The organism is Staphylococcus simiae (genome assembly GCF_002902085.1).
GTDB classification, from domain to species: Bacteria; Bacillota; Bacilli; order Staphylococcales; family Staphylococcaceae; genus Staphylococcus; species Staphylococcus simiae.
Map to the genome: position 1 here is coordinate 1 of NZ_PPQR01000054.1, position 43,087 is coordinate 43,087.

Genomic DNA, 43,087 nt, shown 5'->3' on the forward strand with positions numbered 1-43,087 from the left:
TTTTAATTATGTATGTTTTTTTAAATTTATGCTAGTAATACACTATACTACTTTAGAAGTATAATGATCCTATCTTGTTCAACTAAAAAGATAATGATAAAATTTAGATGTTATATACAAATAAGTTAAGTAGGTGTCACTATGTATTCGTTTGTGAGTAATATTTTAAATTTTATTTTAGTGAAATTATCGAAATCATTGTATGTTATTGGGAAAGATAATATTCCACAAGATAGTAAATATGTTGTAACTTGTACACATGAAAGTTATAACGAAGTGATTATGTTAGGTATGGCATTATATCCTAATCAAATCCATTATATGGCAAAAAAAGAATTATTTAATAACAAATGGATTGGACAGTTTTTAACATCATTAAATGCTTTTCCTGTTGATAGGGAGAATCCAGGTCCTAGCACATTAAAACGTCCAATTAATTTATTAAAAGAGCATAAGACAGTTGGTATTTTCCCAACAGGTCATCGTACTTCAGCTGAAGGTGCACCTTTGAAGAGAGGGGCTGCAACGATTGCTATGTTGAGTAAATCTCCAATCTTACCGGTTGCTTATGTGGGTCCTAACAAAATTCATGGACTAATTACAGGGCAAGCATTGATTAATATTGGTGAACCAATTGATCTTACTAATTTACCAAAAGATTTAAAACGTAATGAACGTATCGATTATATTACAAAAGAAATTGAAACTCGTACTGCAAAGTTACAACAAGAATTAAACGAAATTGCTAAAAGTTTATAACTAACATCTTTAGGTAGTAATAAAATTGTTTGAGTATTAAACGTATGATATTGATAGTAATGAATGTAAAGTTTTACTAATCTATCAAATCATGTCGTTATGATACTGTTCAATGTATTGCTACCTTTTTTAAGGGGAATGATATCATGTATAAATTTTTTCAGAATTTAGGACGCTCTTTAATGTTACCTGTAGCAGTATTGCCAGCAGCGGCTATTATAACTGGTATTGGTAACACATTAAATGCCTTACATGTTGTACCATTAATCGCTACGTTTTTCACAACAGTAGGGACAACGATATTAGAACAGTTAGGTATATTATTCGCAATTGGTGTAGCGATAGGGATGTCTAAGAAGAATGATGGTGCCGTAGCTTTAGCGGCTACGCTTGGATTTTTACTTGTAACTGTAGTCTTATCACCTAAAAAATTAGCGCCATTATTAGGCATGAAGATGTCTAGCATTGATATGGCTTTTGAAAAAATGGATAATACAAATGTTTTTGTAGGAATTATAATCGGTTTAATTGCTGCATATACATATAATAAATTTAGTGAAACAGAGTTACCTTTGGCATTATCATTTTTCAGTGGTAAAAGACTCGTACCTATTTTAACAGCATTCTTTTGTACGTTTTTAGCTGTAGTATTACTTTTTGTTTGGCCAGTTGTATATTCTTGGATAGTATGGTTTGGTGAGTCGATTGTAGGTATGGGCTCAGTAGGTGCGTTTTTATATGGTGTAACCAATCGTTTATTAATTCCAACAGGATTACATCATGCGTTAAATAGTGTATTTTGGTTTGACACAGTTGGTATTAACGACATTGGTAAATTCCAAAGTGGTAAAGATGCTATTAAAGGTATCACTGGTAGATATCAAGCAGGTTTCTTCCCAATCATGATGTTTGGTGTTCCAGCTGCTGCACTTGCCATGTATCATACAGCTAAATCATCACAACAAAAGCAAGTATATGGTTGGTTTTTAGCGAGTGCTGTAGCAGCATTTTTTGTTGGTGTAACAGAACCTATTGAATTTGCCTTTATGTTTGTTGCGCCGGTTTTGTACGTTATTCATGCATTATTAACTGGTTTATCATTATTTATTGCTTCATTTTTCCATTGGACAGCAGGATTTTCATTTAGTGCTGGATTAATCGATTATGTCTTATCATTAGTTAATCCAGTTGCTAATCATCCATTGATGCTTTTAGTTCAAGGTGTAGTGTTCTTTATTTTGTATTACGTTATTTTCAGATTTGTTATTCAAGTGTTTAATTTAAACACTATAGGTCGTGGAGATAATGAGTTAACTGATCCAACAACTGATAATAAATCTGTTGGTACAGGTGAAACGAATTCGACGCACGGAAAATATTATCATAATGCAATGATTATCTTAGAAGGTTTGGGTGGTCGTGACAATATAACTAATTTAACAAATTGTGCGACACGATTGCGTTTAGAATTAAAAGATACTAGTTTGATAGATCAACAAAAAATTAAAAGTGCAGGAGCTGTTGGTGTGACAGTAAGTGGTAAACACTCATCACAAGTCATCATTGGTACACACGTACAGCAAATAGCTGATGAACTTGAGAAAAAACTGTAAAATAGTAGATTTCTATTATTTAGGACTTTTTGAATATAAGTAGAAAAGATTGTAAGTATAAACTAATCAGAAGTTAAGACTCATGAGATAGAGATCTATCATAGAAAAATTTGTCAACAGAATTTTCACTATCATGTGCAAGTTGAGATACGAGGCAATCTAAAGTATCAGTTCAATTTGTTAGGGAGCTCAATTGTTATGAGTTGTTAAGCATTTTGAAGCGCGAATCTATATGAATAGGTTTGCGCTTTTTTAGTGCTAATAGTACAATGATTAATTATATCTGAATTTTCAGAAATGGAGTGGATAATAGATATGGCGACGATTTTATTTGATGTTGATGGGGTCTTTTTAAGTGAAGAAAGGTGCTTTGATGTTTCAGCATTGACAGTTTATGAATTATTGATGGATAAAGCATATTTAGGGTTAGCGCAGTCACAAAATTTAGCAACTATATCCAATCAACAAATAACAGAGATTAGAGAGCAAATTTTTTTAAATGATACGATATTAAATAAACTTAAATCATTAGGTTTAAATTCTAACTGGGATATGTTATTTATTGTTTTTAGTATTCATTTTATTGAACTATTAACTACACTTAATCAACAAGATATTGATTATTATATTGAACAACACAACTTTGATGATGATACACTTCAACACATAGGGCAATTGCTTAACAATGATGCTGTTCTTGATTATCAACAACCGTTACAGTTTTTAAGCCAAGTACATAGTGGTAAAAGTAATATATATCAAGCTTTAGAACAGTTTGCGGCACAACGTTTAAATATTAAACATACTAATTTATTTAGTTTAAAAGGAAAATTATGGGTGTTAGCACAAGAAGTTTATCAAGAGTGGTATTTAGGAACGACATTGTTTAGTGAAGTTGAACAAAAAGCTAGTAAAACAGATTTTAAAAAGGGTTTTATATATCAAGAAGTAATTTTAAGACCAATTACTGAAGTAAAACAATTACTTGAAGATTTAATTAATAGTGGGTATTCATTAGGGATTGCTACTGGTAGACCTTATACAGAAACTATTGTGCCATTTGAAACTTTAGGATTATTAAATTATTTTGACAAGCGACATATTGCAACAGCGAGTGACGTTTTAACAGCTGAGGAATTATATCCACAATATAGACCACTTGGTAAGCCTAATCCATTTAGTTATATTGCAGCATTAAAAGGGAATGTAGAACAGAATTATGAAGCATATGCTCAACATCAGCATCAGATTGTTGCTGCAAGTGATGTATACATTGTTGGAGATTCATTAGCAGATTTATTGAGTGCTCAAGCGATTGGTGCAACCTTTATAGGTACTTTAACTGGTTTAAAAGGACAACAAGCTAGAAAAGAATTAGAGGACCATAATGCAAATTATATCGTTGATCACATTGGAGATATCCGTAAGATATTATTATAAATAGCTAAAGGGAGTGGATAGGGAGTGGGACAGAAATAAATTTTATATAAAATTTATTTCGTAGATGCCCGTCTTGCACATTAATGTAAAATCCACACATGGATTTTTGATGACGGGTCCCTTCCACCCCGGCAAGACTGACTAGGTTTTCAAAATGGTGATTTATCAACGTTTTGAAAACCAGACAGTTACTGCCAAATTCTTAAATTTAAGTGTAAAATACATTTTGTCCCAGGCTCGTAATCTCACCCTTGCAAGATTGACTAGATTTGTAAAACGTTGATTTATCAATAGTTTTACAAAACAGACTGTTACTGCACAATGCTTAAATTTAAATGTGAAATGTTTTGTTCCAACCTCTACAACTATTAAAATAGCCGTGAAAAAATCTATCGTCATAGATTTCTTCACGGCTAATCTTAGTATGTTTTAATTTAATTTTTATGACAGACTTTTAGTGATTACAGTTAAAACGTGTTAATTTTTGTTCACTGCAGTTAATTCAGTGGTAAATATTTGATTATAATCACCTAGTTGTTTAAGTTCATCAATAATATGTTGAGAGACAGGTTGATCAACAGATAAAATCATCAAAGCATCGCCACCTTCTTGTGTTCTACCTAATGTCATAGAGGCAATATTAATATGATGTTTTCCTAATAATTCACCAGTTTTACCAACCATACCTGGAATGTCATTATGATAGGAAATAATTTGGTATTGATTTGGTTTCAAGTCTACAGAAAAATTATTAATACGTACAATACGAGGTCCAAAACCTGCAAAGACTGAGGCACCAACTTTTACAGTATCTGTATCATTAATCAATTCAACTTCTAAATAATTGCTAAATCCTGTTTCTGCCTTATTATTTTCTATATTATAGGTTACATCTTGTTTATTTAATAATAATAAAGCATTGATAATATTAACTTCAGAACCTAAATCCTCTTTTAGAATACTTGCAATAATTGTTCTAGTTAATAGACTGTTATCTATAGTAGCGATTTCTCCACCATAAGTAATTTTAATAGTACTAGGTGCATTATGAAGGAATTGTATTGCTAATTCACCAACTGTATGACTCAAATCAATAAATGATTTAATCGTATCATCAACACTACTTAAATCCATTTTTGGTGCATTAACGGCATGTGTAACAGTACCATTGATTAAAATATCTATAATTTCATTAGATACAGATACTGCTACTTTTTCTTGTGCTTCGATCGTAGACGCACCTAAATGAGGCGTGACAATTATTTTATCGTGGCTGACCAAAGGTGAATCAGTAGCTGGTTCATGTTCAAAAACATCAATAGCAGCACGACTTATTTGTCCTTTATCAAGTGCGTGTATTAATGCTTGCTCATCAATAATTCCGCCACGTGCAACATTAATAATTTGTAAATTAGGTTTAGCTTGAGCAAAGAAATCATCATTTATAAGACCTTTTGTTTTAGGTGTAAGTGGTGTATGTAGTGTTACAAAGTCAGCTTGTTGTGCAATATCATCAATAGAAGCTTTCGTGATATTTAATTGTTTAGCTTTATCTTCTGTTAAATAAGGATCAAAAGCTAATATAGTCATACCGAAGCTTTTGGCTCTTTTAGCAACACCTAAACCAATTCTTCCAGCACCAATAATACCTAATGTTTTATGATAAAGTTCTGTACCTTTAAATTGATTTCGTTTCCATTCTTTATTTTTTAATGATTGATGTGCTTGAGGAATATTTCTAGCCATAGATAACAGCATAGCCATAGAATGTTCAGTAGCTGAAATCGTATTGCCATCTGGTGCATTGATAACTAAAATACCTTTTAAAGTTGCACTTTCGATATCAATATTATCAACGCCAACACCAGCGCGTGCAATAACTTTTAAATTATCAGCAGCATTGATAATTTTAGGTGTTACAGTAGTTTGACTACGTACAATTAGTGCATGATAATCTGGAATAATCGTAATTAACTCATCTTCACTAAGACCAGTGTTAATATCAACGTTAAATTGATCGTGGGATAATAAACTTTTAATACCTTCTTGAGAAATTGGATCAGCAACTAAAACATTAAATTTCATTGTGAATAACCTCCGTAAATTTTGCAGTTCCTTGTCCAATTAAGTTAACTTGTCGGTAATCAGATAGGATGATTTCTAATGCAGCTACAACTGATAATATGTCAAATGGACTAATTTGTCCCATATGACCAATTCTTAAAATATGTCCTTTTAAATGACCTTGACCACCAGCAATAGTGATATTAAAACGTTGTTTAAGTTCGTTTTTGATATGATTTACTTCTTCTTTATCTTTAGGAATAAAAGCAGTAACAGTAGGTGAAGCATCATGGTCGTTTACTAGTAAGTCCAAGTTTAATGCTTTTAAAGCCTGACGTAACGCATTTCTAATAGCGTAGTGTCGCTCAATAACATGATTAAAGCCTTCCGTTTTAACTGATTCCACATAAGCATTCACTCCTCTAAATAAAGCAACATTTGGTGTAAAAGGTGTTGAGTGTGCTGCTTGAGAAGTAATATATTTATTTAAATCTAAGTAAAAGCGTGGTGTTGTCACTTGTTGGAAGCGGTTTTTTGCACGTTGATTATAAGCAACAAAAGCTAATCCAGGAGGTAACATGATGGCTTTTTGACTTCCTGATACTAATACATCTATTTTATCTTTAGCTAAATCAACATCAACTGCCCCTATACAACTCACACCATCAACGACAAAAAATATGTCACTATTAAAGTGATGAATAGCATTGCCTAAGTCGTGAATAGGGTGCAAAACGGTAGTTGAAGTTTCACAAAATTGACTGAAGACAGCAGTGATTGTTACATTTAGAGATTTTAAATAAGATATAAATTCTTCAACATTAACGGCTTTACCCCATTCAACATCGTAAATGTGCACATTTTTATAATACGTTTGTGCAATTTGTTTGAAACGATTACCAAAGGCACCAGAAACAATAATAACGAAGTGATCATCAGGATTAACGATATTTAACATGCTAGCTTCAAGCACACTCGTACCACTAGAAGTTAATATGAGTACATCGTTTTGACTTCCAAATATTGGTTTAAGACCATGAAAGGCCTCTTCAGCAATTTCTTCGAAGTCACTTGAACGATGACCGACCATTGGAGATTGAATTTCTTTCATAATATGATCAGGAACAGGTGTTGGGCCAGGTGTAAGTAATAAAGAATGATGATAATGCATAGGTAGTCCTCCTAGAAATAAGATTTTTTTATTTTAGCAAATTTTCTGATAATTTAAAAGGGAAAAAATAAACAGAAAAGTCATTTAGAAATACAAATTTTATAAATAACATTTCTGTTTAAGAATTTTTAAGTTGTAATAGTAGGTGAAATGTTGATTTTAACGTTATTACGTACTGAATTTGAAATCATGCAATTTTGGTCTGCAATTTGTAACAATTTTGGTAATTTTTTAGTCAAGCGCTCGAAATCTTTGTTATCAATTTGAATTTTTGGATAATGATTGATGCTTTTCATAGCAAACTTACCATTTATAAATGTCGCAGTACCAATTGACTCGAGTTCAATCGTTACATTTTCAAATTTGGCGCGTTCTAATGTTGCTGCAAGGGAGATAATGTAACAAGATGATGCTGCTGCAACTAACATCTCGTCAGGATTAGTTCCTTTGCCAATGCCACCTAGTGAAGAAGGTATAGATATATGCTCACTTAAAATATCTCCATTTACTTTACCTACTTGATTACGTCCACCTGACCACATGGTTGTTACTTTAAAGTCGTGTTGAACCAAATTCTTTTTCCTCCTGAGTTGTTTATGATAATTTAAGTTTAGAATAATTTCTCTAAGATTCATAGAAAGGTGTCTTATATGAAAATAACAAAGCCATATAAAGAATTTAAAATTGTTGCTCATCGTGGTTTACCAAATACATATCCAGAAAATACGATGGTTGGCTACAAAGCCGCTTTAATGCACCACATTGATATGTTAGAAATTGATATTCATTTAACTAAAGATAATCAACTCGTTATTATTCATGATGATAAACTTGATCGAACTTCTAATGGAAAAGGTTTGATTACAAATTATACATTGGAGGAACTTAAATCATTTGATTTTGGTAGTTATAAGGATATAAGTTATCAAGATGAAACTATACCAACATTGGAAGAAGTGTTACAAACAGCTAAACATTTTTCAAAACAATTACTTATTGAAATAAAGAAACCTAATCAATATCCTAATATCGAGAAGATATTATTAGAGACATTAAAACGTCATAACATTCCAGAACATAGAGTGATTATTCAATCGTTTGATATTGAGAGTATTGAACGTTTATATAAAATAAATTGTCCTTATGAATTAGGTGTATTATGTAGTAAAAAGAAGTACTGGTATAAAAGACCTGATTTCGCTAAAATTGCTCAATATGCAACTTATGCAAATCCTAATTATATGTTAGTGACTAAGCAATTTATCAAAGAAGCTCATAAAGTTGGATTGAAAGTCTTACCTTATACTGTGAATAAAAATAAAGTTGCTCAAAAAATGATTAACTATGGTGTTGATGGATTGATCACAGATGTACCATTTGATATATTCAAGTTATAAAATGATAAGATTATAAGTAAAATAAAAATGTCCCTCATGTGATATCATGATTTGAATGATATCGCATGGGGGACATTTTAAAAAAAACAGCAAAGCCATGTTGGCAATGCTGTTTTTGTAATCCATACAATTGAGTATGAATGTGTACAAACATATTATCTTGAGTAGTACTCAACGATTAATTGTTCGTTGATTTCAGCAGGTAATTCGCTACGTTCTGGTAAACGTACGAAAGTACCAGTTAAGCTGTCTGCATCAAAGTTTAAATATTCAGGTACGAAATTATTAATTTCAACTGATTCAACAATGATGTTTAATTTTTGTGATTTTTCACGAACTGAAATTGTTTGACCAGGTTTAACAGAATAAGATGGAATGTCTACACGTTTACCATCTACTAAGATATGACCATGGTTAACTAATTGACGCGCTTGACGACGAGTACGAGCTAAACCTAATGAATATACAACAGCGTCTAAACGACTTGCTAATAGAATCATGAAGTTTTCACCATGTACACCGAATTTTTTACCAGCGATGTCAAATGTATTACGGAATTGTCTTTCAGTCATTCCATATAAGTAACGTAATTTTTGTTTTTCACGTAATTGTAAACCATATTCTGATAATTTTTTACGTTGGTTAGGACCATGTTGTCCTGGTGCGTAAGGACGTTTTTCTAATTCTTTACCAGTACCACTTAAAGAGATACCTAAACGACGAGATTTTTTCCAGTTTGAACCTCTGAATCGAGCCATAATTTGACTCCTCCTTTAATCTTTTTTGTTGTTATGAATAAACAAAAAAGAGTGTTATATGCTTATTAAGATATATTGTTTTATGTGTCTTCACCTTATAGCGACAGTTACGTGACACGTCCGCATTGGGAACAACATAGCGCTCAATAATATACAACTGCTACTTTCGTTAATTCACACAAAGATTATTGTAACATTTTCTTGTAAAGTGTCAATACTTTATCACTATTTAGCTTTATCAGTCAGTTATAATTGTTGTTCAATAAGTTTAACAATACTTTCTAAATTTATTTTATCTTCATTATTAAAGCGATTTGTGATAGGTGCGTCAATATCAAGTACGCCAATCACCTTATCGTTAACTCTAATAGGGATAACAATTTCAGAACGACTATTTGCATCACAGGCAATATGTCCTTCAAATTGTGTTACATCAGCAACAACTTGTGTTTGATTTTCGGCAACTGCAGTGCCACAAACGCCACTACCAATTTTAATATGAACACATGCCGGATGACCTTGGAAAGGTCCTAGGATGAGTTCACCATTGTCTATTAAATAAAATCCTACCCAATTAATTTGATCTAAATTATCATTTAATAGGGCAGACATATTACTTAAGATTGCAATCATGTTATGTTCATCTTCAATTAAACTCGCTGTTTGTTTTTTTAATAAGTCATAATTTGTTGTTTGAAATGTCGCCATATTAAACCCTCTTTTTTTCATAAATTTTATAATAGTATAAAGTTTCTCAAATATTATGGCAATAAATTCATTTTATAATTTATCCTTAGTTAAAATTACGTTATAATAATAATGATAAAATAGGAGGAGAAGCATATGGTGTTATATATCATTTTAGCAATCATTGTGATTATCTTAATTGCTGTCGGCGTATTGTTTTATATACGTTCCACTAAGCGACAAGTAATTGAAAAAGCAATTGAGCGTAAAAAAGAAGTAGAAACATTACCTTTTGATCAAAATCTTGCGCAATTATCTAAGTTAAATTTAAAAGGTGAAACAAAAACAAAATATGAAGTAATGAAAAAGGACAACTTAGAAAGTGCAAACAAATATTTAGCTCCTGTAGAAGAAAAGATTCATAATGCTGAGACGTTATTAGATAAATTTAATTTCAGTGCATCACAAAATGAAATAGATGATGCCAATGAATTAATGGATCAATATGAACAAAATTATGAGCAACAACAGCATCAAGTTAATGAAATTGTTGCATTGTATAAAGACAACGACGGACTTTATGATAAATGTAAGGTTGATTACCGCGAGATGAAGCGTGATGTACTTGCTAATCGTCATCAATTTGGTGAGGCTGCATCATTACTAGAGTCAGAAATCGAACGTTTTGAACCACAACTTGAACAATATGAAATATTGAAAGCTGATGGTAACTATGTTCAAGCGCATAATCATATTTCAGCACTACATGAGCAAATGGAACAATTAAAGTCTTACATGGAAGAAATACCAGAACTTATTAGAGAAACTCAAAAAGAGTTACCTGGTCAATTTCAAGATTTAAAATATGGCTGTCGTGATTTGAAAGTCGAAGGTTATGACTTAGATCATGTTAAAGTAGATAGTACATTACAAAGCTTAAAAACTGAGTTAAGTTTTGTTGAACCATTAATTAGTCGTTTAGAACTAGATGAAGCAAATGATAAACTGGCAAATATTAATGATAAGTTAGATGAAATGTACGATTTAATTGAGCATGAAGTTAAAGCCAAAAATGAAGTGGAAGAAACTAAAGATATCATTACAGATAACTTGTTCAAAGCAAAAGACATGAACTACACTTTGCAAACTGAAATTGAATATGTACGTGCAAATTACTACATTAATGAATCAGATGCCCAAAGTGTTCGTCAATTTGAAAATGAAATACAAAGTCTAATTTCTGTATACGATGACATTTTAAAAGAAATGTCAAAATCAGCAGTACGTTATAGCGAAGTTCAAGATAATCTGCAATATTTAGAAGATCATGTTACAGTCATTAACGACAAACAAGAAAAACTGCAAAATCACCTCATCCAACTTAGAGAAGATGAAGCAGAAGCAGAAGATAACTTACTTCGAGTACAATCTAAAAAAGAAGAAGTATATCGTCGCTTATTAGCATCAAATTTAACAAGTGTTCCAGAACGTTTTATTATTATGAAAAATGAAATAGATCATGAAGTACGTGAAGTAAATGAACAATTTAGTGAAAGACCAATTCACGTCAAACAATTAAAAGATAAAGTTTCAAAAATTGTTATCCAAATGAATACGTTTGAAGATGAAGCAAATGATGTATTAGTTAATGCTGTTTACGCTGAGAAATTGATTCAATATGGTAATAGATATCGAAAAGATTATAACAGTGTAGATAAAAGTTTAAATGAAGCAGAACGTTTATTTAAAAATAATCGTTATAAACGTTCAATCGAAATTTCTGAACAAGCACTCGAAAGTGTTGAACCAGGCATAACTAAACATATTGAAGAAGAAGTCATCAAAGGATAATCGTTGACTACAGATAAGACCTAAGACTATTAATGTGAATACACATAAGTCCTAGGTCTTTTTGTTTTTATTTTTAAACTATTATATCCTATTTGGATATTTAATAAGGTTCTCTAACAAATTGGACTGATACATAATTAAATTTTCAAGCTTCGCTATGCCCAACCTGCATTGCATGAAAAAACTGGATAACCAGTTTTTCTGTGTTGGGTCCCTTCCTAGGGTGCTGTCTCAGCCTCCCCAACTTGCATTGTCCGTTGAAACTAAATGATTAGTTTCTTTTTGTTGGGGCCCGGGTCTTCGACTAGCACTGCTCCCTCAGGAGTCTCGGCTTCAAATTAATTTTCGTTTTAAAATTATTCATTTTTAATTTATCAGTCTTAAAAAAATAGAGAACCTTTAATAATAAAATATAATGAAATATTGCAATAGCCTTTATTTTTTATGTGATAATAGTATAATGCTTGAGTAAAAACTTTTTAATATTGGCTGAAAAATGAAAGAGAAGTGTTTAATTTGATATACCTAGATAATGCTGCAACGACAAAAGCTTTACCAGAAGTTTTAGAGTCTTTTGTCAAAGTAAATCAAACAATGTATTTTAATCCTAATAGTCCACATAAAGCTGGATTACAAGCAGAACAATTATTGCAACAAGCAAAACAGCAAATTAAAATTATGATTAAATCGAATATGAATTATGATGTAGTATTTACGAGTGGAGCAACAGAATCTAATAATATAGCACTTAAAGGAATAGCTTACCGCAAAAAAGATACTGCAAATGAGATTATAACATCCGTCATTGAGCATCCATCTGTATTAGAAGTTGTGAGAAATTTAGCTGAACAACATGGGTTTATTTTGAAATTAGTAGATGTTAATAAAGATGGCAAAATTAATCTTGAACATTTAAAGTCATTGATGACAGAAAAAGTTGGTTTAGTTACATGTATGTATGCTAATAATATCACAGGCCAAATTCAACCTATTAAGCAAATTGCTGACATAGTCAAAGATTATCCTAAAGCACATTTTCATGTTGATGCAGTCCAAGCTTTCGGAAAAATTCCAATGACATATGATAATATTGATAGTTTAAGTTTCAGTGGTCATAAATTTAATGGTTTAAAAGGGCAAGGCTTATTATTAATTAATCATGTACAAAATATAGAACCAATCATTCATGGTGGTGGTCAAGAATATAATGTTAGAAGTGGCACTGTAAATTTACCAATTGATATTGCCATGGTTAAAGCGATGAAAGAAGCTATAAATAACGTAGATCAATTATATGCAAAGATAAGTCGTTTTAATCAAGAATTACGTCAATTTTTAACCAATTATCAAGGTGTCTATATCAACTCAGCCGAAGATGGTTCACCATATATTTTAAATGTGAGTTTTCCAGGGGTTAAAGGAGAAGTGCTTGTTAATGCTTTTTCTAAACATGATATTATGATTTCCACTACCAGTGCTTGCTCATCTAAAAGACATAAATTAAATGAAGTATTAAAGGCTATGAATATCTCTGATCTTGCAATTGAAGGCAGTATTAGATTATCAATGGGAATGACTACAACTTCACAAGACATAGCTATTTTTAAAGAAAAATTCAAATTAATCTATGAAGAAATTAAGGAGTTGCTAAAATAATGAAATATGATCACTTATTAGTGAGATATGGGGAACTGACGTTAAAAGGTTCTAATCGTAAAAAATTTGTTAATCAATTGCGTGATAATGTTCATCGATCATTAAAAGGACTTGATGGTTTTTTAGTAAAAGGTAAAAGAGATCGTATGTATATAGAATTACAAGCGCATGCGGATATTGATGAAATAATACAACGCTTATCTAAAATATTTGGAATTAAATCGATTAGTCCTGTCATTAAAATTGACAAAGATCTTGAAACGATTAATCAAGCAGCAGTATCATTTGCACAACAATTTGAAGCACATAGCACATTTAAAATAGATGTTAAACGAGCAGATAAAAATTATCCAATGGATACATATGAACTCCAACGTGAAATTGGTGGAGCAGTATTATCAAATGTCGATGATATAACTGTTAATGTTAAAAAGCCAGATCACGAAATAAAAGTTGAAGTAAGATTAGATGCTATTTATATGTATGTTGATGTTGTTGCAGGAGCTGGTGGACTACCAGTAGGCACTGGTGGAAAAACATTATTAATGTTATCAGGTGGTATAGACTCGCCTGTTGCAGGTGTTGAAGTTATGAAACGTGGCGTAACAATCGAAGCAATTTATTTCCATAGTCCACCATTTACGAGTGAACAAGCTAAAGAAAAAGTCATTGAATTAACAAGAATTTTAGCTGAACGTGTAGGGCCTATTAAGTTACACATCGTTCCTTTCACAGAACTACAAAAACAGGTAAATAAAGTTGTTCATCCTAGGTATACAATGACATCTACAAGACGTATGATGATGCGTGTCGCTGATAAATTAGTTCATAAGATTGGTGCATATGCCATTGTAAATGGTGAGAATCTTGGTCAAGTTGCAAGTCAAACACTACAAAGTATGTATGCAATCAATAGTGTGACATCAACACCAGTATTACGTCCATTATTAACTTATGACAAAGAAGAAATTATTGTGAAATCAAAAGATATCGGTACTTTTGAAACGTCAATCCAACCATTTGAAGATTGTTGTACGATATTTACTCCAAAAAATCCTGTCACGGAACCTAATTTTGACAAAGTCGTGCAATACGAAAGTACATTTGATTTTGAAGATATGATCAATTCTGCTGTCGACAATATAGAAACTTTAACAATTTCAAGTGACTATAAAACTGAAAAACAACAACAAACTGACGATTTGATTAATGATTTCTTATAATAAAGCTTCATAAATCCAATAAATACAAAGGGGTATGTTGCATATGGATTTAAGTTTAACTATTATTTTGATTATTATTGTGTTTGGTTTTATAGCAGCATTTATTGATTCAGTAGTAGGTGGTGGCGGATTGATTTCGACACCAGCATTGTTAGCAATTGGTTTACCACCATCTGTAGCATTAGGAACGAATAAACTAGCCAGTTCATTTGGCTCATTCACAAGTGCGTTACGATTTATCCGTTCAGGAAAAGTCGATTTAAAAGTAGTAAGTAAACTTTTTATATTCGTCTTTTTAGCATCGTCGCTTGGGGCTTTTGTAGCAACAATAATCCCATCACAAGTACTTAAACCATTGATTATTATTGCATTAACATCTGTATTTATTTTTACAATTTTAAAAAAAGATTGGGGAAGTGTGCGAACTTTTACACATTTTACAATAGCTAAGGCAATAATATTTGCTGCGTTATTTGTTGTTATCGGTTTTTATGATGGGTTCGTTGGTGGTGGTACGGGTTCGTTTATGCTGTTCGTTTTGTTATTATTTGGCTTTGATTTTTTAAGTGCTGCTGGTAATGCCAAAGTATTAAACTTTGCTTCAAATCTTGGTGCTTTAGTTTTGTTCATGACATTAGGTCAAGTAAATTATGTTTATGGTTTTATTATGGCGGCTAGCATGATTGTTGGTTCATATGTCGGTGCACAATTCGCCATTAAACAAGGTGTCGGTTATATTAAAGTATTATTTATAGTGATTACAGCTATTTTAATACTTAAAAATATATATGATTATCTTCAACAAATCGTACATCATTAGAAAAATATTCAATTTAATGCTTGGAAATTGTAATTGTGCAATTAATTACGTATGATATGTATAGAAACTACTACTAGGAGGTCAAAATAATGACTGAAATAACATTTAAAGGTGGACCAATACAATTAGTTGGACAACAAGTTAATGAAGGAGATTTCGCTCCAGATTTTACTGTATTAGATAACGATTTGAATCAAGTAACATTAGCTGATTATGCAGGTAAAAAGAAATTAATCAGTGTTGTACCTTCAATTGATACAGGGGTTTGTGACCAACAAACACGTAAATTTAATGAAGAAGCTTCAAAAGAAGATGGCGTTGTATTAACAATTTCTGCTGACTTACCATTTGCACAAAAAAGATGGTGTGCTTCTAATGGTTTAGATAATGTTATTACTTTAAGTGATCACCGTGACTTATCTTTTGGTGAAAACTTTGGCGTCGTTATGGAAGAATTACGATTATTAGCACGTTCAGTATTCGTCTTAGATGCTGACAATAAAGTAGTTTATAAAGAGATTGTTAGTGAAGGAACAGATTTCCCAGACTTTGAATCTGCTTTAACTGCATATAAAAATATTTAAATTTTAAGATTATTTATACAATAAGTGTCCATAGTTGTTTACAGCATTGTAATAGATTATATTTATCTATGATTGCTAGAAACTTATGGACATTTTTTATTAGAAAGGAATTAAATAATGACTGAAGAACAAACGGTTATGGAACGCTTATTTCATACTTTAGATGAAAAGGCTAAAGCGTTAAACAATGAGAACGGACAAAGTTTTATTGAAAATCTCGGGTTGGCAATGGAACACATTTATACTAATGATAGACAATTATTAGAGCAAGCAACATTACAAGATCGTAGAAAAGCGTTTCAATTTGCATATTTAAGTTTAATGCAAGAAGAAAAGATACAAGCAAATCATCAAATTACGCCTGATTCTATTGGCTTAATTTTAGGATTTTTAGTAGAACGTTTTATGCAAGATCAACAAGAACTACATATGGTTGACTTAGCTAGTGGCGCAGGACATTTAAGTGCAACTGTAAAAGAAGTACTACCTGAAATTGCTATTATGCATCATTTAATTGAAGTAGATCCAGTATTATCAAGAGTTAGTGTACATTTAGCTAACTTTTTAGAGATACCATTTGATGTCTATCCTCAAGATGCTATGATGCCTTTACCTCTAGAAGGGGCAGATGTAGTAGTAGGAGATTTTCCGGTTGGTTATTATCCAATAGATGAACGTAGTAATGAATTTAATTTAGGTTTTTCAGAAGGTCATAGTTATTCCCATTATTTATTACTGGAACAAGCAGTAAATGTGTTAACAGAAAAAGGATATGCTTTTTTAATTGTACCAAGTAATATTTTTAATGGTGAACATGTAAAACAGCTTGAAAAATATATTGCAACAGAAACAGAAATGCAAGCATTTTTAAATTTACCACCCACATTATTTAAAAGTGAACAAGCTAGAAAATCTATATTAATTTTGCAAAAGAAAAAATCAGGCGAAACAAAGCCAGTCGAAGTCTTATTAGCTAATATTCCAGATTTTAAAAATCCAACACAATTCCAAGGATTTATAACTGAATTAAATCATTGGATGGACACAAATCATCCTAAAAATTAATCTGTAATAGTATAGTCATAAAACTGTTTGAATGATAAAATGGGAAATGAAATAGTATAAATAAGCAAACGATGGAGGACAATATTTATGTCAAAATTAATCTTGGCTATCAACGCTGGTAGTTCATCATTAAAGTTTCAATTGATAAGAATGCCTGAAGAGGAATTAGTAACTAAAGGACTAGTGGAAAGAATTGGATTAAAAGATTCAATTTTTACAATTGAAGTGAATGGTGAAAAAGAAACAACAATTAAAGATATTAATGATCATGTTGAAGCAGTTGATATTATGTTAGAAGCGTTTAAGGAACATAATATTATTAACGATATTAATGATATCGATGGTACTGGACACCGTGTTGTACATGGTGGTGAAAAATTCCCTGAATCTGTCAAAATCACTGATGAAGTTGAAAAAGAAATTGAAGAATTAAGTGAATTAGCACCTTTACACAACCCAGCAAACTTAATGGGAATTCGTGCTTTCCGTAAATTATTACCAAATATTCCACATGTAGCTGTCTTTGACACTGCATTCCATCAAACGATGCCTGAGAAAGCATATTTATATAGCTTGCCATATCATTATTATAAAGATTATGGTATCCGTAAATATGGCTTCCATGGTACAAGTCACAAATTTGTATCACAAAGAGCAGCTGAGATCCTAGATAAACCTATTGAAGATTTACGTATTATTTCTTGTCATATTGGTAATGGTGCTTCAATTGCAGCGATTGATGGTGGAGAGTCAATTGATACATCAATGGGCTTCACACCACTTGCAGGTGTAACTATGGGTACACGTTCAGGTAATATTGACCCAGCTTTAATTCCATTTATTATGGAAAAAACAGGTAAGACTGCTGAACAAGTATTAGAAATATTAAATAAAGAGTCTGGTTTATTAGGACTTTCTGGCACTTCAAGTGACTTACGTGATTTATCTGAAGAAGCTTCAAATGGTAAAGAACGTTCTCAAATGGCACTAGATGTCTTTGCTTCTAAAATCCATAAATATATTGGTTCTTATGCAGCAAGAATGCATGGTGTTGATGTTATCGTCTTTACTGCTGGAATTGGTGAAAACTCAGTAGAAATTCGTGCTAAAGTTTTAGAAGGACTTGAATTCATGGGTGTATACTGGGATCCTAAGAAAAATGAAAAGTTACGTGGTAAAGAAGGCTTTATTAACTATCCACATTCACCAGTTAAAGTTATTGTTATACCAACTGATGAAGAAAGTATGATTGCACGTGATGTTATAACTTTCGGAAACTTAAAATAATTAAATATCAACGATAATATAAGTTGAAGTAGAAAAGCTCTAACGTGGTTGGTTTAACACGTTAGAGCTTTTGTTGATACAAAATAAAGTATCCGTAGTAGTTTAAAAACTACTACGGAATGTATTTAATGATTATAAATGATTAATTTTGATATTTCTCACGTAATTGAGTTGTAGCAACTTGTGGTTGGAAGTCAGCTGGTAATTCTTCTGTACGAACGACTAATACATCACATGGTGCATGACGTACAATAGCTTCAGATACTGAGCCAACGATAAATCTTTCTACAGCATTTAAACCAGAAGTACCACTCATAATTAAATCTGCATTAATTTCATGAGCAAGTTTTTTAGGAATAATAGATTTAGGAGAACCAAATTCTAGTCGAGTTTCAACATCTTTCACACCTGCATTAGTGGCTACTTCTTTATAGCCATGTAATAATTCTTCTGCAAAGTGTTTAGATTTTTCAGTGAATTGAGCATCATAAACCTCATATGATGAATAAGTTCTTGAATCAATAACATTCACAATTGTTAATTTCGCATCATTACGTTTTGCAACGCCAACAGCACGGTTAAATGCCCATTCTGCTTCATGTGAACCATCAACTGCGATTAAAATATTTTTGTAAGTAATCATAGTAAGTGCCTCCTTGTTCTTTCTTAATTCTATTTTAACATAATTTTCCGAAAAATTAGAGAAATAACAATTACAATTTTGTGTAAATTTGATTGCGCTTTCATATAGTTCGCGTTAAGATGAATATGGAGGTGGATGTAATGAAAATTGGTATACCTAAGGAGATAAAAAATAATGAAAACCGTGTTGGTTTATCACCTAGTGGTGTTCATGCGTTAGTTGAAAGTGGACATACTGTATTGGTAGAAACAAACGCGGGTGCTGGTTCATTCTTTGAAGATATAGATTACAAAGAAGCCGGTGCAGAAATTATTGCTGAACAAGCAAAAGTATGGGATGTAGATATGGTTATCAAAGTGAAAGAACCACTTGAATCAGAATATAAATATTTTAAAGAAGGTTTAGTACTCTTTACTTATCTACATTTAGCTAATGAAGAAAAATTAACACAAGCTTTAATCGATAGCAAGGTTATTAGTATTGCATACGAGACAGTACAATTGCCTGATCGATCATTACCATTACTATCACCAATGAGTGAAGTAGCTGGTCGTATGTCTGCTCAAGTAGGCGCAGAATTTTTACAAAAATTAAATGGTGGTATGGGTATTTTACTAGGTGGTGTACCTGGAGTACCTAAAGGTAAAGTAACTATCATTGGTGGTGGACAAGCAGGTACAAATGCAGCTAAAATTGCGCTTGGTTTAGGTGCGGATGTTACTATTTTAGACGTTAATCCAAAACGTTTACAACAATTAGATGATTTATTTGATGGTCGTGTTCATACAATAATGTCTAATCCATTAAATATAGAACAATCTGTTAAACAAAGTGACTTAGTCATTGGGGCAGTGTTAATTCCTGGCGCTAAAGCACCAAGACTCGTTACTGAAGAGATGATTAAACAAATGAAAAATGGTTCTGTAGTTATCGATATTGCTATTGACCAAGGTGGTATTTTTGAAACAACAGATAAAATTACGACACATGATGATCCAACTTATATTAAACATGGTGTTGTTCATTATGCTGTTGCCAATATGCCTGGAGCAGTGCCTCGTACTTCAACAATTGCATTGAATAATGCTACTTTACCTTATGCATTAATGTTAGCTAATAAAGGCTATAGAGAAGCATTTAAATCTAACCAACCATTATCTTTAGGTTTAAATACGTATAAAGGTCATGTAACTAATAAAGGTGTTGCACAAGCATTTGATTTACCATATCAACCAGTAGAAGATGCACTTGAATCATAGGATGTTTAAACTTGCTAATAGTGAAAAGATATACTTTAATGTAATATTGTCTTAACTATATTTTTATATAACTAAAGAACCTCTCAAACAGATAGTTGATGATGAGAGGTTCTTTTATTATTATTTTATTTCTTGTAATGGGTTAAGACTTCATAGCCGTTTTCTGTAACTAAAATATCATCTTCAATTCTCACTCCTGCAACTTGTGGTACATAAATACCTGGTTCAATAGTAATGACCATTCCAGCTTCAAGTAGATTACTATTACTACTAGATACATCTTGATATTCATGTTCCTCTAATCCTAAGCCATGTCCTAAACGATGAGGGAAATAATCACCATATCCAGCATTACTAATAATATCTCGTGCGATTTTATCGATATGTTGTAATGGTACACTTGGTTTGATTGCTTCAATAGCTGACGTTTCCGCTTCTAAAACAATTTGATAAATATCCTGTGCCTCTTGATTTGGCGTACCAAAGGCAACGGTGCGAGTCATATCACTACAATAATGTTCATAAATAACACCTAAATCAAATAATACATATTCATTGTTTTTTAACTTTCTGTTACCTGGTGTACCATGAGGAGAGCTTGCATGATCTCCGAATAATACCATCGTGTCAAAACTCATTTCATTAACACCATATTGTTTGATGGTTTGTTCGATATGATTGACAACCTCACGCTCTGAAATACCTTCTTTTAAATAAGCTACACCAATGTCAATACATTTATCAGCCAATTCAGCTGCTCTTTTAATTTTAGCAATTTCATCATTAGATTTAATGTTGCGTAAATGTTTAATAGTTAAATCAATATCATTAAAATGAGTTGTATTAAATCCCTCTGTTAATTGACGTTGGCGAGCTACAGTTAAATGTTCACTTTCGATAAGTAACTTGTTGAAAGTAGCAGGATATAAAGAAAATGGATTTTCAGTATCTAAATAGCCAATAATTTCACCCTTAAATGGAGATGCTTTAACTTCTTCAACTTCCATTTTTGGACAAAATAAAACTTGTGAACCATCTTGCTTAATTAACAAAGCAAATAATCTTTCGTGAGGCTCGCTTCTATATCCAGTGAAATAAAAAATATTTAACGGTGTCGTAATCCATGCTGCATCTGCTTGTTGTTCTTTTAATGCTTCAATTACTTTTTGTATGTTTGCCATTAAATTAACACTCCAATACTTGTATTAGTTAACTTCATTTTAGCATTTTATAATATAAAGTAGAATGTCTTCGAATTCAGAATTTGACATAGTATCGTTAGAAAGAAATTTTATTTGTTATAATTGGTTTATAGTAGGGTATATTAAAATTATTAGAAATTAAATAGGAGGGCTATTTTAATGAAACTTTCATTTCATGGTCAATCGGTAATATATTTTGAAGCAAATGGTAAAAAGGTTATCGTCGATCCATTTATTACAGGTAATGAACAATCAGATTTAGATGCATCAACATTAGATGTAGATTATATTATTCTTACTCATGGACATGCTGATCACTTTGGTGATGTGGTTGAATTAGCTAATAGAAATCATGCTACTGTTATTGGTAGTGCAGAACTAGCTGATTATTTAACAACATATCATGGTGTTAAAGATGTTAGAGGTATGAATATTGGTGGTAAAGCTAATTTAGATTTCGGTAGTGTTAAATATGTTCAAGCATTTCATAGTTCTAGTTTCACTCATGAAGATGGTATCCCGGTATATCTAGGTATGCCTATGGGTGTCATTATTGAAGCAGAAGGAAAAACAATTTATCATACTGGTGATACTGGACTATTTAGCGATATGTCACTGATTGCTAGACGTCATCCAGTAGATGTATGCTTCGTTCCAATTGGTGATAATTTTACGATGGGAATTGATGATGCAAGTTATGCTATCAATGAATTTATCAAACCAAAAATTTCTGTTCCTGTACATTACAATACATTCCCAATTATTGAACAGGATCCGCAACAATTTAAAGATGCAGTTACAGTTGGGGAAGTACAAGTGTTGCAACCAGGTGAAGAAGTTAAATTTTAATATAAAAACGCGTTAGATTATCGTGTTTGTAACGTGATATCTAACGCGTTATTTTTAATGCTGGTTTTAATCGAATGGTTATCAAATAGATAAACTGCACTATCAATTTATTAGATTTATAGATGAGTTTGACAATGTAAATGATGCTTAAAAACCGCTTCGAATCTATCATTAAAATATTATTTAACGATCAGCACAGGGATTGTTGCACGTTTTGCTACTTTATGGCTGACACTACCAAGAACAAATTTTTTCTTATCTTCAGCTTTACGGTTACTAAGCACAACAATTTCATATTTACCACTATTGGCATGTTTTAGTAATTCTTCTTTAGCGTTTCCTCTTACAATGATTTGGTCATAATCAATACCATAATCTTCAAGTGTTTTACGCGTTTTTTCTAAACGTGTGCTTCGTTCATCTGTTAATTTGTTTAAATGAACACCTGCTTTAATTGAAGCTTGTGCGTCTTGCTCATTAATAGCATTTAAAATAGTTACAACTGTACCTTCGCCAGCTAATTTAGACACTTCTTTTAAGGCTTTTTCATTTTTTAGTTGAGTGTCTACACCAAGTAATATATTTTTATACATCGGTACATCCCTCCTCACTTCTATTCTAATAAATAATAGTAGATTTTTCCATTTAAAATATATCTTTTTTGAAATGTTTAATAAACACACTTTTATTTAAAATATAAAATACTACTGCTAGTTAATTATCAGTTTTTGTTCAATGCTTTTTATTAAAAATAAAGTTATAATATATCTATTAGTGTTTGAAAAGACGAGGTATATCATGACAAAACATGAACAAATTTTAGATTATATTGAATCACTTTCTATTGGCTCTAAAATATCAGTGCGTAAAATTGCCAAATTTTTAAATGTGTCGGAAGGAACTGCATATCGTGCAATTAAAGATGCTGATAAAATCGGTATGGTTGCAACTATTGATCGTGTTGGAACTGTAAGAATCGAAAAACGTAATCGATCTGAAATTGAACATTTAACGTTTAATGAAATTGTTAATATTATCGATGGTCAAATTTTAGGTGGTCATAAGGGCATAACTAAAACTGTGTCGAAATTTGCTATTGGGGCAATGGAAATCAAAGATATTATGAAATATATTGGCGATAATACTTTATTAATTGTTGGTAATAGAGATGATGTGCAATTTGAAGCATTGAAAAGAGAAACTGCAATTCTTATCACAGGTGGTTTTAAACCATCAAATAAAGTCATAGAATATGCTAATGCCAAAGCATTACCGGTTATTTCATCAAGTGATGACACATTTTTAGTAGCTAATATTATTAATAAAGCCTTATTTGATCAAAAAATACGGAAAGATATTTTGATTGTACAAGATATCATGACGCCTCTTGATCATTTATCCGTGTTATTTGATAGTATGAAAATTGAAGATTATAAAAGAATTGCCAATGAAACAGGACACACTAGATTCCCGGTAGTTAATGAAACATATAAGTTAGTTGGCATTGTTACAAGTAGAGAAATAATTAATACCGAAGATAATGATGAAATTGGTTCAATTATGACTAAAAACCCAATCTGTGTTACAGCTTCGAGTACTGTAGCTAGTTGTGCACATATGATGATTTGGGAAGGTATAGAATTGATACCGGTAGTGGCAAGTAATAATAAAACGATTGGTGTCATTAATCGACAAGATGTTTTGAAATCATTACAAGTAATAGGACGTCAACCTCAAATGGGTGACACAATCAATGATCAAATAGCTAAATATATTACGATGAATCAAGATAAAATTACTGTTGAAGTTTCACCATTATTTATTAATTATTATGGTACTTTGAGTAAAGGTGCTTTTGTAAGTATCATTGAAGAAACCATACAGTATGAAATGCGTAAATATAAAAAAGGTAATATAATGATAGAAAATTTGAACATTGTTTATATTAAAACTGTGCCGATTGAGTCATATATTACTGTTGATTATGACATACTAGATTTAGGGCGTAATTTTGCTAAGATTGAAGTTACTATGATAAGTGACAAAGAAAAAGTGGCCAGTGCACTTGTAATATGTCAAATGTTTGATGAACTGTAAAGATGCGATATAATGAGAAGTTTATAACTATTAAAATAGTAAGATAAAAGGAGGGAGTGGGACAGAAATAAATTTCATATAAAATTTATTTCGTAATCCCACCCCGGCAAGACTGACTAGGTTTTCAAAATGTTGATTTATCAACTTTTTGAAAATCAGACAGTTACTGCCAAATACTTAATTTTAAGTGCAAAATACATTTTGTCCCAGGCTCTAGGGGCCCCAACATCTAAAATTCTACTTGGAGAATTTTTACAAAAATATGCAAGTTGGGGTGCTAGTATAGATTAAAAAGTTAAAAGGAATACAGTCATACAGGTGTACAACTGCATAAGAGCTTCTAACTATTAAAATAGTAAGATAAAAGGAATACAGTTGTTACTAACGTACAACTGCATAAGAGCTAGTATAGATTAAAAATCTAACTAGCTCTAAAAGGGGGAAATATTATGATAAAGACAATGAATAATATAATGGAACAAATTGAACAAGCTGATACGATAATCATCCATAGACACGTTAGGCCCGATCCTGATGCTTACGGTTCACAACTTGGTTTGAAATATTACTTACAACAGAAATTTCCACATAAAGATATATATGCTGTAGGTAATGGGGAACCTTCTTTAGCTTTTATCGGTGACTTAGATGACGTAAATGATGCAACTTATGAAGATGCTTTAGTTATCGTGTGTGACACAGCAAATGCACCACGTATTGATGATAGTCGTTTTAATTTAGGACAACAATTAATAAAAATTGATCATCATCCTGAAACTGATCCGTATGGTGATATTAATTTTGTAAATACTTCTGCATCATCAACAAGTGAAATTATATTTGATTTTATTAATCATTTTAATGATACGTCTCTTATTAATAAAGATATTGCTAGAGTACTTTATTTAGGAATTGTTGGAGATACGGGTCGTTTCCTATTTAATAATACAACTGAGCATACAATGGATGTTGCCGGTAAACTTATTGCTCAAGATTTTGATCACAATGCAGAATTAAATAAAATGATGGAAAAAGATCCTAAAATGCTACCATTCCAAGGATATGTATTACAACATTTTGAATTAATGGATGATGGTTTTTGCCAAGTGAAAATAACACAACAAGTACTAGAGCAATTTGATATTAAAGCAAATGAAGCTTCTCAATTTGTTAACACTATTGCCGATATTAAAGGTTTAAAAATTTGGATGTTTGGCGTCGATGAAGGTAATGAAATTAGATGTAGATTACGTTCAAAAGGTCATATAGCCATTAATGACATAGCTAATGAATTTGGTGGTGGTGGACATCCTAATGCTTGCGGTGTTTCAGTTGCTACGTGGGAACAATTTGATGACTTAGCTCAAGCTTTGCGAACAAAATTAAACTAAGAAAGGAGTCATACAACCGTGGTTGCTTATTTAAATATACATTCGGCATATGATTTATTAAGCTCTAGTTTAAAGATAGAAGATATTGTTAAAAAAGCAGTGTCTGAAGATGTTAGTGCTATTGCGTTGACTGATACCAATGTGTTGTATGGCTATCCGCAATTTTATGATGCATGCTTAGCACATAACATTAAACCTATTTTCGGGATGACACTTTATGTAACTAATGGTTTAGACTATATAGAAACAGTAGTTCTAGCTAGAAATAATGATGGCTTACAAGCATTATTTCAATTATCATCTGAAATTAAAATGAATCAACTTGAAAATGTACAATGTGATTTATTACAGCGCTATAATGAAAACCTGATAATGATTTTTAAGCATGTCGAACCACAGCATAAAGCTATCGTGGAAGAATTTAAGAACCATCCATATGTTTATTTAGATCATCATAGTATATCAATGGATCAAATACAGCATACATGGCTACAGTCAATCAGATACTTAACTTTAAATGATGCAGATACACTGGCAGCAATGTCTGCAATAAAGAATAATCAAAAATTGGATTTAATTCATAAACCTAAAGACTATGGTGAGCATTTTATTACTAAAAATGAGAGACAAGATGATTCTATAAATCAAAGTTTCGTAGAAGAAACTGATAAAATTGCACAGCTTTGCAATGCCGAGTTAAAATATCATCAATCACTTTTACCTCAATATCAAACACCTGAGGGACAACCTTCAAAAGACTATTTGTGGGGCTTATTAGTTAAACAACTAGAAAAATTAAATCTACAACAAGAACAATATCAACAACGATTAACATATGAATATCAAATTATTACGGATATGGGCTTTGAAGATTATTTCTTAATAGTAAGTGATTTAATACATTATGCTAAAACACATGATGTTATGGTAGGTCCTGGTAGGGGTTCATCTGCAGGCTCACTAGTGAGTTATTTATTAGGAATTACAACTATTGATCCAATCAAATTCAATTTGCTATTTGAAAGATTTTTAAATCCAGAGCGTGTAACTATGCCAGATATCGATATAGATTTTGAAGATACACGACGTGAAAAAGTCATACAGTATGTTCAACAAAAATACGGATCTTTGCATGTTTCAGGAATAGTGACATTTGGACACTTATTAGCTAAAGCAGTTGCTAGAGATGTTGGTAGAATTATGGGCTTTGATGATGTTACTTTAAATGAAATTTCCAGTTTGATACCACAAAAATTAGGAATAACTTTAGATGAAGCATATCAAAATGAAAAATTTAAAAATTTTGTCCATCGTAATCACCGTCATGAACGTTGGTTTGATTTAAGTAAAAAATTAGAAGGTTTGCCAAGGCATACATCTACGCATGCAGCTGGAATTATTATTAATGATCAGCCTTTATATGATTATGTTCCGTTAACTCAAGGTGATACTGGGCTTTTGACACAGTGGACTATGACCGAAGATGAAAAAATTGGGCTACTAAAAATTGATTTCTTAGGTTTAAGAAATTTATCAATTATTCACCAAATCATTAATCAAGTCAAAAGAGATTTAGATATCCATATTGATATTGAAAAAATACCATTAGATGATCCAAAAGTCTTTGAATTACTATCGAAAGGAGATACGACAGGTATTTTCCAATTAGAATCCGATGGTGTTAGAAATGTACTAAAAAGATTAAAACCAGAACATTTTGAAGATATTGTTGCTGTTACATCATTATATCGTCCAGGTCCAATGGAAGAAATCCCAACATATATTAGTAGACGTCATGACCCATCAAAAGTTCAATATTTACATCCTGACTTACAGCCTATTTTAAAAAATACTTATGGTGTTATTATTTATCAAGAGCAGATTATGCAGATAGCTAGTAAGTTTGCTAATTTTAGTTATGGTGAAGCGGATATATTAAGACGTGCGATGAGTAAAAAAAATAGAGCAGTATTAGAAAGTGAACGACAACATTTTATTGAAGGTGCCATCGCTAATGGTTATAGTGAAGCGATAAGTACACAAATCTTTGACTTAATTTTAAAATTTGCTGATTATGGTTTCCCTAGAGCGCATGCGGTAAGCTATTCAAAAATTGCTTATATTATGACATATTTGAAAGTAAGATTCCCAAATTATTTTTATGCAAATATTTTAAGTAATGTGATTGGTGCAGATAAAAAGACAGCTCAAATAATAGAAGAAGCTAAGCAACAAAATATAAAAATATTACCACCGAACATTAATGAGAGTCATTGGTTTTATAAAGCAACACCAAAAGGCATATTCCTGTCATTAGGAGCAATTAAAGGTGTCGGTTACCAAAGTGTTAAAGTAATTGTAGACGAACGTTATCAAAATGGTAAATTTAAGGATTTTTTTGATTTTACAAGACGTATTCCTAAACGTGTTAAGACTAAGAAATTGTTAGAAGCTTTAATTTTGGTAGGCGCGTTTGATAATTTTAACAAGACACGTGCAACGCTATTACATGCCATTGATCAAGTTATGGATGATGTCTTAAATATTGAACAAGAAAATTTATTATTTGATATGTTAACACCCAAAGAAGTTTATGAAGAAAAAGAAGAATTATCTGATGGTTTGATAAGTCAATTCGAAAAGGAATATTTAGGATTCTATATTTCTAAACATCCTGTTGAAAAAATGTTCGAAAAGAAACAATATTTAACTATATACAAGTTAGCAAATGCTAAAAACTATCATCCTATTTTAGTGCAATTTGATAATATCAAACAAATTCGTACTAAAAATGGTCAAAATATGGCCTTTGTGACGCTTAATGATGGCAGACAAATAATGGATGGGGTTATTTTCCCTGATAAATATAAAAAGTATGAAACAGAATTATCACAACATGCTTATTATATTATTAGTGGTAAATTTGATGTGCGAAATCAACAAAGACAATTTATTATCAATGATATAATGCAACTTGATCTTTATGAAGAACAAAAAAGATTATCAACTAAACAAATTGTAATTCGAACAAAAGAAAATATAGATGAATTTAAAGAGATGATATATAACCAGAAGCAACATCAAATTGATATAGAAATATTGTTTTATGATGAAACAACAAATAATATGATACCTATTGGATATATTAATCAAAAAGAGAGTCGCTTAGATGAGTTTATTCAATCGTTCAAGCCTACAGATATTAGACTTATATAACTTTTATCAAATAAAAAATTATGATATAGTAAACTGATGGTTAGATATTATTAACTATCAGTTTATTTTGGTTCTCTATTTTTAAGACTGATAAATAAAAAATGAATAATTTTAAAATGAAAATTAATTTGAAGCCGAGACTCCTGAGGGAGCAGTGCTAGTCGAAGACTACAGGCTGAGACAGCACCCTAGGAAAGCGAGGCTTGAAAATTTAATTATGTATCAGTCCGATTTGTTAGAGAACCTTTATTTTTATATTGTTTTTTATTCTTATTATTTTTATGTCTGCTTAGTTCATTTAAGTATTTACATAACAATAATTAGCACAAAAAGCGCAATCAAGTTAATATATTGTATGCAAAAAAATTATGATTTAGTATTCAAAAGCAAAATATGTCCATATATTTACTATTAACATTTAAAGTCTAACTTATTTATAAGACTAACCCATTTTTTACCTTTTATGATGTAATGAGTTTTAAAATAATAATTTTTTACAAATAAATATCAAAATAGGGGCTGTTGACATGTCATTAAAAGATGAAGCATTAGAAATGCATAAACGTAATCAAGGTAAATTAGAAGTAAAACCTAACGTGAAAGTGACTAATAAAGAAGAATTAAGTTTAGCTTATTCTCCAGGTGTTGCCGAACCATGTAAAGCAATTTATGAGGATCCACGTAAAGTTTATGACTATACAATAAAAGGTAACACAGTTGCTGTTATTACTGATGGAACTGCTGTTTTAGGCTTAGGTAATATCGGTCCGGAAGCAAGTATTCCAGTTATGGAAGGTAAAGCAGTATTATTTAAAAGCTTTGCTGGGATTAATGGTGTTCCTATTGCATTGGATACTACTGATACAGAAGAAATTATCAACACAGTGAAATTATTACAACCTAATTATGGTGGAATTAATTTAGAAGATATTTCTGCACCTAGATGTTTTGAAATCGAAGAAAGATTAAAAAAAGAAACAAATATTCCAGTCTTTCACGATGATCAACATGGTACAGCAATAGTGACTATGGCAGGTTTAATTAATGCATTAAGAGTTGTTAATAAAGATCTATCAGAAATTAAAGTGGTCTTAAATGGTGCTGGTGCAGCAGGTATTGCTATAGTGAAACTTTTATATTCATATGGTGTAAGGAATATGATTATGTGTGATTCAAGAGGTGCGATATTTGAAGGTCGCTCTTATGGTATGAATGAAACCAAAGATGTAGTAGCAAAATGGACAAACAAAGATAAAATTGAAGGTTCATTAGAGCATGTGATTAAAGATGCAGATGTATTTATTGGTGTATCTGTTGCTAATGCATTATCACAGGAGATGGTCAGAAATATGGCAACTAATCCAATTATCTTTGCGATGGCAAATCCTAATCCTGAAATAAATCCGGATGATGCTAAAGAAGCAGGCGCTAAAGTTATAGGTACAGGACGTTCAGATTATCCGAACCAAATAAATAATGTACTTGCTTTCCCAGGTATTTTTAGAGGTGCTTTAGAAGTCGAAGCAACGCATATTAATGAAGACATGAAAAAAGCGGCAGTTGAAGCTATTGCAGATTTAATAAATAGTAGCGAATTAAATGAAGATTATTGTATACCGGGACCATTTGATAAACGTGTTGCACCATCAGTAGCTCGCAATGTTGCTAAAGCAGCTATGGAATCTGGTGTCGCTAGAATTGAAGTGGACCCACAAGATGTGTATGATAAAACAATAAAATTAACAGATTTACAATAGATTAAGTTTAGTTTTACTAAGAAGTCTATATTTTAATTTGTCATAATCAGAGTTGATAAAGTGGTAATTATAAAAATTTGTCCTTTGATGCTCTATATGGTTAGAACAGAGGTTATTTGGAGGTTTACCTATGTTTAAAGATTTTTTTAATCGAACAAAGAAGAAGAAATATCTTACGGTGCAAGACTCTAAGAACAACGAAGTGCCAGCAGGTATTATGACTAAGTGTCCTAATTGTAAAAAAATAATGTACACAAAAGAATTAGCTGAAAATTTAAATGTGTGCTTTAACTGTGATCATCATATTGCTTTAACAGCAGATAAACGTATAGAAGCAATTTCAGATGAAGGAACATTTACAGAATTCGATAAGGGAATGACCTCTGCGAATCCATTAGATTTTCCTAGCTATTTAGAAAAAATTGAAAAAGACCAACAAAAAACTGGACTTAATGAAGCGGTTATCACCGGTACAGCAGAGTTAGATGGTATAAAATATGGCGTTGCAGTTATGGATTCACGTTTTAGAATGGGAAGTATGGGTTCTGTTATCGGTGAGAAGATTTGTCGTATTATAGATTACTGTACGGAACATCGTTTACCATTTATTTTATTTTCAGCTAGTGGTGGTGCGCGGATGCAGGAAGGGATTATATCTCTAATGCAAATGGGTAAAACAAGTGTTTCTTTAAAACGTCATTCAGATGCTGGTTTATTATATATTTCTTATTTAACAAACCCGACAACGGGTGGTGTATCAGCAAGTTTTGCTTCAGTCGGAGATATTAATTTAAGTGAACCGAAAGCATTAATTGGCTTTGCAGGTCGTCGCGTTATTGAACAAACAATCAATGAAAAATTACCGGATGATTTTCAAACTGCAGAATTCTTATTAGAGCATGGTCAATTAGATAAAGTAGTTCATCGTAAAGAAATGCGCAAAACTTTATCACAAATTCTTAAAATACATCAAGGGGTGAGTAAATAATGTTAGATTTTGAAAAACCACTTTATGAAATTAGACATAAAATTGACTCATTAAAAGAATCCCAAGAAAAAAATGATGTTGATTTACAAGAAGAAATTGACATGTTAGAAACATCTTTAGAAAGAGAAACTAAAAAAATATATACTAATTTAAAACCATGGGATCGTGTACAAATCGCGCGTTTACAAGAAAGACCTACCTCATTAGATTATATTCCATATATATTTGATTCGTTTATGGAATTACACGGAGATAGAAACTTTAGAGATGACCCAGCTATGATTGGTGGTATCGGTTTTTTAAACGGTCAAGCAGTGACTGTCGTAGGACAACAGCGTGGTAAAGATACTAAAGATAATATTTATCGAAACTTTGGTATGGCTCACCCTGAAGGATATAGAAAAGCTTTGCGTCTAATGAAACAAGCTGAAAAATTTAATAGACCAATATTTACTTTTATAGATACAAAAGGTGCTTATCCAGGTAAAGCTGCTGAAGAACGTGGTCAAAGTGAATCTATCGCTACAAATCTTGTAGAAATGGCATCGTTAACAGTACCTGTGATTGCAATTGTAATCGGTGAAGGTGGAAGTGGAGGCGCACTTGGCATTGGTATTGCCAATAGAGTGTTAATGCTAGAAAATAGTACATATTCTGTTATTTCACCTGAAGGTGCTGCAGCATTATTATGGAAAGATAGTAATCTTGCTAAAATAGCAGCTGAAACCATGAAAATCACGGCTAATGATATTAAACAATTAGGTATTATCGATCAAGTTATTAATGAACCTATTGGTGGTGCCCATAAAGATGTTGAAACTCAAGCTTTAGCTATTAAAGATGCTTTTGTAAAACAATTAGCTGAATTACAACAATTTTCTGCAGAAGAAGTTGCTCAAGATCGTTTTGATAAATTTAGAAATATAGGTTCATATATTGAATAAATAATCATAGAGATTAGTAGTCGTGTTATTGATTACTAATCTTTTTTATGTTGTTAAAATAATTTTCAATATTTAAAACGTTTACATTGACACAATATATTTCTTTTGATGGAATGGTGTAATAATTTATGGTAATTTAGAGTTAAAGATAAATCTGTTATAGAAAGGTATGTCGTCATGAAAAAAATTGCAGTTTTAACAAGTGGTGGAGATTCACCAGGAATGAATGCTGCCATTAGAGCAGTAGTTCGTACAGCAATTTATAATGAAATCGAAGTTTACGGAGTATATCATGGATATCAAGGTTTATTAGACGATGATATTCATAAACTTGAACTTGGCTCTGTTGGAGATACAATCCAACGAGGTGGAACATTCTTATATTCAGCAAGATGTCTAGAATTTAAAAAGCCAGAAGTGCGTCAAATTGCTATTAACAATTTACGTAAACGTGACATTGAGGGTCTTGTAGTTATTGGTGGGGATGGTAGTTATCGAGGCGCTCAATTAATCAGTCAAGAGTGCAAAGAAATTCAAACAATTGGTATTCCTGGTACTATTGATAATGACATTAATGGTACTGATTTTACAATTGGATTTGACACTGCCTTAAATACTATTATTGACTTAGTAGATAAAATCAGAGACACAGCATCAAGTCATGCAAGAACGTTCATTATTGAAGCAATGGGAAGAGACTGTGGAGATTTAGCATTATGGGCTGGACTTTCAGTAGGAGCTGAAACAATAATGGTTCCTGAAGTTAAGACTGATCTTAAAGATGTTGCTGAAAAAATTGAACAAGGTATTAAACGAGGTAAAAAGCATTCGATTGTGTTAGTAGCAGAAGGTGTTATGACAGCTCAAGAATGTTCAAATGAACTAGCTAAATTCATTAATATCGATACACGAGTATCAGTATTAGGCCACATTCAACGTGGTGGTAGTCCAACTGGCGCAGATAGAGTATTAGCATCACGACTTGGTGGGTATGCAGTTGAATTATTAATGAATGGTGAAACTGCTAAAGGTGTTGGTATTAAAAATAATAAAGTAATTGCAACACCGTTTGATGACATCTTTGATGGTAATGATCATAAATTTGATTTAGACTTATACGAATTAGCTAAAAAATTGTCTATATAAAATCTCAGGAGGAATTTAGTAATGAGAAAAACTAAAATTGTATGTACTATAGGACCAGCTTCAGAATCAGAAGAAATGATTGAAAAATTAATTAATGCAGGTATGAACGTAGCACGTTTAAACTTTTCACATGGTAGTCATGAAGAACATAAAGGTAGAATTGACACTATCCGTAAAGTTGCAAAACGTTTAGGAAAAACTGTAGCTATTTTATTAGATACAAAAGGCCCAGAAATTCGTACCCATAATATGAAAAATGGTGTAATTGAACTTGAACGAGGCAATGAAGTGATTGTTAGCATGAATGAAGTTGAAGGTACACCAGATATGTTCTCAGTAACATATGAAAATTTAATTAATGATGTTCAAGTGGGATCTTATATTTTACTTGATGATGGCTTAATTGAATTACAAGTTAAAGATATCGATAAAGCTAAAAAAGAAGTTAAATGTGATATTTTAAATTCAGGAGAGCTTAAAAATAAAAAAGGTGTTAACTTACCAGGAGTAAGTGTAAGCTTACCAGGTATCACTGACAAAGATGCTGATGACATTCGCTTTGGTATTAAAGAAAATGTAGACTTTATTGCTGCAAGCTTTGTACGTCGTCCGAGTGATGTACTTGAAATTCGTGAACTATTAGAAGAGAAAAATGCAAATATCCAAATCTTCCCTAAAATTGAAAACCAAGAAGGTATTGATAATATTGCGGAAATTCTTGAAGTTTCTGATGGTTTAATGGTTGCTCGTGGTGACATGGGTGTTGAAATTCCACCTGAAAAAGTACCAATGGTTCAAAAAGACTTAATTAGACAATGTAATAAATTAGGTAAACCAGTTATTACAGCTACTCAAATGTTAGATTCTATGCAACGTAATCCACGCGCTACACGTGCAGAAGCAAGTGACGTAGCAAATGCTATTTATGATGGTACAGATGCTGTTATGCTTTCTGGTGAAACAGCAGCAGGATTATATCCAGAAGAAGCAGTTAAAACTATGAGAAATATTGCTATATCTGCAGAAGCAGCTCAAGATTATAAAAAATTATTATCTGATCGTACAAAATTAGTAGATACTTCATTAGTAAATGCTATCGGTATTTCAGTAGCACATACAGCATTAAATTTAAACGTAAAAGCAATTGTAGCTGCAACTGAAAGTGGTTCAACTGCAAGAACAATCTCTAAATATCGTCCACATTCAGATATTATTGCTGTTACTCCAAATGAAGAAACAGCACGTCAATGTTCAATCGTATGGGGTGTTCAACCAGTAGTTAAAAAAGGACGTAAGAGCACTGATGCATTATTAAACAATGCCGTTGCAACTGCTGTTGAAACAGGTAGAGTGTCAAACGGTGACTTAATTATCATTACAGCTGGTGTACCAACTGGCGAAACTGGAACAACTAACATGATGAAAATTCACTTAGTTGGTGATGAAATTGCTAGTGGTCAAGGGATTGGACGTGGATCAGTAGTAGGTACAACAGTTGTTGCTGAATCTGCTAAAGATTTAGAAGGTAAAGATTTAACTGATAAAGTTATCGTTACAAGTTCAGTTGATGAAACATTTGTACCATTTATCGAAAATGCATTAGGCTTAATCACTGAAGAAAATGGTATTACTTCTCCAAGTGCAATTGTTGGTTTAGAAAAAGGTATTCCTACAATTGTTGGCGTTGAAAAAGCTATTAAAAATATTAAAAATGATATGTTAGTTACAATAGATGCTTCTCAAGGTAAGATTTTTGAAGGATATGCAAACGTACTTTAATATCAAATAAATTCAACCCGATGTTAGCTGTTTATAGCTATCATCGGGTTTTTGTGCTATATGAGAGTAATAAGTTAATGTAATAGATTGTTATAAACCTATCAATGAAGTTCTATATGAGTAGAGATAATTATAATTCCTATTACATATTATGTGTAAGGCAGTTGTATGAATAAAATATAGATATGATATTATTAAAAATTTAAAACTGTAGATACCTATGCATACTACTAAAAATTTTCATGATGTACTCATTTTTATAGGGGAAGAATATAGGTATTACCAATTCCATCATATTGATTATAGAATGATTTCTGTCTTCAATGCTTTAAATAAATAAAAAACCAATCACAATACTTTAACTAAAGTGTGATTGGTATAGATAAATCAATATACTGTGCTAATTAATAGTATGTTGATTTTTTATTATGAATTTAATTTTCTTTCTATGCGTCTATATCTTAAATACATAAATCCTAGTAGTATAAACCAAACTGGGATAAAGTATATCGCTCTTCTTGTATCAGGATTGATAAATAATAGGCCGAATACGAAAATAAAGAATACTAAAATGAAATATCCCATATATTTTCCGCCAAATAACTTATACGTTGCTCTCTTATGTAGTTCTGGATTCTTTGTACTATAGTTAATATAAGCAATGATTATTAAGCCCCATACTACAAGGAATAATACAGTTGAAATCGTAGTAACATAAGTAAATACTAACGTTGCATTAGGGAAAATATAATTTAATAATGCTGCAATAAGTAATAATGCTGATGATGCAAAAATAGCGATATGGGGCACACCGTTTTTGTTAGTATTAGCAAAACTTGGTGGCGCTTGATTTTGGTTTGATAAACCAAATAACATTCGACTATTAGAGAAAATACCACTATTACATGATGAAGCAGCCGCCGTTAATACTACAAAGTTAATTAATCCTGCAGCGAAAGGAATGCCGATTAATGTAAATAATTTAACAAATGGGCTATTATCTGGATCAACTTGCTGCCATGGTATAATTGACATGATTACTGCTAAAGCACCAACATAAAAAATCAATATTCTAATTGGTACACTGTTAATGGCTTTTGGAATAGTTTTAACTGGATCTTTAGTTTCACCAGCAGTCACACCAATCATTTCAATACCGACAAATGAGAATAATGCCATTTGGAATGACATAAAGAAGCCGGATGCACCTTTTGGAAAGACGCCATGATTATATAAATTTGTTAGACTAGCATGTCCAAATTGTGTTTTGTATGCGAATAGTATCATAAAGAATCCAACAACAATTAAAGCAATAATGGTTAATATTTTAATAATTGCAAACCAAAATTCTAATTCACCAAAAAGTTTGGCACTTAATAAATTAAATGTCATTAGTACCAACACACAAAATAGAGCACTAATCCAGTTTGGTACATGTGGGAACCAAAAGCTGACATATTTTGCTACAGCTGTTACTTCCGCCATGCCTGTAATAATCCAGCAGAACCAATATGTCCAACCCGTTACAAATCCTGCAAACGGACCTATGTATTTATTAGTAACGTCTGCAAATGAGTTGAAGTCAGTGTTCTGAATGATTATTTCTCCTAAACCTCGCATAAACATGAAAAGCATAAATCCAATGATAATATAAGTCAGTAATATTGAAGGACCTGTCATTGCAATCGTTTGACCAGCACCTAAGAATAAACCAGTACCAATGGCACCACCAATTGCGATTAATTGGATATGACGATTGCTAAGCCCCCTTTGTAAATTTTCAGCCATAAGACCTCTCCCTTAAATTCAGATAATTTTATTATGCACGTATATTAAAATATATACAATTACTTTTAGTAAAATTGTGTAAAATTCCATGTTAACACACTTTATATTTTATAATCATTCTTAATAACCAATTAAAAATTTAAATAGAATGACTTAAGTTATACGTGATATCTATATTATAAAACCTATAGCAAAGGCGTTTTTGACGATTATGTGAATTTTACTTTGATTTATAAAAGGATTGTTGAAGACTTAATATTGTCTTTTATATTTCACAAACTAACAAGCATTAGCTATAATATTAGTTGAAAGCCATTTCATAAAGAAACAGTAAAGGGGAAATTTATCATGGCAGAATTACAAAGAGGTTTAGAAGGGGTTATTGCAGCAGAAACTAAAATAAGCTCTATTATCGATAGTCAATTGACTTATGCGGGCTATGATATTGATGATTTAGCAGAGCATGCACAATTTGAAGAAGTCATTTTCTTACTTTGGAATTATCGATTACCAAATGAAGAAGAATTGACGCATTTAAAAGAAAAATTAAACTACTATATGACATTAAATCCTCGTGTTTATACACATTTTGAAGAGTATGTAACTGACCAAGTTCATCCAATGACTGCATTGCGTACATCACTTTCTTATATTGCACATTTTGATCCAGATGCAGAGGATGAATCTGATGAAAATCGTTATGAAAGAGCTATGCGTATCCAAGCTAAAGTAGCTTCATTAGTAACAGCTTTTGCTAGAGTGAGACAAGATAAAGATCCAATTAAACCAGATGAAAACTTAAGTTATGCAGCAAACTTCTTATACATGTTACGTGGTGAAAAACCAAATGACATTGAAGTTGAAGCATTTAACAAGGCACTCATTTTACATGCAGATCATGAATTAAATGCATCAGCATTTACAGCTCGTTGTGCTGTTTCATCATTATCAGATATGTATTCTGGTATTGTAGCCGCTGTCGGTTCTTTAAAAGGCCCATTACACGGTGGTGCTAACGAACAAGTTATGTCAATGTTAAATGACATTGGTTCAATTGATAATGTAGATGCATATTTGGACAATAAGTTTGCGAACAAAGAAAAGATTATGGGCTTTGGTCACCGAGTATATAAAGATGGAGATCCAAGAGCTAAATATTTACGAGAGATGAGTCGTAAAATTACTAAAGATGCTGGTCAAGAACAATTATTTGATATGTCTATTAAAATTGAAAAGCGCATTGCTGATGAAAAAGGCTTAATTCCAAATGTTGATTTCTATAGTGCTAGTGTTTACCATAGTATGGACATTCCACATGATCTATTCACACCAATTTTTGCAGTAAGTCGTACTGCAGGTTGGATTGCACATATTTTAGAACAATATAGAGATAATAGAATTATGAGACCAAGAGCAAAATATATCGGTGAAACGGACCGTAAATATATTCCATTAGAAGAAAGAAAATAAATAATAGTAAAAAATAAGTTATCATTTTGGAGGTATAAAGAATGACTGCAGAAAAAATTACTCAAGGAACAAATGGATTAAATGTACCAAATGAACCAATCATTCCATTTATTATTGGTGATGGTATCGGACCAGATATTTGGCATGCAGCAAGTCGTGTTATCGATGCAGCTGTTGACAAAGCATACAATGGTGACAAACGTATTGAATGGAAAGAAGTTTTAGCTGGTCAAAAAGCGTTTGATACTACTGGTGAATGGTTACCACAAGAAACTTTAGATACAATTAAAGACTATTTAATTGCTGTAAAAGGACCATTAACTACGCCTATCGGTGGGGGAATTCGTTCATTAAATGTTGCTTTACGTCAAGAATTAGACTTATTCACTTGTTTACGTCCAGTTCGCTGGTTCCAAGGTGTACCTTCTCCAGTTAAACGTCCACAAGATGTAGACATGGTTATCTTCCGTGAAAATACTGAAGATATTTATGCTGGTATCGAATTTAAAGAAGGTACTGACGAAGTTAAGAAAGTAATCGACTTTTTACAAAATGAAATGGGTGCTAAAAACATTCGTTTCCCTGAAACTTCTGGTATTGGTATTAAGCCAGTATCAAAAGAAGGTACTGAACGTTTAGTTAGAGCAGCTATTCAATACGCTTTAGATAATGACCGTAAATCAGTTACTTTAGTACACAAAGGTAACATTATGAAATTTACTGAAGGTTCATTTAAACAATGGGGTTATGATTTAGCACACAATGAATTTGGGGATCAAGTATTTACTTGGCAACAATATGATGAAATTGTTGAAAAAGAAGGTAAAGATGCCGCTAATGCTGCACAAGATAAAGCTGAAAGAGAAGGCAAAATTATTATTAAAGATTCTATTGCTGATATCTTCTTACAACAAATCCTAACACGTCCTGCTGAACATGATGTAGTTGCAACTATGAATCTTAATGGTGACTATATTTCAGATGCCTTAGCTGCACAAGTAGGCGGTATCGGTATTGCTCCAGGTGCCAATATTAACTATGAAACTGGTCACGCTATTTTTGAAGCAACTCATGGTACTGCACCTAAATATGCTGGATTAAATAAAGTAAATCCTTCATCAGTTATCTTAAGTTCAGTATTAATGCTTGAACATCTAGGTTGGCAAGAAGCTGCAGATAAAATTACTGACGCTATTGAAGATACGATTGCTTCTAAAGTTGTAACTTATGACTTTGCACGTTTAATGGACGGAGCAACTGAAGTATCAACATCAGAATTTGCAGATGAACTAATTAAAAACTTAAAATAATATATTATAGTTTATTTAATCATATAAATTTACCTAAAAACACTCTCTGTTTCATTTTAATAGAGAGTGTTTTTTGGTGATAATATGCCAGGTGGGTATCAATGACGTCAAATTAAAAAAATATGTCTCAATCTTTACTTTTGTAAAAAGTATGTAAAGATACGGTCTATCATGTTATTTTTCTAAATGGTTCGGTTATAATGTAAATATAGTTTTAAATTAGGAGGATAACATGTCGCAAAAAGTGCTGGTAGTAGATGATGAACAATCTATTGTTACATTGCTTAAATATAATTTAGAAACAGCTGGTTATGAAGTTGCAGTCGCATTCGATGGCGATGAGGCAATGGCAATGGTTGATAGTGAACAACCTGACTTAATTGTTTTAGATGTAATGTTACCTAAGAAAGACGGAATTGAAGTATGTAAATTAATTCGTTCAAATAAAAATTTAGTTCCAATCTTAATGCTTACTGCAAAAAATGATGAGTTTGATCGAGTTCTAGGATTAGAGCTTGGTGCTGATGATTATATGACTAAGCCTTTTTCACCTAGAGAAGTTGTAGCAAGAGTGAAAGCGATTCTTAGAAGATCTCAATTTAGTAAAAATGTTGAGGAGATTGAAGAGGACATTCAAATAGGCGCCATAAGAATTAGACCTGAATATTTTGAAGTTTATAAAAATAATGAATTACTAGAATTAACACCGAAAGAGTTTGAATTGTTACTCTATTTAATAGAAAGACAAGGACGTGTTATTACAAGAGAGCATATGTTGAACACCGTGTGGAATTATGAATTTGCAGGAGATTCTAGAATTGTTGACGTTCATATCAGTCATTTAAGAGATAAATTAGAAGAAAATCCAAAGAAACCACAGTTGATTAAAACAGTTCGTGGACTTGGTTATAAACTTGAAAGACCTAAAGAACAATGATGAAATTTCATCATCGCCTAATGTTGCTAATTAGTACGATATTAATAATTAGCTTTATAACATTAGGTTTAATTCTGCAATTTTCCATTGGTAGTTTAATTAATCACAAACAACAACAATCATTAACTCAAGATGCTCAAACGTATATCTATTTGTCACAACAAAATAAAGACCATCAACTAGAAAAAATTGCAAAGCAGCAACATATTGATATTCGAATTATTAAAAATAATAAAGATATTTTTAAAACGCAGGACATTAACGTTAATACTTCTAACAATACCAATTATATTCATAATGGTAAAACGTATACATTTATGAAAAAAATTGACGAATATCAAGTCATTATAAAAGGTATCAACCATGATATTAATGATATGCAAAAGAATTTATGGTTATATTTAGCCATCATTTGCCTCGTAGTCTTAATTTGTTTGTATTTTGTTAGTCAAAGTTTTAAACATACATTTATTAAGCCTATTCAAGAAGTGACATATGCAACACAATTATTAGCAGACGGACATTATCATATTCGTGTTCCTGAAAGTAATGTCATTGAAGCAAAAGAGTTATTTATCACGACGAATAATTTAGCAAGACAATTGCAAAAATTAAATAACGAACAAAAGATTCAATCTAACCGTTTAAAAACGACAATAGAAAATATTCCAAGTTCAGTATTGATGATTGATCGTTATGGCAAAGTAGTTGTAGCAAATCGTGCATACTATGAACAATTCAATATTAATCATCACATAGAACATGAACGATACAGTAATTATTTACATCATGATATTGAGGCATTAATATTAGAATGTTTTAAAGTTGAAAAGGCTATTTATGAACAACTTGAAATACCGTTAAATAATGTTCATACTAAATATTTCGATATATCTTGTGTACCTATCCTAACTAAATCTAAGAAAAGTTTACAAGGTATATTATTGGTTATGCATGATATTAGTAATTTAAAACGATTAGAAAATTTACGAAGAGAGTTTGTTGCTAATGTATCACATGAACTTAAGACACCGATAACATCCATAAAAGGATTTACAGAGACGTTAATTGATGGTGCAAAAAATAACAGTGAGTCACTTGATATGTTTTTAAATATTATTTTGAAAGAATCTAACCGCATTGAATCTTTAATATCTGATTTACTTGATTTGTCTCATATTGAACAACAAGATAAGTTAGAAATGGATTATATGAATCTTTCAGAACTTACATTTAGAATAATAGATAATTTACAGACGCAAGCAATGAATAAGCATATAGAAATAATTACAACAATAACAGAAGATGTCATTATTCAAGCACAAGAAAGTAAAATGGCACAGGTTATTACTAATTTATTAAACAATGCGATTAATTATTCATATGAAAATGGAATAGTTAACGTTAATGTTTATCGAAATCAAGCAACAACAGTGTTAGAAATACAAGATTTTGGGATTGGTATTAATGAAGAAGATATCCAGCATATATTTGAACGATTTTATAGAGTAGACAAAGCAAGAAGTAGAGATTCAGGTGGTACTGGTTTAGGTTTGTCTATTACAAAACATATTGTTGAATCTCATAATGCAAGCATTGAAGTACATAGTGAAATTGGTAAAGGCTCTATTTTTAAAGTTATCTTTAATGATTACATGAGTTAAATATATTACGATTAGGGAGTGGGACAGAAATAAATTTTATATAAAATTTATTTCGTAGATGCCCGTCTTGCACATTAATGTAAAATCCACATATGGATTTTTGATGACGGGTCCCTTGCCCAACTATGCCCGTCTTGCACATAAAAGAAAAAATTTTATTTTTAAAATTTTTCTATGACGGGTCCCTTGCCCAACTTGCATGGCATGAAAAAACTGGATAACCAGTTTTTCTATGTTGGGTCCCTGCATTGCATGTTAGAGTTTCTGCTATC

General features: G+C 31.6%; 34 protein-coding genes. 25 read left to right on the forward strand and 9 right to left on the reverse strand.

Annotation, left to right across the window (positions count from 1 at the left end; genetic code table 11):
* The first annotated feature begins 141 nt into the window (after nt 1–141).
* The 3 genes from CD113_RS07105 (at nt 142) to CD113_RS07115 (ending at nt 3,812) form a co-directional block, all read left to right on the forward strand.
* A complete protein-coding gene (locus tag CD113_RS07105; RefSeq protein ID WP_002461858.1) occupies nt 142–759 on the forward strand; it encodes a lysophospholipid acyltransferase family protein in 618 nt (205 codons plus the stop codon).
* Between the two features lie 146 nt (nt 760–905).
* Nucleotides 906–2,372 carry an N-acetylglucosamine-specific PTS transporter subunit IIBC gene (nagE, locus tag CD113_RS07110; protein ID WP_002461857.1) on the forward strand — a complete coding sequence of 489 codons (1,467 nt, stop codon included), beginning with the start codon at nt 906–908 and terminating at the stop codon, nt 2,370–2,372.
* Between the two features lie 315 nt (nt 2,373–2,687).
* Complete coding sequence (locus CD113_RS07115) at nt 2,688–3,812, forward strand: HAD family hydrolase (RefSeq protein ID WP_002461855.1); 1,125 nt, start codon at nt 2,688–2,690, stop codon at nt 3,810–3,812.
* Between the two features lie 477 nt (nt 3,813–4,289).
* On the opposite strand, the gene serA is transcribed toward CD113_RS07115, so the two are convergent.
* The 3 genes from serA to CD113_RS07135 form a co-directional block, all read right to left on the reverse strand.
* Nucleotides 4,290–5,897: a phosphoglycerate dehydrogenase gene (serA, locus tag CD113_RS07125; protein WP_002463631.1), complete on the reverse strand. Its 1,608-nt coding sequence runs from the start codon at nt 5,895–5,897 to the stop codon at nt 4,290–4,292.
* Nucleotides 5,887–7,047 (reverse strand): pyridoxal-phosphate-dependent aminotransferase family protein, encoded by a 1,161-nt coding sequence (locus tag CD113_RS07130; RefSeq protein WP_002463629.1) that lies wholly within the window; start codon nt 7,045–7,047, stop codon nt 5,887–5,889. Before CD113_RS07130 ends, serA begins: the two co-directional genes overlap by 11 nt.
* A gap of 128 nt (nt 7,048–7,175) precedes the next feature.
* Nucleotides 7,176–7,619, reverse strand: a complete 444-nt coding sequence (locus tag CD113_RS07135) for an SACOL1771 family peroxiredoxin (RefSeq protein WP_002463627.1) — start codon at nt 7,617–7,619, stop codon at nt 7,176–7,178.
* A 78-nt stretch (nt 7,620–7,697) separates the two neighbouring features.
* Here CD113_RS07135 and CD113_RS07140 point away from each other — a divergent pair, with 78 nt between their 5' ends.
* Nucleotides 7,698–8,444 (forward strand): glycerophosphodiester phosphodiesterase, encoded by a 747-nt coding sequence (locus CD113_RS07140; protein WP_002463625.1) that lies wholly within the window; start codon nt 7,698–7,700, stop codon nt 8,442–8,444.
* 155 nt (nt 8,445–8,599) lie between these two features.
* Here CD113_RS07140 and rpsD read toward each other — a convergent pair whose 3' ends face one another.
* Together rpsD and CD113_RS07155 are read right to left on the reverse strand one after the other, a co-directional pair.
* Nucleotides 8,600–9,202: a 30S ribosomal protein S4 gene (rpsD, locus tag CD113_RS07145; protein WP_000090512.1), complete on the reverse strand. Its 603-nt coding sequence runs from the start codon at nt 9,200–9,202 to the stop codon at nt 8,600–8,602.
* A gap of 246 nt (nt 9,203–9,448) precedes the next feature.
* Nucleotides 9,449–9,910 carry a GAF domain-containing protein gene (locus CD113_RS07155; protein ID WP_002463579.1) on the reverse strand — a complete coding sequence of 154 codons (462 nt, stop codon included), beginning with the start codon at nt 9,908–9,910 and terminating at the stop codon, nt 9,449–9,451.
* Nucleotides 9,911–10,045: 135 nt separating this feature from the next.
* Here CD113_RS07155 and ezrA point away from each other — a divergent pair, with 135 nt between their 5' ends.
* The 7 genes from ezrA to CD113_RS07190 all read left to right on the forward strand — a co-directional run bounded on the left by ezrA (nt 10,046) and on the right by CD113_RS07190 (nt 18,375).
* Nucleotides 10,046–11,740 (forward strand): septation ring formation regulator EzrA, encoded by a 1,695-nt coding sequence (ezrA, locus tag CD113_RS07160; RefSeq protein WP_002463578.1) that lies wholly within the window; start codon nt 10,046–10,048, stop codon nt 11,738–11,740.
* A gap of 507 nt (nt 11,741–12,247) precedes the next feature.
* The gene (locus tag CD113_RS07165; protein ID WP_088177447.1) at nt 12,248–13,396 is read left to right on the forward strand and encodes a cysteine desulfurase family protein; all 1,149 of its coding nucleotides are present in this window, start codon (nt 12,248–12,250) and stop codon (nt 13,394–13,396) included.
* Nucleotides 13,396–14,619, forward strand: a complete 1,224-nt coding sequence (thiI, locus tag CD113_RS07170) for a tRNA uracil 4-sulfurtransferase ThiI (RefSeq protein WP_002462098.1) — start codon at nt 13,396–13,398, stop codon at nt 14,617–14,619. Before CD113_RS07165 ends, thiI begins: the two co-directional genes overlap by 1 nt.
* A gap of 43 nt (nt 14,620–14,662) precedes the next feature.
* On the forward strand, nt 14,663–15,439 hold the full coding sequence (locus tag CD113_RS07175; protein WP_002462097.1) for a TSUP family transporter: 777 nt from the start codon (nt 14,663–14,665) through the stop codon (nt 15,437–15,439).
* Nucleotides 15,440–15,528: 89 nt separating this feature from the next.
* Nucleotides 15,529–16,023: a thiol peroxidase gene (gene tpx / locus CD113_RS07180; protein ID WP_002462096.1), complete on the forward strand. Its 495-nt coding sequence runs from the start codon at nt 15,529–15,531 to the stop codon at nt 16,021–16,023.
* Between the two features lie 117 nt (nt 16,024–16,140).
* Complete coding sequence (locus CD113_RS07185; RefSeq protein ID WP_002462095.1) at nt 16,141–17,088, forward strand: class I SAM-dependent methyltransferase; 948 nt, start codon at nt 16,141–16,143, stop codon at nt 17,086–17,088.
* An 87-nt stretch (nt 17,089–17,175) separates the two neighbouring features.
* Nucleotides 17,176–18,375, forward strand: a complete 1,200-nt coding sequence (locus CD113_RS07190; protein WP_002462093.1) for an acetate kinase — start codon at nt 17,176–17,178, stop codon at nt 18,373–18,375.
* A gap of 142 nt (nt 18,376–18,517) precedes the next feature.
* Here the strand turns inward: CD113_RS07190 and CD113_RS07195 are convergent, their stop codons facing one another.
* Complete coding sequence (locus CD113_RS07195) at nt 18,518–19,018, reverse strand: universal stress protein (RefSeq protein WP_002462092.1); 501 nt, start codon at nt 19,016–19,018, stop codon at nt 18,518–18,520.
* Between the two features lie 140 nt (nt 19,019–19,158).
* Between CD113_RS07195 and ald the strand changes: the two genes are divergently transcribed.
* Nucleotides 19,159–20,277, forward strand: a complete 1,119-nt coding sequence (gene ald / locus CD113_RS07200; protein WP_002462091.1) for an alanine dehydrogenase — start codon at nt 19,159–19,161, stop codon at nt 20,275–20,277.
* 125 nt (nt 20,278–20,402) lie between these two features.
* Here the strand turns inward: ald and CD113_RS07205 are convergent, their stop codons facing one another.
* Nucleotides 20,403–21,458: a M24 family metallopeptidase gene (locus CD113_RS07205; RefSeq protein ID WP_002462090.1), complete on the reverse strand. Its 1,056-nt coding sequence runs from the start codon at nt 21,456–21,458 to the stop codon at nt 20,403–20,405.
* 180 nt (nt 21,459–21,638) lie between these two features.
* On the opposite strand from CD113_RS07205, the gene CD113_RS07210 reads away from it, so the two are divergent.
* Nucleotides 21,639–22,328 (forward strand): metal-dependent hydrolase, encoded by a 690-nt coding sequence (locus CD113_RS07210; protein ID WP_002462089.1) that lies wholly within the window; start codon nt 21,639–21,641, stop codon nt 22,326–22,328.
* A gap of 179 nt (nt 22,329–22,507) precedes the next feature.
* Here the strand turns inward: CD113_RS07210 and CD113_RS07215 are convergent, their stop codons facing one another.
* A complete protein-coding gene (locus CD113_RS07215) occupies nt 22,508–22,921 on the reverse strand; it encodes a universal stress protein (protein ID WP_002462088.1) in 414 nt (137 codons plus the stop codon).
* A gap of 205 nt (nt 22,922–23,126) precedes the next feature.
* Between CD113_RS07215 and CD113_RS07220 the strand changes: the two genes are divergently transcribed.
* The 8 genes from CD113_RS07220 (at nt 23,127) to pyk (ending at nt 35,646) form a co-directional block, all read left to right on the forward strand.
* Entirely contained in the window at nt 23,127–24,425 is a 1,299-nt protein-coding gene (locus CD113_RS07220; protein WP_002462087.1) for a DRTGG domain-containing protein, read from the forward strand.
* A gap of 449 nt (nt 24,426–24,874) precedes the next feature.
* Nucleotides 24,875–25,816, forward strand: a complete 942-nt coding sequence (locus CD113_RS07225) for a DHH family phosphoesterase (protein WP_002464315.1) — start codon at nt 24,875–24,877, stop codon at nt 25,814–25,816.
* A gap of 18 nt (nt 25,817–25,834) precedes the next feature.
* Nucleotides 25,835–29,032, forward strand: coding sequence for a DNA polymerase III subunit alpha (locus tag CD113_RS07230; protein WP_002464316.1), 3,198 nt, complete (start codon nt 25,835–25,837; stop codon nt 29,030–29,032).
* Nucleotides 29,033–29,559: 527 nt separating this feature from the next.
* Complete coding sequence (locus tag CD113_RS07235) at nt 29,560–30,789, forward strand: NAD(P)-dependent malic enzyme (protein WP_002462398.1); 1,230 nt, start codon at nt 29,560–29,562, stop codon at nt 30,787–30,789.
* A 130-nt stretch (nt 30,790–30,919) separates the two neighbouring features.
* A complete protein-coding gene (gene accD, locus CD113_RS07240) occupies nt 30,920–31,777 on the forward strand; it encodes an acetyl-CoA carboxylase, carboxyltransferase subunit beta (RefSeq protein WP_002462397.1) in 858 nt (285 codons plus the stop codon).
* Entirely contained in the window at nt 31,777–32,721 is a 945-nt protein-coding gene (locus CD113_RS07245) for an acetyl-CoA carboxylase carboxyltransferase subunit alpha (RefSeq protein ID WP_002462396.1), read from the forward strand. Before accD ends, CD113_RS07245 begins: the two co-directional genes overlap by 1 nt.
* 177 nt (nt 32,722–32,898) lie before the next feature.
* Complete coding sequence (gene pfkA / locus CD113_RS07250) at nt 32,899–33,867, forward strand: 6-phosphofructokinase (RefSeq protein WP_002462395.1); 969 nt, start codon at nt 32,899–32,901, stop codon at nt 33,865–33,867.
* Between the two features lie 21 nt (nt 33,868–33,888).
* Nucleotides 33,889–35,646: a pyruvate kinase gene (gene pyk / locus CD113_RS07255; protein ID WP_002462393.1), complete on the forward strand. Its 1,758-nt coding sequence runs from the start codon at nt 33,889–33,891 to the stop codon at nt 35,644–35,646.
* Between the two features lie 426 nt (nt 35,647–36,072).
* Here pyk and CD113_RS07260 read toward each other — a convergent pair whose 3' ends face one another.
* Nucleotides 36,073–37,434, reverse strand: coding sequence for an amino acid permease (locus tag CD113_RS07260; RefSeq protein WP_002462392.1), 1,362 nt, complete (start codon nt 37,432–37,434; stop codon nt 36,073–36,075).
* Nucleotides 37,435–37,782: 348 nt separating this feature from the next.
* Here CD113_RS07260 and CD113_RS07265 point away from each other — a divergent pair, with 348 nt between their 5' ends.
* From CD113_RS07265 to pnpS, 4 genes are all read left to right on the forward strand, one after another.
* Entirely contained in the window at nt 37,783–38,904 is a 1,122-nt protein-coding gene (locus CD113_RS07265) for a citrate synthase (protein ID WP_002462391.1), read from the forward strand.
* Nucleotides 38,905–38,945: 41 nt separating this feature from the next.
* Nucleotides 38,946–40,214, forward strand: coding sequence for an NADP-dependent isocitrate dehydrogenase (gene icd, locus CD113_RS07270; RefSeq protein ID WP_002462390.1), 1,269 nt, complete (start codon nt 38,946–38,948; stop codon nt 40,212–40,214).
* A 232-nt stretch (nt 40,215–40,446) separates the two neighbouring features.
* Nucleotides 40,447–41,151 carry a response regulator transcription factor gene (locus tag CD113_RS07275; RefSeq protein WP_002462389.1) on the forward strand — a complete coding sequence of 235 codons (705 nt, stop codon included), beginning with the start codon at nt 40,447–40,449 and terminating at the stop codon, nt 41,149–41,151.
* Nucleotides 41,148–42,815 (forward strand): two-component system histidine kinase PnpS, encoded by a 1,668-nt coding sequence (gene pnpS, locus CD113_RS07280; protein ID WP_002462388.1) that lies wholly within the window; start codon nt 41,148–41,150, stop codon nt 42,813–42,815. The genes CD113_RS07275 and pnpS overlap by 4 nt, the downstream gene beginning before the upstream one ends.
* The last annotated feature ends 272 nt before the right edge of the window (nt 42,816–43,087 follow it).

Coding starts and splice junctions, on each gene's coding strand:
- pnpS (WP_002462388.1), top strand. CDS start 41,148: ATGATGAAATTTCATCATCGCCTAATGTTGCTAATTAGTACGATATTA.
- nagE (WP_002461857.1), top strand. CDS start 906: ATGTATAAATTTTTTCAGAATTTAGGACGCTCTTTAATGTTACCTGTA.
- CD113_RS07185 (WP_002462095.1), top strand. CDS start 16,141: ATGACTGAAGAACAAACGGTTATGGAACGCTTATTTCATACTTTAGAT.
- tpx (WP_002462096.1), top strand. CDS start 15,529: ATGACTGAAATAACATTTAAAGGTGGACCAATACAATTAGTTGGACAA.
- CD113_RS07130 (WP_002463629.1), bottom strand. CDS start 7,047: ATGCATTATCATCATTCTTTATTACTTACACCTGGCCCAACACCTGTT.
- CD113_RS07210 (WP_002462089.1), top strand. CDS start 21,639: ATGAAACTTTCATTTCATGGTCAATCGGTAATATATTTTGAAGCAAAT.
- CD113_RS07265 (WP_002462391.1), top strand. CDS start 37,783: ATGGCAGAATTACAAAGAGGTTTAGAAGGGGTTATTGCAGCAGAAACT.
- CD113_RS07140 (WP_002463625.1), top strand. CDS start 7,698: ATGAAAATAACAAAGCCATATAAAGAATTTAAAATTGTTGCTCATCGT.
- thiI (WP_002462098.1), top strand. CDS start 13,396: ATGAAATATGATCACTTATTAGTGAGATATGGGGAACTGACGTTAAAA.
- accD (WP_002462397.1), top strand. CDS start 30,920: ATGTTTAAAGATTTTTTTAATCGAACAAAGAAGAAGAAATATCTTACG.
- icd (WP_002462390.1), top strand. CDS start 38,946: ATGACTGCAGAAAAAATTACTCAAGGAACAAATGGATTAAATGTACCA.
- CD113_RS07175 (WP_002462097.1), top strand. CDS start 14,663: ATGGATTTAAGTTTAACTATTATTTTGATTATTATTGTGTTTGGTTTT.
- rpsD (WP_000090512.1), bottom strand. CDS start 9,202: ATGGCTCGATTCAGAGGTTCAAACTGGAAAAAATCTCGTCGTTTAGGT.
- ezrA (WP_002463578.1), top strand. CDS start 10,046: ATGGTGTTATATATCATTTTAGCAATCATTGTGATTATCTTAATTGCT.
- CD113_RS07220 (WP_002462087.1), top strand. CDS start 23,127: ATGACAAAACATGAACAAATTTTAGATTATATTGAATCACTTTCTATT.
- CD113_RS07155 (WP_002463579.1), bottom strand. CDS start 9,910: ATGGCGACATTTCAAACAACAAATTATGACTTATTAAAAAAACAAACA.
- pyk (WP_002462393.1), top strand. CDS start 33,889: ATGAGAAAAACTAAAATTGTATGTACTATAGGACCAGCTTCAGAATCA.
- CD113_RS07225 (WP_002464315.1), top strand. CDS start 24,875: ATGATAAAGACAATGAATAATATAATGGAACAAATTGAACAAGCTGAT.
- pfkA (WP_002462395.1), top strand. CDS start 32,899: ATGAAAAAAATTGCAGTTTTAACAAGTGGTGGAGATTCACCAGGAATG.
- CD113_RS07115 (WP_002461855.1), top strand. CDS start 2,688: ATGGCGACGATTTTATTTGATGTTGATGGGGTCTTTTTAAGTGAAGAA.
- CD113_RS07105 (WP_002461858.1), top strand. CDS start 142: ATGTATTCGTTTGTGAGTAATATTTTAAATTTTATTTTAGTGAAATTA.
- CD113_RS07205 (WP_002462090.1), bottom strand. CDS start 21,458: ATGGCAAACATACAAAAAGTAATTGAAGCATTAAAAGAACAACAAGCA.
- CD113_RS07190 (WP_002462093.1), top strand. CDS start 17,176: ATGTCAAAATTAATCTTGGCTATCAACGCTGGTAGTTCATCATTAAAG.
- CD113_RS07260 (WP_002462392.1), bottom strand. CDS start 37,434: ATGGCTGAAAATTTACAAAGGGGGCTTAGCAATCGTCATATCCAATTA.
- CD113_RS07235 (WP_002462398.1), top strand. CDS start 29,560: ATGTCATTAAAAGATGAAGCATTAGAAATGCATAAACGTAATCAAGGT.
- CD113_RS07195 (WP_002462092.1), bottom strand. CDS start 19,018: ATGATTACTTACAAAAATATTTTAATCGCAGTTGATGGTTCACATGAA.
- ald (WP_002462091.1), top strand. CDS start 19,159: ATGAAAATTGGTATACCTAAGGAGATAAAAAATAATGAAAACCGTGTT.
- serA (WP_002463631.1), bottom strand. CDS start 5,897: ATGAAATTTAATGTTTTAGTTGCTGATCCAATTTCTCAAGAAGGTATT.
- CD113_RS07245 (WP_002462396.1), top strand. CDS start 31,777: ATGTTAGATTTTGAAAAACCACTTTATGAAATTAGACATAAAATTGAC.
- CD113_RS07275 (WP_002462389.1), top strand. CDS start 40,447: ATGTCGCAAAAAGTGCTGGTAGTAGATGATGAACAATCTATTGTTACA.
- CD113_RS07215 (WP_002462088.1), bottom strand. CDS start 22,921: ATGTATAAAAATATATTACTTGGTGTAGACACTCAACTAAAAAATGAA.